This is a genomic window from Stenotrophomonas maltophilia group sp. LNF247, from assembly GCF_054083135.1.
The window spans coordinates 113,397-169,166 of the sequence record NZ_JBSRQL010000001.1 but is presented as its reverse complement, the minus strand read 5'-3'; the positions used below and the strand labels follow the sequence as shown (position 1 = coordinate 169,166).

Sequence of the window (55,770 nt, the reverse complement as noted above, 5' to 3'; positions counted from 1 at the left end):
AGGGGCGCTACGACATCATCTGCCCGCCGCGCAGCGCCTGGGATCTGGCCAAGGCGTGGCCGGAAGCCCGGCTGGAGATGGTGACCTCCGGCCACAGCGCGAACGAGCCGGCCACGGTGGATGCGCTGGTGCGGGCGACGGACGCCTTTGCCGACCGTTTCTGAGCAGATGGTAGTGCCGGCCGCTGGCCGGCATGCCACCGTTCGAGGGTTGCGTCGACTCCGCGCAATCGCTGCTGCGCGGCCCGGTGAATGGCGGCCCACCGGCAACGGCCCACGGCCCCATTCTTCGCAGCCCGCTTACAGCCCCGCGCAGAAGATCCGGCGGTGACCACCGCACCGGTGGTTCGCCCTTTCCTCAGGAGCACACCATGACCGGTTATCGCTGCCTTCCCATCGCTCTCTCGCTATGTGGGGGCCTGCTGCTGGGCGCCTGTTCCAATCCCCAGGAGGCCAGCAAGGCCACCGCCGCCGAGGACGTGACAGAAGTAAGGCTCATCCCTGCCTACGAATCGCTGGACAAGGACAAGGACGGCATCGTCACGCTGGCCGAGGTGGATGCCGTGGCACCGGACTGGGCCGAACGACTGCACGCCTGCGACACCGACCGCAACAAGACGCTGAGCCGCGGCGAGTACGACGTGTGCAAGCAGACCAGCGCTTCGCATTGATCCATCATTGAGCCCTCGACTGGCGCTGCGCATGCCGGCTATACCAAGGTATAGCCGGGCTAACCCACGAGCCTCTAGGCCTGCCCCATTCAGGGGCGGACAATAGCGCCACTGGCCAGGGCAACCCTGGCTGGCACCCTCCCCTCATGGAGACGCAGATGGACCCCGACCCTGCCGGGTGCGCCGCGCCCCGGATGACCGCTTGTTGCCTGTTCCTGGCGCCTGCCCGCCGGTCCCTGCCTGCCTGAGTGACGGGGGACCGCCAGGCGCCGCCTGTCTGGAGATCGCCCCATGTCCTACAAGATCCTCTACATCACCCTGCGCCGCCTGATCGGCGAGCGCGATGTCGCCGCCCTGCGCAGCCAGCTGCTGCAGCACGGCCCCGTGATGTTCGCCCGTTCGCTGTCACTCGGTTCGCCGCGCGTGGTGGCCGACGCGCTGTCGCTGCTGCCGATCAGCGAGCGCATCACCGTGCTGCGCCACCTGCCCTATCCCCTGCGCGATGCAATGAAGCCGCTGTGCATCGGCGGCAGCCAGCGCCTGCACATGCAGCCGTGGTCGCCGGCAGTGCTGGCGATGCGCCACGCCTGATCTGCCTCACTCATTCCGTTCGTGTCCCGGCTGCGGCCGGCTCTGACATTCGAGGAGCGTCCCATGAGCCTGCTCAATGCCTGGTTCAACGCCTTCCTGCGCAGCCGTCGCGCAGGCAACCTGTTCCGCCGCCGCGCGATGCCCGAAGCCGGGTTTGGCCCGGGCAGCGCCGAAGCGGCGCCGTTCGCGCTCACCACCGGCCTGGTCACCCTTGCCCAGCAGGATGAAACCCAGCTGCTGACCACCTTGGAATCGCATGCCGATGGCCTCAGCCCGCATGAGGCCGAGGAGCGACTGGCCACGCTCGGCCCCAACGAGGTGGATCACGAAAAGCCGCTGCCGTGGTGGCGCCATCTGTGGCAGTGCTACCGCAATCCGTTCAACCTGCTGCTGACCGTGCTGGCGGCGGTGTCCTGGCTGACCGAGGACATCAAGGCGACGATCGTGATTGGCGCGATGGTGCTGTTGTCGACGCTGATCCGCTTCGTGCAGGAAGGTCGCTCGAACCGCGCCGCCGAGCGACTGAAGGCATTGGTCGGCAATACCGCACGCGTGCTGCGCCGCAATCCGGGCACCGAGGCTGCGGATGTGGCCGACCAGTACTTCGGCGCGCACCTGCACAGCCGGCGCCCGGCGCGCCTGCTGGACCTGCCGATCCGCGAACTGGTGCCCGGTGACCACATCGTGCTGTCGGCCGGCGACATGATTCCGGCCGATTGCCGCGTGCTGACCGCCAAGGACCTGTTCGTGGCGCAGGCGGCGATGACCGGCGAATCGCTGCCGGTGGAAAAGTTCGCATACCCCGGCGATGGCCTGGCTGGCCTGCTGGAACAGCACAACCTGCTGTTCATGGGCACCAACGTGGTGTCCGGCACCGCCGCTGCCGTGGTGCTGGCCACCGGCAACCGCACCTATTTCGGCACGCTGGCCCTGCGCAGCACGGCCACCGACCGTGCACCGACCGCGTTCCAGGCCGGCGTCAACAGTGTCAGCTGGCTGCTGATCCGCTTCGCGCTGGTGATGGTGCCGTTCGTGCTGCTGATCAACGGCTGGACCAAGGGCGACTGGACCGACGCATTCCTGTTCGCGCTGTCGGTGGCGGTGGGCCTGACGCCGGAAATGCTGCCGATGATCGTTACCTCCACCCTGGCCAAGGGTGCGGTGCTGCTGTCGCGGCGCAAGGTGATCGTCAAGCGCCTGGATGCCATCCAGAACTTCGGCGCGATGGAAGTGCTGTGCACCGACAAGACCGGCACCCTCACCCAGGACAGGATCGCGCTGGAGCGTCATACCGATGTGTTCGGCCAGGATTCGGAAGACGTGCTGAAGTTCGCCTATCTCAACAGCCACTTCCAGACCGGGCTGATCAACCTGCTGGACCGTGCAGTGCTGGAGCACGTGGAGCTGCAAAGCTCGCTGCGGCTGTCGCAGGACTACCACAAGGTGGATGAGATCCCGTTCGACTTCGAGCGCCGCCGCATGTCGGTGGTGGTGTCCGAGCGCGAGGACCATCATGAGCTGATCTGCAAGGGCGCGGTGGAGGAGATGCTGGCGGTGTGCAGCACCGTGCGCGAGAACGGCCAGGACATGCCGCTGGATGAACATCGCCTGGCCCGCGTGCGGCAGACCACCGAAGAGCTGAACGAACAGGGCCTGCGCGTGGTGGCGGTGGCGATGAAGGAGACCGCCGCGAGCCAGACCACCTATTCGCAGGCCGACGAATGTAGCCTGACCCTGGTCGGCTACGTCGCCTTCCTGGACCCGCCGAAGGAATCGGCAGCGCAGGCGCTGCAGGCGCTGGCTGCGCATGGCGTGGAGGTCAAGGTGTTCACCGGCGACAACGAACTGGTGACCGCCCGCGTCTGCGCGCAGGTGGGGCTGGACGCCGATACCATCCTGACCGGTCCGCAGATCGAGCGCATGGATGACGGCGCGTTGTCGCGGGCACTGCACCACCACCGCGTGTTCGCGCGGCTGACGCCGCTGCACAAGGAACGGCTGGTACGCGAGCTGCGCGCCAAGGGCAAGGTGGTCGGCTTCCTCGGTGACGGCATCAACGATGCCCCGGCACTGCGTGCGGCCGATATCGGCATCAGCGTGGACAGTGCAGTGGACATCGCCAAGGAGGCGGCTGACATCATCCTGCTGGAAAAGAACCTGATGGTGCTGGAGGAAGGTGTCATCCAGGGCCGGCGCACGTTCAACAACATGCTGAAGTACATCCGCATGACCGCCAGCTCCAACTTCGGCAACGTGTTCTCGGTGCTGGTGGCCTCGGCCTTCCTGCCGTTCCTGCCGATGCTGCCGCTGCAGCTGCTGGTGCAGAATCTGCTGTACGACATCTCGCAGATCGCCATTCCTTTCGACAACGTGGATGAGGAACTGGTACGCAAGCCGCTGAAGTGGAACCCGGCGGACATCGGCCGCTTCATGGTGTTCTTCGGGCCGATCAGCTCGCTCTTCGACCTGACCTGTTTCGCGCTGATGTGGTACGTGTTCGATGCGCGCACCGCCGGCGACCAGAGCCTGTTCCAGTCCGGCTGGTTCGTGGTCGGCCTGCTGACCCAGACCCTGATCGTGCACATGATCCGTACGCCGAAGGTACCGTTCCTGCAGAGCATCGCCGCGCCGCCACTGCTGCTGATGACCGGCCTGATCATGGCCATCGGCGTGGCTCTGCCAATGAGCCCGCTGGCCGGTTACTTCAAGCTGCAGGCGCTGCCGGCTGGCTACTGGCCGTTCCTGGTGGCGATCCTGTTCGGCTATGCGGTGCTGACCACCGCGCTGAAGAAGTTCTACATCCGCCGGTACGGCTGGCAGTAAACGCCCGCCGCTTGTCCAGGGAGAAACACAATGGACATCAATCCCAACCTGCCGGCCTTCAACGCCGGCGCGACCTTGAGCTCGCTGATCAGCCTGTCGGTGGCGTTCGTGCTGGGCACGGTCATCGGCCTGGAGCGGCAGCTGCGCCAGCGCACCGCAGGCCTGCGCACCAACACGCTGGTGGCGGTGGGCGCGGCAGTCTTCGTCGATCTGGCGGTGCGCTTCCATGACCTGTACGGTGGTCCACCCTCGCCGCTGCATGTGGTGGCCTATGTGATCTCCGGCGTCGGCTTCCTCGGCGCCGGTGCGATCATGAAGGACGGCGCCCAGGTGTCCGGCCTGAACACCGCCGCCACCCTGTGGGGCTCGGCGGCGGTGGGTGCGTGTGCCGGCATCAAGCTGCTGCCCGAAGCGGTGCTGGCGGCAGTGTTCGTGCTGGCCGCCAACACCCTGCTGCGGCCGGTGGTGAACCGCATCCAGCGGCAGCCGCTGCCGGAAGCGTTCAGCGAGGCGACCTATGCGATCAACGTGGTCTGCCAGCGCGAGCAGCAGGCCGAGGTACTGGACCGGCTGTTGCTGCTACTTGAGCAGGCGCAGTACCCGGTGCGCGCGGTGGACCAGCGGCCATTCGGCGAGCGTGACGTGGAGATCGAAGCGGTGCTGTATGCCACCACGGTGGATGCCGGTGAGCTCGATGCCGTGCTGGCCACGCTGGCGACCACGCCCGGTGTGCTGCAGGGCTTCTGGAACGCCAGCCTTGAGGAGTAGTGCCGGCCGCCGGCCGGCAACCCCATGATCCCCGGACGCACCGCGCATCGCTTTGGTGGGTGCCGACCGTTGGTCGGCACAAACCCTCATCGCCCCCGCCATTCACTTGCTGTGCCGACCAACGGTCGGCACCTACCAGGAGTCGGCACCCACCGCACGAGAGCACGCCGACCAAGGTCGGCATCCAACGGTGATGGCTTTGCTATCCTTTTCCCCCACGCAAGGGAGCTCCCCGATGCCATCGCTGTCGCCCCGCCGCCCGCTGGTGCTGCTGGCCCTGATCGTCGTGATGGCGGCGATCTTCCTGATCGACACCGTCACCGATTATGCGGTTGCCGCGGCCTGCTTCTATGCAGCGGTCATCCTTGCGGCGTCGCGCGTGCTGGGCGCGCGCGGGCTGATCACCCTGGCCATCGCCTGCATCGCGCTGACCGGGTTGAGCTTCTTCCTGACCCGCTTCGGCACCTACCGCATCGGCCTGGTCAACTCGGTGATCGGCATGCTGGTGATCGGCATCACCACCTATCTCGCTCTGAACATGGAAGCGGCCAAGGCCGCAGTGCAGGAAGCGCAGGGCCGCCTGCTGCGGGTGGCACGCGCGTCCACCGTGGGCGAGCTCACCACCTCCATCGCCCATGAAGTCAACCAGCCACTGGCCGCAATCGCCAGCAGCGCCGAAGCCTGCCAGCGCTGGCTGGCGCAGGACCCGCCGAACGTGGACAAGGCCCGGCAGACCGTGGCCCGCATCCTCGCCGACGCGCACCGCGCCGGTGACGTGATCGCCCGCATCCGCGGCCTGACCCAGGGCGCGGCACCGGAACGACGCGCCTTCGACCTGAACCAGGCGGTGGAGGAAATGCTGGCGCTGTCGCGCAGCGAACTGAACCGGCATGGCGTGGCCGTAGCCCTGCTGCTGGACCCCGACCTGCCACAGGTACACGCCGACCGCGTGCAGGTGCAGCAGGTGATCGGCAACCTGATCCTCAATGCAGTGGATGCAATGGAAGCCATACCCGCAGGCGACCGGCGTCTGTCGCTGCTGACCCGGCGCGACGGCCAGCGTGTCAGCCTCAGCGTACGCGACCGTGGCGTCGGCCTGCCCGCCGACCATCCCGAACGCGTCTTCGATGCGTTCTGGACCACCAAGTCACACGGGCTGGGCCTGGGCCTCAGCCTGAGCCGTTCGATGATCGAAGCCAACGACGGCCAGATCCGCGCCGAACGGCCGGCAGGCGGCGGTGCCTGCTTCGTGTTCGACCTGCCCATCGTCACGGATGCCCAACATGCGTAGGCCCGCTACCCCTGCCGTCGATCCGGCACCCATCGTGTATGTGGTCGACGACGATCCGTCGGTGCGCGCGGCGCTGGAAGACCTGCTGGCATCGATGGGCTTGCGGGTGCACGCCTTTGCATCGACCCAGGCGTTCCTTGAACACGACCTGGTAGACGCACCGGCCTGCCTGGTGCTGGACGTGCGCATGCCCGGCCAGAGCGGCCTGGAATTCCACCGCACGATGGGCAACCATGGGTTGCGGCTGCCGGTGGTGTTCATCACCGGCCACGGCGACATCGCCATGGGTGTCAACGCAATCAAGGACGGCGCCATCGAATTCCTGACCAAGCCCTTCCGTGACCAGGAGCTGCTCGATGCCATCCACAGGGGCATCGAGATCGACCGCCAGCGCCGCCGCGACGGCGACGTGCTGGGCGCCCTGCAGCAGCGCTGGGATTCATTGAGCGCGGGCGAGCGCGAGGTGGTCGATGGCGTGGTGCGCGGCCGCCTCAACAAGCAGATCGCCGCTGACCTCGGGGTCAGCGAGATCACGGTCAAGGTGCGTCGTGCGCAGGTGATGCGCAAGATGGGCGCGCGCACCCTGGTTGACCTGGTACGCATGTACGACCGCCTGCAGGCGGGGACGCCATGAACGCCTACGTCGCCTTGCTGCGCGCGGTCAACGTCGGCGGCACCGGCAAGCTGCCGATGCGCGAACTGGTGGAGATGTGCGAGGACGCAGGCTTCGCCGATGTCCGCACCTACATCGCCAGCGGCAACGTGGTGTTCCGCACCTCGCTCGACGAGGCGGGCGTGCGCCAGGCCCTCGGCGAGCGGCTCAAGGTCTATGCTGGCAAGCCGGTGGGCGTGCTGGTGCGCTCGGCCAACGAGATCGCCGGCGTGGTGGCGCGCAATCCGTTTCCGCAGGCCGCCGGTAACCGTGTGGTGGCATTGTTCCTCGATGCCAGCCTCCCCGCCGATCCCTTGGACGGCGTGACCGGCCGGCGTGACGAACAGCTCGCACTCGGCACGCGCGAGATCTTCGTTCATTACGGTGCTGGCATGGCCGACTCGCGCCTGCGGATGCCCTATGCCCAGCAAGGCACTGCCCGCAACATGAACACGGTGGGCAAGCTTGCCGCGATGGTCGCCGCGTTGGCCTAGCCTGCCAGCATTTCTTGTGCAGCGGTGCTGAAGTCGAGTGTCAGTTGACTGCTCGGCGCTTGCGCTCGATGGCGGCTGGAGCGCTTTGCTGACGCAACGGATCACGCCCGCTGCAGGCGACGCTTCAACCGCGTATCCATCAACCCCACGGCCAGCAGCACCGCACTGGTCAGCCAACCGGCGGCCAGCAGATGGCTGTGCGGCAAGACCACGCCCAACACGACCAGCGCCATGGCACCGAACAGATGCGAATACGGGGCGCGCCCGTACACAACGCGCTTGTAGAGGGCGCTGCCAAGCAGGTAGATCAACGGCCCGGCGGCCAGCACCGCTGCATACACCGGCGTCACCGCCGCTTCCGGGTGATCCATCACCAGGTCGTTGCCCACCGCGGTGGCGATGATGCCGGCGATCAGCAATGCATGCACATAATGGAAGTTGGCCCCCATCCGTCCGGGGTCTTCCGCGTGGGTGATGGCCTCTGTGGCATCGTGGCTGGAGATGCCGAAGTACAGCCACCACATGGCAATCGTGCCGGCGAAGGTGGCCAGCACCGCCGATACCACTTCAAGGTCCCAGTGCTCGACGTCGCTGAGCACACCCCCGGTGGCCAGCAACGTCTCACCCAGTGCGACGATGACGAACAGCTGGCAGCGTTCGGCCAGGTGCCCCCCCTCAATGGTCCAGTCGCGAGTGTGCGAACGACCCATGCCCGGGAACGCGAAGCCAAACATCGGCGAGATGTATTCGCAGGCCACCGCCATCGCCCACAGTGCCAGCCGCAGGTGGCCCTCGGCCGCCGCGCCGGCCAGCCAGAAGCAGGCCGACACGCTGACCCAGGCCAGCATGCGGCGGAAGTTCGGAGCCAACGGATGGTTGCGGCCGACCTCCAGCAACACGAACGCGGTGCGTCCGACCTGCATCGTGGCGTACGCCCCGGCGAAGATCCACGCACGATCGGCGAATGCCTCGGGAATGGACGAGGACATCAACAACGCCAGCAGCATGGTGGCGAACATCAGGCCCCGGATGCGCGGCGCCTCCGGGTCGAACCAGTTGCTGACCCAGCACGCGTATTGCCAGCCGAGCCAGACCGCGAACCACAGCACCAGGGTCTGCAGCACGCCGGCCAGGTCCAGGTGATGCAGCAGATGGTGGCTGAGCTGGGTGACCGCGAACACGTAGACCAGGTCGAAGAACAGTTCTTCGTAGGTCACGCGGGCATGATGGCCATCGCGGTGGCGCAGCGCGGGCAGGCGCAGTCGGGTACTCATGCAACTCCTTCAGCGCGCCAGGCGCCAGTACAGGAAACCGGCCAGCAGCGACGGCACGGCGAACACCAGCAGCAGGATCGGCAGCTCTTCGCGTACTGCGTAACCGGCCCTGCTGACCCCCACCCACATGTTGGCCACGGCCACCAGAAGCCAGGTGGCGATGAAGGCGATCAGCGCCGTGGGCAGCTGCGAGGTGCCCACGCTCCAGAGGCGGCCAAACAGCAGGAACACCCCTAGCAGGAGCACGCCACCCAGCATCACCATGAGCACATGCATGGTCCACCTCCTTGAGACTGAAAGCAGGCTAGCCCCGGCCGATTCTGCGCTCCAGCCTGTGGAGATGGATTCACAATCCACAGCAAGCGAACAATCCCTGCATCGACTGCGGCGGAGCTTATCGCAGCCATGAATTATTCGCGAAACGGCCCGCCCAGGGTACGTGCTAGCTTCATCGGCCCCAGTCCAGACACCTTTCTGCCATGCGCCTCTGCCTGACTACCCTCGCCCTGGCTGCCACGCTTGCCTTTGATGTCACTGCCGCCGACGAACCGCTGCCCCAGCTCCGGGCCTACACGGTGGACAGTTCATGGCTGCAGCCGATGGCACCGCTGCAGATTGCCGACCACACCTGGCAGATCGGCACCGAGGACCTGACCGCGCTACTGGTGCAGACCGCCGACGGTGCGGTGCTGCTTGACGGCGGCATGCCGCAGATGGCCGGTCACCTGCTGGACAACATGAAGCTGCGCGGCGTGGCCCCGCAGGACCTGCGATTGGTCCTGCTCAGCCATGCGCACGCCGACCACGCCGGCCCGGTCGCCGAGCTCAAGCGTCGCACCGGCGCGCATGTGGCGGCCAATGCAGAAACGGCGGTGCTGCTGGCGCGCGGTGGCAGCAACGACCTGCACTTTGGCGACAGCATCACCTTTCCGCCGGTCAGCACCGACCGCATCATCATGGATGGCGAGGTGGTCAACGTGGGCGGCATCGCGTTCACCGCGCACTTCATGCCGGGACACACCCCGGGCAGCACTGCCTGGACCTGGACCGATACCCGCGATGGCAAGCCGGTGCGCATCGCCTATGCCGACAGCCTGAGCGCGCCGGGCTACCAGCTCCAGGGCAACGCCCGCTATCCCCGCCTGGTCCAGGACTACCGACGTAGCTTCGCCATGGTGCGCGGCCTGCCCTGCGACCTGTTGCTGACTCCGCATCCGGGCGCCGGCAACTGGAACTATGCTGCTGGCAGCAACGCCAGCGAGAAGGTACTGAGCTGCAAAGCCTACGCGGATGCGGCCGAGAAGAAGTTCGACGCCCAGTTGGCCAAGGAAACGGCCACGGCACGCTGATCCTGTAGAGCCGAGCCCATGCTCGGCTTGCCGGCCAAACACAGCCGAGCATAGGCTCGGCTCTACACAAGACGCGTCGGAGAGTGCCGGTCAGGACGACCGGCACCCTCCGTCCATCAGCCGCCCTGACCGTGCTGGGCAAACGGCTCGGTGCTGCCGTCGGTGCGCACCAGCTCGACGGTGTACGGCTGCACGTAGCCGTCCGGCATTTCCATGCCCGGCGAACCGGCTGGCATGCCGGGCAGCACCAGCCCGCGCGCGGCCGGGCGTTCGGCCAGCAGGCGCTTGATGTCCTCGGCCGGGATGTGACCCTCGACCACGTAACCGCCGATCTCGGCGGTATGGCAGGAGGCCTTGCCGACCGGCACGCCCAGGCGGACCTTGATTGGATTCATGTCATCGGTGTCGCGCACATCGACCTGGAAGCCGGCGGCCTTCAGGTGGTCGACCCAGATGCCGCAGCAACCGCAGCTGGCGGTCTTGTGCACGATGGCGACCGGCAAGGCTGGATCGATCTTGGCCGGGCTGGCCTGGGCCGGTGCCGGTGCTTCGCTGGCGACCGGTGCCGCGGAGGATTCTTCGGCGGCACGAGCGCAGGCGGTCGTGGCCAGCACGGTGCCCAGCAGCAGGCCGAGGGAAAGAGTACGGTTCATTGAGTGATTCCTTTGCAGAGGCGGGCAAAGCGGCCCGCCACCCACGCATTGAAGGCGCAGGTAGCGTTGAGAGAAAGTCGAACAGTCATGGCAGGCGCTTGAGGCCTGCAGGAATTCACGCGATGGGGGGACGCAACGGATCCGGCATCAACGGGGGCGCGCGTTGCTGGCTACTGGCTGGAGCGGGCGCCTCGCGCCAAAGGGAGGCTGGTGTCCCGTTCAGCGTTGCCAACATGCCCAAGCACGCCGGCGGGCATTCGCACTGGCCACTCTGGCAAGCCGCCGGACCTGCATCATCGCAACACCCCGCCGAAGCTATCCCGGCCGAGTGCGGTGCCACGCAATGGTCCTGGCTGGCCGGACCGCTGTAGGAAGACGCGGCGAGCGCCAGCGCCGGTGCATTCAGCACCAGGGCAACAAGCAGCATCCATCGCAGCAGCAGGCCAGGCAGGTTCACCCGCCGATGATAGCCGATGCACAACTGCACAGCATGGGGTGGCAGCGCCCACGCCCGCCTGGCAGCCACGCTGCCGACTTGCGCGACGGCCCCTGCTATGGCGAGATGGCGATCGTGGCCCACTGCCTTGCCATGCCCCTGTCCCTGACACGGAGTTTCTCCCATGAATGGATTCATGCGAACACTGCTTGTGATGCTGTTGTTGTCGTGCGCGACCATCGCCCACGCCGGTGCATCCGGTGAAGATGAAGCAAGCGAACGCGCCGAAGTCTCCCGGCAGGCAAAGCAACTGCTGGAGAAGCAGGATTTCGCCAGACTGGAGCAACTCGCCAGTCGTTACCGGGATACGGATCGCTACTTCAGCAGCGGTGTCTGGAAGCTCTCGGCGTACTACGTTGGCATCGGCTATGCCTTCAGCATGAGCAACCGTGACCCGGCCTACTGGCAGGGTCGCGAGAAACTCGTGCAGGCATGGATCTCGCGCTACCCCAGGTCGCCGTCGGCGCGCCTGGCCATGGCTGAGATGCTCAGCCGCCAAGGCTGGAGCATCCGCGGCCCCGGCTATGCAAATACGGTGAAGGAAGAGGACTGGGCACCGTTCAAGGCGCTGCAGCAGCAGGCCGTTGACTACCTGCTGAAGTACAAGGACATCGCCAGCACGGACCCGTACTGGTACGAGTCGATGGAACACCGGGCGATCGAACAGAGTTGGGATGCAGACCGCTTCTTCGCATTGCATGACGAAGGCATCGCGCGCTATCCGGGCTACTTCCCGCTCTACTTTGCTGCCGTGCGCTATTTCGCTCCGAAGTGGGGCGGCGATCCGGCTGGCCTGGAAGCCTATGCACGCAGGGTCATGGCTGCGGCCCCACCGCAGGACCAATACATGCTGTACGCCCGTATCTACTGGGTCGCCTCGCAGCGGGAGTACGAGGACCGTTTGTTCACCGAGTCGAAAGTGAACTGGCCGACCATGAAACGCGGCTTCGAAGACGTGCTGTCACGTTATCCCTCGCCATGGAACCTGCAATCATTCGCCTACTTCGCCTGCCAGGCCAATGATCCCGTCAAGGCCCGTGAACTGCTGGCACAGATCCAGGAACCGATCGTGGGCGCCTGGCGGGATAGCGCCAACTATTTCCGTTGCTCCTTTGCGCTGGATGAACCCAATCCACATGCCGGAAGCCCATAGGACTGGATTGATCCACTGCTAGGTGACCGCCGGCATCGCCCGCATCCGCACCGGGATCGACTTGGCTGCGGGGGTGCCGCTGATCCGGTCGTGGTAATCCAGCGGCAGCAACGGGTTCAGTTCGGGGTAGTAGCCGGCCAGCGCGCCGCGCGGCATCGGGTAATCGAGCACGGTCAAGCCTTCGATGCGTCGCTGCACGCCATCACTGCTGATCGTCTCCAGGCTGACCAGCGCCTCCTTCCGCAGCCCGCGCGCCAGCCGGTCCTCGATGTTCATGAACAGCACCATGCGATCGTTGTACACGCCGCGATAGCGATCGTTGTAGCTGTAGATGGTGGTGTTGTACTGATCGTGCGAGCGTACGGTGGCCAGCCGCAGCATGTCGGGGTCGTGAACCGGATCATCCACGTCCAGGCCAGGCATCACCAGGATGTTGGCCTTGCCATTGGGCGTGGGCCAGACGCGGCGACGCGGCGGGATATCCAGATGGAAGCCGTGCGGCTGCTGGATGCGCTGGTTGAAGCCGGTGTAGATCTCCGGGTACACGGCCGCGATCAACTCACGGATGTGTGCGTAGTCGTGCATGCAGCCTGCCCAGTCGACCCTGCTGCGTGGCAGCGTGGCCATCGCCATGCGACAGACGATCTCGACCTCGGGCAACACATCGGGGCTGACCGGCTCGAGTACGCCCCGCGAGGCGGTCACATTGGACATCGCGTCTTCAATGGTGATGAACTGCTCGCCGGCCGGCGTGACGATGCGCTCCGAGCGCGCCACCACCGGCAGGATCAGCGCATCGCGGCCATGAACAAGATGCCCACGGTTGAGCTTGGTAGCGATGCCCACGGTCAGGTCCAGGCCGCGCATTGCCTCGTACGCGCGCGGTGTATCAGGCACCGCATGAATGAAGTTGCCACCCAGGCCGATGAACACCTTGGCACTGCCATCCAGCATCGCCTCGATCGACTCGACCACGTGATGGCCATGCTCGCGCGGCGGGTCGAAGCCGAATACCTGCTGCACGCGGTCCAGGTAGGCCGGCTTCGGCTTTTCATCGATGCCGACAGTGCGGTCGCCCTGCACATTGGAATGGCCCCGGATCGGCCCGATGCCAGCACCGGGCTTGCCGAAGTTGCCACGCAGCAACAGCAGGTTGGCGACTGCTTCAGCAGGCGCGAGCCGTACTGGTGCTGGGTCAGCCCCATGCCGTAGCAGATCACGGTGGCATTGGAGCGGATGTAGATCTCCGCACAGCGACGGATCTGCGCCTGCGAAATGCCGGACACCTGCACGATCTGATCCCAGTCCTGCGCCATCACGTCGTCGCGCAGCGGCTCCAGGCCCACCGTGTGCTCTGACAGGAAATCGTGGTCGAGCACGCGCTCGCCCTGCGCCTCGCGCTCGAACATCACCTTCATCATGCCCTTGATCAGGGCCAGGTCGCCGCCGATGCGGATGTGCACGAACTCGCTGCTGATCTCTGTCGAACCGAACGTGGCCATCTGCACCACGTCCTGCGGTTCTGCGAAGCGGATCAGCGCGCGCTCGGGCATCGGGTTGACCGCCACGATCGGAATGCCGCGTTTGCGTGCCTCCACCAGGTTGCTCATCATCCGCGGCGAATTGGTGCCGGTGTTCTGGCCAATCACGAAGATGGCCTCGGCGTGATCGAAATCCTGCAGCACGATGGTGCCCTTGCCCACCCCGATGGCCGGCGGCAGCCCGCGGCTGGTCGGCTCGTGGCACATGTTCGAGCAGTCCGGGAAATTATTGGTGCCGAACTCGCGCACGAAGATCGAATACAGGAACGCCGCTTCGTTGGGCGTGCGCCCGGAGGTGTAGAACTCGGCCTGGTGAGGACTGTCCAGTGCCCGCAGGTGACGGCCGATCAGTGCGAAGGCATCGTCCCAGCTGCACGGCACATAGTGATCGGTCGCAGCGTCGTAGCGCATCGGCTCTGTCAGCCGCCCCTGCATCTCCAGCCAGTAGTCGGTCTGCGCCATCAGCTCGGTCACGGTGTGCCGGGCGAACAGCTCACGACCGGCACGGAACTGCGTGGCTTCCCAGGCCAGTGCCTTCGCGCCGTTCTCGCAGAACTCCAGCTTCCTGCGTTCGTCGGCATCGGGGAACGCACAGCTGGGGCACTTGAAGCCACCGGGCTGGTTCATCGCCAGCAGCGCCTTCGACCCCTTGCCGATGACACTCTGCTGCAGCAGCACCTTGGCCGTGGCACCAGCGGCACCCCAGCCTCCGGCCGGCTGGTTGTAGGGCTTGTAGCGCGGCGGTTTCTGCTCGGACATGTTCGGGAACCTGGCGGAAGGAACGCAACAACGAACGGCACAACGCGGTCCGGCGGTGCATTCAGTGGCACGACCAGCCGCACAGTCAAGCACGGCCCGCGGCGCTTCGCCAGAGGGCACAGGCTGTTTTCAGCACAACCTGCCATGGCAACGGTTACAGCCGAGTCTGCGCGCGACCACTGCGCTATCCTCGAAACCGCAGGCGGTGGCCCGCCCGCGTTTCTCCCCTGTCCGGACGCGCTGCATGCCTGATTCGATCCCGCTGCACACCCCGCCTGCCGGCACCGCCCAACGCCCGTTGCAGCGCTGGCGCGGCGGCACGCAACAGCAGCAGGTCGACGTGGTGGCCGAGGAAGTGCCGGTGGCGCTGCGCTACAACGATGCCGCCTTTGCCGTGATGATGGCCACACCCTGTGATCTGGAGGACTTCGCACTCGGATTTTCGCTCAGCGAAGGCCTGATCAGTGCGCCCTCGCAGCTGCTGTCGATCGATATCCACCCACAGCTGGAAGGCATCGAGCTGCAGATGACCGTGGACGAGGCTGCGCCCGGCGCAAACCTCGACCCCGACAAGGGGCGCCTGCTGCCCGGCCGTGGTGGCTGTGGCCTGTGCGGCACGCGCCAGCTGGAAGAAGTGCTGCGCCCACTGCCGCAGATCCGCGAGCGCCGCAGCTATTCCGCCACCGCCCTGCAGCGGGCGTTGGCCAGCCTGGCGCAGCGCCAGCCGATGAATGCGGCAAGCGGCTCGATCCACGCCGCGGCCTGGGCCGACGCCAGTGGGCGCATCGGCTGGGTACGCGAGGACGTGGGCCGCCACAATGCACTGGACAAGCTGATCGGTGCCCTGCACCACAATGAACACGCCATCGAAGGCGGCCTGCTGGTGATTTCCAGCCGGGCCAGCTACGAGATGGTCAGCAAGGCAGTGCGCGCCGGCGCCAGCGTGCTGGCGGCGGTGTCCGCGCCGACCGCGCTGGCGATCGATCTGGCCCGCAGCGCCGGCCTGTGCCTGGTCGGGTTCGCGCGGGAAAGCGGGTTCAATGTGTATACCCATCCGGAGCGGCTGCAGGCGCACGACGGCCACGCCCGCTGAGGATGGCCGGGAGCACTGCGTCCCCCGGCCCGGTACACCTCAGCGCAGCGCGACCTTCGGGAAGTCCACCGGCACGTCGAACGCCACGTTGACGTAGTTGGTGAACAGGTTGAGCGCCACATGCGCGAGGATCTCGACGACCTGCTCATCATCGAAGCCAGCCGCGCGCAGCGCCTGCACGTCGCCGTCGGCGATCTGCGCACGCTGCTCGACCACCTTCAACGCGAAGTCGAGCGCCGCCGCAGTGGCCGGGTCGCTGGACTGGCCGATCTGCGCGGCAGCCATCTGCTCGCTGCTGGCGCCGGCCTTGCGGCCCAATGCCGTGTGCGCGGCCAGGCAGTACTCGCAGGCGTTGCGGTTGGCGATGGCCACGGCGATCTGCTCGCCCAGCAGCGGCGACAGGCGACCGCCGCCCAGCGCGCCGAACGAACCCCACATGCTCTGCAGGGCAGCCGGCGAGTTGGCCACGGCGCGGAACATGGCCGGGGTGGCGCCGAAGGCAGCGTGGACCTGGCCCAGCAGGGCCTGGCGGTCGGCGGTGGTGTTGGCGGCATCGATCAGGGGGACACGGGACATGGTGGATCTCCTTGGGAAAGCGCCCGGGATTGGACGACCCGCCCATCCTAGGTAGACTCCCTGGACGTAACATCCTCAATGCGCCACATATGTTGTCCATACGTCCATGAGCATGCGCGCCGCCACCCCTGCGCCAGATCGACTCTCCTCCCTGCTGGAACGCTTCCGGGTGCAGGCGGCCCTGTTCCACAGTGGCCCGCTGTGCGGGCAGCATGTCTTCGAGCCGCAGCCCGGTCGTGCGTTCCTGCACATCCTGCGCCAGGGTGAGATGGAAGTCCGTCATCCTGGGGGCGATAGCACGCTGCCCCGGTTGAAGATCGATACACCCAGCCTCCTGCTGTATCCGCAGCCGCTGCACCATGTGTTCTTCAACGCTCCGCTGGACGGCCCGGATTTCACCTGTGCCACGCTGGATTTCGATGGTGGCGCGCGCAATCCGATCGTGCAGTCACTGCCACCGGTGATGGTGGTGCCGCTGGCCGCGATCACCGAACTGGATGACACCCTGCAGCTGCTGTTCGCCGAAGCCGATCGCCAGCGCTGCGGGTCACGGCTGCTGACCAACCGCCTGTTCGAGGTGGCGCTGATCCAGATCCTGCGCTGGGTGATCGACCACCCGGATGCAGCCGGCGTCAGCCACGGGTTGATGCGGGGGCTGTCCGATGCGCGGCTGGCACGCGCGCTGGTGGCGATGCACCAGGCACCGCAGGACGAATGGACGCTGCCGCGCATGGCCGCGACCGCCAGCATGTCGCGCAGCGCGTTCGCGGCCGTGTTCAAGGACGTGATGGAGGCAACGCCAGCCAGCTACCTGCTGGACTGGCGGCTGAGCCTGGCCTGCGCGCAGCTGCGGGCAGGCGTGGCGGTCAAGCAGGTGGCGATCGAGGTGGGGTTTGCCGATACCGCCTCGCTGTCGAAGGCGTTCCGCAAGCGATTGGGGGTATCGCCGAGGGCGTGGCTGGCCGCGAGCGCCGCGCAGGCTGGGCAGACGCGCGAGCGGTAGAGTCGACTGTCAGTCGACTAGCGCGCGAAGCGCGGGGTTTTCGTTGTCTGACCGAAGGGCAGTCGACTGACAGTCGACTCTGCCGAAGCGCATTTTGGTGGCCTGACCGAAGGGCAGCCGACCAGCGGTCGGCTCTACCACGAGCGATGTCTGCGCGCCGGCGGGCCGCTCAACTGGACGTTCCGTCATTCTCGCTGTCGAAGGCGTTCCGCAAGCGGCTCGGGGCCAGGCTGGGCAGACGCGCGAGCAGTAGAGTCGACTGTCAGTCGACTAGCGCGCGAAGCGCGGGGTTTTCGTTGTCTGACCGAAGGGCAGTCGACTGACAGTCGACTCTACAAGTGCGGTGATCCGTCAGACTTCGCCAACAGCCCGGCGATGCGCTCGGCAACACGGGCGCGCACGCCTGCATCCAGCTGGCCTTGGTACATCGCCTCGTAGATCCACAGGCCATCGGCGGCCAGCCGCGCCACGAAATTGTCGAGCGCTGCGCTGTCTTCCGCTGTACCCGCCTCCGGCGGCAGCGGTGCCCAGCGACGCACCGCCGGTCCCCACGGGCGCTCTTCGGCGTCCGGGTCGGCCGATTCGAGCATGAACATCAGCTCGGCACGGGTGGCGCTCTGGGCAGACACGCGCACGAAGGTCTGGTAACGCTCCAACGCAGTGGCCTGCTCGGCGGTCTTGCCCAGCAATGCTTCCATCGACGTCTCCCAGGCCTGTACCAGGTGTTCGTCGATCCCCCGCAGCAGCGCCTCGCGCGACGGGAAGTGGTACAGCAGGCCACCACGTGTCAGCTGGGCCTCGGCCGCCACCGACTCGAAGGTCACCGCGCGCACGCCGTCACGATTGATCACGTTGACGGCGGCGTCGAGGATGCGATCGCGCTTGCTGGTTCTCATCGCTTCATTTTACGCGATCGGCCGCGCCCTCGCGGCTGCCGACGCGGCCGCGCAGCAGGCGCGCGATGATCGCCGCACCCAGCGCCAGCATCGCCATGATCACCAGCAGCACGATCTGGTAGCCACGGTCATACGCGGCCGCAGCCAGTGCGAACCACTCGCCCTGCCCGCTCTCGCACGCGGCATGCAGCGCCTGGGTGAAACCCTCGCGGGCAAGCGCCGGCATATCGGCCGAGACCGGCAGGAACGCGCTGTACATTGCGGCACTCAGGCTGCCCAGCATCGCCACCGCCAGCAGGCCACCGAACTCATAGGACACTTCTTCCACCGACGAGGCCATGCCCGCACGGTGCGCCGGCACGTTGTTGAGGATGGCGGTGGACGCCACCGAGATGGCCGAACCCATACCGAAGCCGGTGATGGCCATGCCAGCCACCACCCAACCAAGGCCGTGCGGGAAGCCGAAGGCCACCACGCCGACGCCCAGCGCACCCGCAGCCAGGCCGCCACAGATCAGCGGGCGCAGGCCCACCCGGTGCAGGATGCTGCCGCCCAGCAGCGCACTGGGCAGGCTGCCCAGCGCCGCCACCGACACCAGCAGGCCCGCCTGCAGCGGCGTAAAGCCTGCCACCAGCTGGAAGCGCTGGGTGGTGACCAGCTGCAGGCCGGCCATCGCGAACAGGGTGAACACCGCCGACAGCGTGCCAGCCAGGAACGCCGGATTGCGAAAGATCGCGAAGTCCAGCAGCGGGTACGGCAACTGCTGCTGGCGGCGTGCGAACGCCGTACCGCTGATGACGGCCAACAGCAGCGCGCCTGCACCCAGCGCATACGACGGCGGCGTAGCGATCAGCGACTTGATCGCCAGCACCAGGCCCGACAGTGCAGCCAGAGCCAGCAGCGACGAAACCAGGTCCCATGGCCGCGAGGTGTCGCGCTGGCCTTCCGGTGCCAGCAGCAGCGTGGCCACGAAGGCGACCACCACCACCGGCACGTTGATCAGGAACACCGAGCCCCACCAGAAGTGCCGCAGCAGCCAGCCGCCAATGATCGGGCCGAGCGCCGCACCGACGATGGCCACCGAACCCCAGATCGCGATGGCGATGTTGCGTTCGCGCTCTTCGTGGAAGCTCAGGCCGATCAGCGCCAGCGTGGCCGGCATCATCGCGGCCGCGCCGACCGCCAGGAACGCGCGTGCGGCAATCAGCTGCGCTGCGGTGTCGGCGAACGCCGCCGCCAGCGAGGCCACGCCGAACACCACCAGGCCGATCAGGAACATGCGGCGGTGGCCGATGCGGTCGCCCAGCGTACCCGCACCCAGCAGCAGGCCGGCCATCACCAGCGGATAGGCGTTGATGATCCACAGCGCCTGGCCGGCACTGGCCGAGAGTTCTTCGGTCAGCGTGGGCAGTGCGGTGTAGAGCACGGAGTTGTCGAGCGTGACCAGCAGCAGGCCGGCGGCGACGGTGAACAGCAGTGCCCAGCGACGGGCACGCGACAGGGCCGGAGCACCGGCCAGGGGCTGGGACAAAGCCATGGGAGAACCTGGTGGGGTGGAATACGGCCATAACTATACCGGATGTCCTGTATAGTTATGACCTTCAAAGCCCACCGATTCAGCTTTTGTAGAGGCGGGCTTGCTCGACTGCGCCGCCAGCCAGGCATGGCCTGGCTCTACTGAAGCGGGCCAGGGGTGGCCTGGCACTGTGGGTGGACGCTCACCGGCAGTCTTCGGGCAGCACGGCAACCGCCGACACCACCGCGCTCTGCATGCCCTGCCCCACGGCGGCGTCCAGCTCGCCGCCGATGCCACCGTGCTGGCGCCGCAGTTCGTCCTCGCACAGGCCGCGCACCCGCGCACGGGCATTCGCGCGCAGGCTGCTGCACCGCCAATCGGTACCGCCCAATGGCAACACCGAATACACCACGCTGTTGCAGGCATTGCCGGCACGCTGCTGCAACGGCAGTCCACCAAAATCCCGCGGTTCGCTGCTGCGCTGCGGGTCGAAGTAGCTGTCCGGAAACGTGCGCGCATACTGTTCGATGTCCACGGCCATGCTGCGCCCACCGGCCAACGGCATCTGCAGCGGCTGGCCGCATGGCGTCGCATCGGCGCGATGCTGGATGTACTGGTAGATCGGTCGGTCCAGCGCTGGATCCTGCTGGGTCACCGCACTCACCGCCGCCAGCACCGGCAGTGACGCACGATTGGCCATGCGCGCCAGCAGCCCGGCCTGCGCCGGCTGGCAGCGGTCGCGCAGGGTCGCCGCGAGCAGGAACAGCACGTCGTTGCGGAACGCGGGGTCATCACCCAGGCGCTGTTCGATGCGCTGGCTGGCATCGGACGCCGGTGCCGGAAACGCGACCGCCGGCGGCGCGGTGGGTGCGCGCTGCCGCTGCCACCACACCAGCAGCACAACTGCGCCCAGCAGCACCCCGGCAGCCATGATCCGGCGCCGGCGCATCAGTTGTGGATCGCCGTCAGCGTGGCTGCCGCGGCATCGTAGGACGCGCTGGCGATGTCCGCGTCGAAACGCTTCACCTGCAGGCGGCCGGCAAGCCGGTACGGATCCCACAGATCGCCCAGCGCGATCGGCGTCGCCAGGGTCACGTGGATGATCTGGTTGGGTGGCGGCGGCGGCACGTGGATGCAGGCCCCGTAGAACGGCACGAACAGCAGTTCATCGACCAGGCCGGCATCGTTGGTGCCGAGCGGTACCACGTAACCATCCAGATCCACCACGCGACCATCGACAGCGTCGACCACGCGCGAAGAGCCGAACTGCTTGGCCCGGTCCGGGCTGGAATGGTCGATCTCCTGCCCCGGCGGCGTGCCTGAGCCGGTGTCGTCGATCAGCCCGCCCACGCCGTCCATGCCACCGCGTGACAGGCCGATCTGCGGCGGCGGGCGCTGGTAGGTCACTTCGTCGGGCCGCAACGCGTCCCAGCGGTCGATGGGGGCTTCGGCCGTGGCGGAGGGCGCCGGTTTGTCCTGCGGCGTGACCACCACGGCGTCGCCGCCCGGCGCCGTACAGCCTGCCAACCCGACGCACCCCAGTACCAGCAGCAGGCAACTACGGTTCATAGGGCCTCAACTGTGCGTCACGCATGGTGTAGGCCGAACCGGCCAGATCGTCGTCCAACCGTTCGGCGCGCAGGGTGCCGGCCAGGAAGAACGGCGAGTACATGTCGGGCATCTCGATCGGGCGCGGCAGCACCACGTGCACGATCTGGTTCGGTGGTGGTGGTGGCACGTGGATGCAGGCGCCGTAGTACGGCACGAACAGGAATTCGGTCAGCCGCCCGTCCTGCGCGTTGGCCAGCGGTACCACGTAGCCCGGCAGGCGCACCGGTCGCTGCAGCACCGTCTCCACCGTACGGAACGTACCGAACTGCGGCATGCGCCGGTTGCCGCTGTGCTCGACCTCCGGGCCCTCGCCCCGCTCCAGCGCGGCCAGTTCGTCCTTGGGCATCATCTGCAACCAGTCCAGCTCCTGCTCCACAGCGCCTGCAGGCTCATCGCGGTCGACGACCGGCGAGGGTGGCAAGGCCTGTACGCCGGTATCCACCGGCCGCTCACAGGCGGCCAGCGCCAGCACCATTGCCGCTACCCGCATCCATCGCATGCTCAGCCTCCCGGTGAAAGGCCATCGGCCAAGGTGCGCCGGTAAGCGAGCAACGCCGGGACCAGCCCGGCTACGGCGCTGATCAGCAGCACGCCCGCAGCCCATGCCAGTTCACGGCCATCCGGCCAGACATGGGTGATCGACAGACCGAAGGTGGCCAGTACCCAGCCGCGCCCGGCAATGCTGGCGACCACCAGCAGCGACAGGGCCAGCACGCTGGCCACCGCACTGGTCGCCACCGCTTCCACCACGAGCAGGCCAGCGATGTAGCCCGGTCGCGCGCCGGTGGCACGCAGGATGGCCATCTCGCGCCGCCGCTCCTGCAGGGTGGAGACCAGCAGCGCCACCAGCGAGACCATGCCCAGCAGCACCACCATTGCACTGATCAGCTGCAGGGCTCGCTCGGCGGTGCCCAGCGACTGCCACAGCTGCTGCAGGGTCACGCCGGGCAGGATCGCCAGCATCGCCTCGTCCGGATACTCGTTGATCCTGCGCTGTACCGAGAACGTGGCGATGCGCGAGTTCAGGCCGAGCATGAAGGCGGTGATGCTGGTCGGGGTCAGGTCCAGGTGGCGCGCCTGCTCGGCGCTGACGCTCTGGCTGCGCAGCTGCACGCCCGATCGCCAGTCAACATGGATCGCCTCGATGGCCGGCAGCGAGACCAGCAGCGACGAATCCACCGGCGTGCCGGTGCGCTGCAGGATGCCGGCAACGCGGAACGGCTTGTCGGCATGCGTGGCCAGCGTGACCGCGCCGGTGCCGTGCGCCAGCACGATCTCGTCGCCGAGGCCGACCTTCTGCGCGCGAGCCACCTCCGCGCCGATCACCGCGTCATACAGATCATCGAAGGGCCGCCCCTGTGCAAAGGCCAGCGCGTGGCCGGAACCATAACGATAATGTTCAAAGTAGCCGCCAGTGGTACCCACTACCCGGTAGCCGCGCCAGGAATCGCCCAGCGACAACGGCACCGACCACTTCACCTGCGGCAATGCGGACAGCTCCTGGTAGGACTGCCAGGACACGTTGTTGGTCGGGTCGCCGATATGGAACACCGAATACAGCAGCAGGTTCACCGGTCCCGAACGCGCACCGACGATCAGATCGGTGCCCGATACGGTGCTGGCAAACCCCTCGTGCGCCTGCGTGCGTACACGCTCGACGCCCAGCAGCAGCACCACGCTGAGGGTGATGACCAGCACGGTCAGGCCCACGCTCAACGCGCGGCTGCGCAGGCTGGCCCAGGCAAGCTCAAGCATGGCCGGCACCTGCCTGGTTGATCTCGGACAGTGAAATGGTGCGGTCGAACAACGGCTGCAGGCTGTCGTCATGGCTGACCACCAGCACCGTGGTGCCGGCCGCCTGGCACTGCGCGGACATCAGCTGCAGGAAGGCGGTCGCCGCTTCGCGGTCGAGCGCCGAGGTAGGCTCATCGGCCAGCAGCAACATCGGACGGCCGATCAGGGCGCGCGCTGCCGCCACGCGTTGTTGCTGGCCAACACTGAGCGTACCCGCCCGCCGCTGCATCAGCTCAGGATTGAGCTGCAGGGCCTGCAGCAGGCGGGCGATCTCGGCATCCAGCGGCCCGCTGATGCGTGCGCTGCGCAGGCGCGAGAAGCGCAGGCCCAGCGCGATGTTGTCGCGCACGGTGAGGAACGGCAGCAGATTGAACTGCTGGAAGATCACGCCCAACTGGTCGGCACGGAAACGATCCCGCGCCGCACCCCCCATGTCCTGCAGTGCGTGGCCGGCCACCTCGACACGGCCCTTGCCGGGCAGCAGCACGCCCGCCAGCAGGCCCAGCAGGGTGCTTTTGCCGCCACCGCTGATTCCGCGCAGCAACACGCTGCTGCCCTGCTCGACCCACAACCGCGGGATGTCCAGCACCAGCCGCGTGCCGTAGCCGAACTGCACGTCTTCCAGCGAGATCACCGGTGCCGCGCTCACGGTGCCAGCACCACGCGCAGGTTGTCGGGCGTCAGCACACTGCGGTTCTGGCCATTGGCGGTTGCACTGTTGACGATGACTTCGTGCAGGCCCGGGAACAGCACGGGCAAGCGCACGACGATCGCCCGCAGCTCGGCAGGTTTGGCACAGTGGTACTGCAGCGTCGCGCTGAAACCTGCGTGCCGGTGCTGTCCCGGCGGCGGCGCGGCGGCCGTCGCGTCGAAGCCCTCCGCATCGGCTTTACTGGTGGCCAGACGGCAGCCCGCAGCGGTGGGCAGGGTGACCCAGCTGCCTCCCTTCAGCACTGTCGTAGCCCGTGCCAGCGCGGCCTGCTCGGCTGCATTGGCCGGCGGCCGCTCGTAATCGAGGATGCCGATGCCGGGGGCCTGAAGGGCGAATTCCAGGGTTTGCTGGTCAAGCGCAACCTCGACGGTCGCCTGGCCATGCACGTGCGGTGCGTGCTGGCGGATGTCATGGGCCTGTGCGGCGCTGGCAGCCAGCAGCAGGAATAGAACAGCAGGAAGCTTCATGGGGGAGTCTCCAATTGTTACTATGTAACATTATGGACCATATCCCCACGACGCCCGCAAGGGCCTTGGCCCAGCCGCCAACTTCGGCACGCTGGCACCCCCGCTTCGATCTTGCCGGTGCCTGGCTGTCCCTGGCCTGCGCCGCCCACTGCATCGCCCTGCCCCTGCTGCTGGCCTTCGTGCCGGCAGCGATGATGGCGCTGCGCTCGTTCCAGCATCCCGGCCATGGCGCGATGACATTGCTGCTGATGATGTCGCGCTGGGAGTGGCTGTTCGCGCTGCTGGCCTCCTCGCTGGCCTTGGCGAGCACCTCGGCCGGGGTGCACCGGCACGGGCGCTGGCAGCCCCTGCGGCTGGCCTGCGCCGGCGCCATCCTGCTGCTGTCGGCCTCTCTGTATCTGCCGCTGAAGGAATCGCTGCTCTGGCATGGCGTAGCGACAGCCAGTGGTGGCGCGCTGCTGGCGTTCGCTCACATCGGCAACCGGCGGGCGCTGCGCAACCGCTAACACCGGCCGCAGGTCGGTTGGAACACGCCATCCACGCATGGCGTGGATCTACCGATGCGCTCGACGCAGCCAACGGTAGTGCCGGCCGCTGGCCGGCAGCTGCGGTGATCCGGCAGGTGGGGAAAGCCGGCCAGCGGCCGGCTCTACCCTTCTCTACTCGTCGAACGGTCGCTGTCCCAGCGTCTGCGTCACGTGGTCGACGAAACACGTGATGCGCGCGGCCAGCGCGGTGTTGCGGTAGTACACCGCATTGATCGGCTGCCGCACCTCCTGCGTCTGCTTGGCCAACAGCTGCACCAGGCGGCCCTCACGCCGATCCTGGCGGGTCAGGAAATCAGACAGGCAGGCGATGCCCAGCCCGCTTACCGCCATCTGCCGCAGTGTCTCGCCACTGGATGAAGCGATCGCCGGCGCGATCACGAAAAGCCCACCATCGGCATCGTGCAGCGGCCATTCGTTCAACGAACTGGGCTGGGTGAAGCCCAGCAGGTCGTGCTCGCGCAACTGCTCCACGCGCGTTGGCGTGCCGCGGCGGCGCAGGTACTCGGGGCTGGCCACCACGCGGATGCGGCTGTGGCCGATCGGCCGCGCATGCAGGGTCGAGTCGCGCAACACACCGATGCGGAACGCCACGTCGGTGCGCTTCTCGATCAGGTCGGTGATGCCCTCGTTGGAATTCAGCTCCAGCTCGACCTGCGGGTAGCGCTCGCGGAAGCCCTCCAGCAACGGCACGATCACGTGCAGCATGAACGGCGTGGCGGCGTCCACGCGCAGGCGCCCGACCGGCTGCAGCCGCCGCGCGGCCATCTGTTCCTCGGCCTCGTCCACCGTGGCCAGGATCGTGCGCGCGTACTCCAGGAGCGCCGCGCCTTCCTCGGTCAGCTCCAGCCGCCGCGTGGTCCGCCGCAGCAGCGTGGTCTGCAGCTTGTCCTCCAGCCGCGCCAGGGTGCGGCTGGTGGCGGAGATGGTCAGCTCCAGCGCCTCGGCCGCCGCCGTGATCGAACCACTGTCGACCACGGCCACGAAGGCCTTCAGCTCATCCAGGGTGGTTTTCATTTTTTACCTCGGCGCAAAAGCGTTTCCTGTATACACAGCTTAATCAACAAATGTAAAGCGCCCACACTTCGCCCTGTCCCGAGCCCACCGGCTCTCAACGAAGTCCCTGGAGTCCATCATGAGCCTTCCTTCCTTTGGCGTCGGCACCTTCCGCCTGACCGGCCAGACCGTCATCGACTCGGTGCGCAACGCCCTTGAGGTCGGCTACCGTGCGATCGATACCGCGCAGATCTATGGCAACGAAGCCGAAGTCGGCCAGGCCATCGCCGAATCCGGCGTCCCACGCGACCAGCTGTTCCTGACCACCAAGATCTGGGTGGACAACTACGCCGCCGACAAGCTGATCCCAAGCCTGCGCGACAGCCTGGCCAAGCTGCGCACCGACCATGTCGACCTGCTGCTGATCCACTGGCCGGCGCCGGGCAATGGCGTTGAACTGCGCGAATACATGACCGCGCTGGCCGACGCCAAGACGCTGGGCCTGACCCGCCAGATCGGTGTGTCCAACTTCAACATCGAGCTGACCCGGCAGGCCATCGAGGTGGTCGGTGCCGGCGAGATCGCCACCAACCAGATCGAACTGAGCCCCTACCTGCAGAACCCGGCACTGACCACCTTCCTGCAGGAACAAGGCATCACCGTCACCTCCTACATGACCCTGGCCTACGGCAAGGTGCTGAAGGACCCGGTGCTGGCCGCCATCGCCGGCAAGCACCAGGCCACCGTGGCCCAGGTCGCGCTGGCGTGGGCCCTGCAGCGGGGTTACTCGGTCATCCCGTCCTCGACCAAGCGCGAGAACCTGGCCAGCAACCTGCTCGCCCAGGACCTGCGCCTGGATGCCGATGACATGGCCGCGATCGCCGCGCTTGACCGCAACGGCCGCGAAGTCGATCCGCCGGGCCTGGCCCCGGCCTGGGACTGAGGCGCCTCGCCATGGGTAGTGCGTTGGCGCGGCTGCAGGCCGGTGGCTTCAGCATCGGCGTCGAAGCACCGCTGGACAATGACTGGACGCCGCTGGGCGAACAGGCACGACGCGCCGCGCGACGCCTGCCCGGCGAACCGGACCTGCAGCGCCATGCGGAACTGGCACGGCTAGCCGACCGCCTCGGCTTCCGTGCGCTGTGGGTACGCGACGTGCCCGTGTACGACCCGGCCTTCGGCGATGCGGCGCAGGTATTCGAGGTGTTCAGTTACCTCGGCTACCTGGCCGGCATCACCGAGCACATCCTGCTGGGTACCGGTGCGGTGGTGCTGCCGATCCGCGAGCCGTTGCTGACCTTGAAGTCGGCGCGCAGCGTGCAGCGGCTGAGCGGAGACCGCCTGCTGCTGGGCGTAGCCAGTGGCGACCGCCCGGTGGAGTACCCGCTGTTCGGCCGCGACTTCGACAGCCGTGGCAACCGCTTCCGCGAGCACATCGCAATGCTGCGCGAAGGCGCCGCCGCGCACCTGCCGCAGGGCCTGGACGTTCTGCCCGCGGATGGCCCGGCCCTGCCGCTGTTCGTGGCCGGCCTGGCCCAGCAGCAACCGGCGTGGATCGGCCAGCACATGGATGGCTGCCTGGCCTACCCGGGCACGCCACAGGACCATGCGCAGCGCGTGGCGGCCTGGCGCGCCGTGGCCGGCAACAAGCCGTATGCCAGCTTCATCCACCTGGACCTGGTGGCCGATGCTGATGCCCCCTTGCAGCGCTGGCGCTTCGGCCTGCGTGGCGGCCGCAACGCCCTTTTGGCCGAGCTGCACGCCATGCAGGCAGCCGGTGTCGACCACATCGGCCTGCAGTTCCGCCGCAATGAACGGCCGTTGGCCGAAACCTTCCACGAAATCGCCGAGTACGTGCTGCCGCACTTCCCGGCCCATGCCCTCGCCGCCGCGACGGTCTGACAGTTACCGGAGCTTTGCCATGAAGATGAAGACTCTGGCCGCGCTTGCGCTGGCCACCCTGCCGCTGTCCTTCCAGGCCACCGCCGAGGACTGGTATCCCTCCGCCTACGGCGCCGACGACGAGATCGGCGCGGCCAACCTGCTGACCGCCGACGTGGTCAAGCACGCGGTCTCGCTGGTCAGGACCGGCAAGACCTATCCGCTGGCGGTGCCGGTGGACAAGAACCTGCCCGCGTTCCGCCACCGCAGCTTCCGCCTGTACAACGTTCAGGTCGGCCAGCAGGCCGGCAAATCGCTGGGCCCCAACAGGTTCACCTTCAACGATGAACTGGTGAACGCCTGGACCGGCGTTGGCACCCAGCTCAACGGTATCGGCCATATCGGCATCGACAACGTCTACTACAACGGCAACAAGGCCGCCGACTTCGTCACCGTGGACGGTGTGCGCAAGCTCGGCGTCGAGAAGGTGCCGCCAATGGTCACCCGCGGCGTCGTGCTGGACATGACCGCGTACTACGGCAAGGCGATCGTGCCCGGTGGCACCGAGTTCACCGTGGCCGACATCCAGGCCGTGCTGAAGAAGCAGGGCCTGAGCCTGCGCAAGGGCGACGTGATGCTGTTCAACACCGGCTGGCTGGAACTGATCGGCAAGGACGACAAACAGTTCCTGGAAGTGGAACCGGGCATCGGCATGCAGGCGGCGAAGTGGCTGGCCGACCAGGGCGTCGTCGCCTTCGGTGGCGACACCTGGGCCTCGGAGGTCTACCCGAACCCGGACGGTGCCGAGGAATTTCCGGTCAACCAGTACATGCTGGCCAAGCGCGGCATCTACAACCTGGAGCTGATCGACAGCCGTGCGCTGGTGCGCGACAAGGCCTGGGAATTCCTGTTCGTGCTCGGCCAGCCGCTGTACGTCGGCTCGACCCAGGTCAACATAAACCCGGTGGCGATCCGATGAACGCGGCGTCCACCCTGCCACTGTTCGCCGGCCGCCGCTTCCGCGTCCGCTATGACGGCCTGGCTGCCGACAATGTCTACAGCGCCGATGGCCGCCACGTGCAGTACGCCATCGTCTCCGGCACCTATGCCGGTGCGCAGGGCGAAGCCGCCTGCGAGTGGCAGCAGATCAGCGACGGGGTCTATGCCATTTCGTGGCAGGAAGCCGATGGCGCTACGGTCGTGCATGTCGATGACTTCGCGTGCGGGCATTCGCTGGCCTGGTTCACCGCCACCGATGGCAGTTTCCATCGCATGCAGGGGCCGCTGCACGCGCTGTGATGCCGGCCAGCGGCCGGCACTACCCCCTGCGGTCGGACAGCTTCGCGTGCCGCTCCGGTAGTGCCGGCCGCTGGCCGGCAACCCCGGCCTGCTCGAACACCCCGGCCACCCAGTCGATGAACACCCGCAAGCGCGGCGACGGCGTGCGGTTGCGCGGGTAGACCAGGCTCAACGGGCTTGGGGTCGGCGGCGCGTCCGGCAACAGCTCCACCAGCTGCCCGCGCGCGATATACGGGTCCATCCGGTAGCGCGGAGCCTGGATGATGCCCAGGCCCGCCAGCGCGGCGCCGAGGAACGCATCCGCACCGGACACACGCACCCGCGCCGGCAGCGGCACGTAGCGTACCTGCCCGCCCTGCTGGAACTCCAGCGGAATCAGCTGGCCGGTGGCGCTGGAGCGATAGCCGACCATCTGGTGGCCGTCCTGCAGGGCATCGATGCTGCCCGGCGCGCCCCTGACCTGCAAATAGCTTGGCGAGGCCACCGTCACCTCGCGCAGCATCGTCAACCGGCGCGCCGCCAGATCGCTATCGGCCAGCGTCCCCACCCGCAACGCTGCATCCACGCCTTCGCGCAGCAGGTCGACATAGCGGTCGCCTTCGCTGACGTCCAGTTCGATCTCCGGGTAGCGCTGCAGGAAGTCCGGCAGCTGCGGAAACAGCAGGTGCCGGCCCAGCGTGCCGTGCACTTCAATGCGCAAGGGGCCGCGCGGCGGCGCGTCACGGAAGGCGGCCTCGGCATCGTCCATGTCGGCGATCAGGCGCAGGCAACGGCCATAGAAGGCCTCGCCTTCCAACGTCGGCACCACCAGCCGCGTGGTCCTGTGCAGCAGGCGCACGCCCAGCCGCTGTTCCAGCGCCTTGATCGCGTCGGTCACCGTGGCCCGCGGCAGGCCGAGGTCCTCGGAGGCCCGGGTGAAGCTACGGCGCTCGACGATACGGACGAAGGCGCGCATGGCCGTAAAGCGGTCCATTGTTCGGCTATCCGGATGATGTTGGCGGATTATGCAGGATTATCCGAACGTGCGATGGCGCGAACATGGCCCTGCGCCGCTCCGGCGTGTCCCAGTGGAAGCCACCATGACCCTCTCCCCCGCCCGCTCTGTCGCCCTGGTCACCGGCGGCTCCCGTGGCATCGGCGCCGCCATCTCCCGCCGGCTCGCCGCCGATGGCCACGCGGTCGCGATCAACTATGCAGGGCGCCGCGACGACGCCGAAGCCTTGGCGGCCGAACTCGACGCAGCCGGCGCGCAGGCCATCGCGCTGCAGGCCGATGTGGCCGATCCGCAGGCGGTCTACCAGCTGTTCAACGCCATCGAGGCCCGTTTCGGCGGCATCGACGTGGTGGTCAACAGCGCCGGCGTATTGCAGCTGGCGCCGCTCGCCGACACCGACGACGCCCTGTTCGAGCGGGTGATCGGCATCAACCTCAAGGGCGCCTTCAACGTGCTGCGCGAAAGCGCGCGACGGGTGCGCGACGGCGGGCGCATCGTCACGCTGTCCACCAGCGTGGTCGGGACCCGGCTGGAGAACTACAGCGTGTATGCGGCCAGCAAGTCGGCGGTGGAGACCATGGGCGCGATCCTCAGCAAGGAGCTGCGCGGGCGCAACATCACCGTGAACGCCGTGGCGCCGGGCCCGACCGCCACCGATCTGTTCCTGGATGGGAAATCGCCCGAGCTGATCGAGCGGTTGGCGAAGATGAACCCCCTGGAGCGGCTGGGTACGCCGGAGGACATCGCCGGTGCGGTGGCGTTCCTGGTTGGTGCCGATGGCGGGTGGATCAACGGCCAGGTGCTGCGCGCCAATGGCGGGATGGTGTAGTCCGCACAGGTGGCATCCACGCATGGCGCGACGCCCTTGTAGAGCCGAGCCCATGCTCGGCGGCTCTTTGCGCAAAGGCCAGAAGCAGCCGAGCATGCGCTCGGCTCTACAGGTAGGTCAGGCGATGCGCGCCTCGCGGCGGCGATGCACCCAGTAGTACAACGTGGGCAGTACCAGCAGGGTCAGCAGCATCGCCGACAGCAGGCCGCCGATCACCACCACCGCGAGCGGCTTCTGGGTCTCGGCACCGATCGCATGCGAGGTGGCCATCGGCAGCAGGCCGAACATCGCCAGCAGTGCGGTCATCAGCACCGTGCGCAGGCGCTGCAGCGAACCCTGCACCACGGATTGCAGCAGGTCCATGCCCTGCTCGCGCAGCTGGGCGAAGCGGCTGAGCATCACCACGCCGTTCAGCACCGCCTGCCCGAACAATGCAATAAAGCCGATTGCCGCCGACACCGACAGCGGAATGCCGGTCAGCCACAGGGCCAGGATGCCGCCGATCATCGCCAGTGGCACGTTGGCCAGGATCAGCGCGGCGCTGCTGATGTCCTTGAAGGCATCGAACAGCAGCACGAAGATGATCAACACCGACAGCGGAATCACCCAGGCCAGGCGCTTCATCGCACGCTGCTGGTTCTCGAACTCGCCGGACCACTCCAGCCGGTAGCCTTCCGGCAGCCGTACGCTGGCATCCACGCGCTTGCGCATGTCAGCCACCACGCTGCCCATGTCGCGGCCGGCGATGAAGATGCTCACGGCCTTGACGCGCTGTGCGTTCTCGCGCGAGATGTTGATCGCGCCGCTGGCCATGCGGAAATCGGCGACGTCGGACAGCGTCACCGTGTGGCCATCGCCGATGCCGACCGGGACCGTGCGCAACTGTTGCAGGTCACGGTCGGCGTCGTCCAGGCGCAGCGTGATCGGGAACCTGCGGTCACCTTCCCACAATTCACCGACCTGGCGCCCGCCCAGTGCGGTCTCGATCACCTCGTCGATGTCGCGCACGTTCAAGCCATAGCGCGCGGCGCGGTCGCGATCGATCTCGATCTGCAGCTGCGGCAATGAACCGTCACGGTCGATGAAGGCACTCTCTACGCCCTCCACGCTACGCACCTGTCCCAGGATCGCCTGCGCCTGCTGGTTGAGCACGTTCAGATCCGAGCCGCTGACCTTGATCACCACCTGGCCCTTGATCTGCGAGATGCTCTCCAGGATGTTGTCGCGCACCGGCTGCGAGATCGAGAACTCCGGCCCCGGAATGCGCTGCTCCAAGGTGCGCTGCAGATCGCTCACCAGCTGCCGCTTGTCCACGCCCTTCGGCCATTCCTTCTCCGGCTTCAACGCCACCAGCGCCTCGATCTGGTTGGCGCCCTTGGCATCGGAGCCGTCTTCCGGGCGTCCCAGCTTGGCCACCACCGTCGATACCTGCGGGAACGTGCCGACCAGTCCGCGGATGCGCCGCGACTGCTGCTGCGCTTCGGCCAGGCTGGTGCTGGGGTCTAGCGTGGCGGTCAGCCAGATCGAGCCTTCGTCCAGCTCGGGCAGGAACTCCGATCCCAGGCGGGTGCCCAGCGCCAGCGTGCCCACCAGCAGCGCGACTGCGGTCAGTACCACCGCACGCGGGCGGGCCAGTGCGCGCTCCAGGACCGGCCGGTACCAGCCGGTCAGGCGGTCCATCAGCGGATTGCCGTCGCGCATGCGGTCGCTCCGCAGCCACCAGTAGCAGAACAACGGCACCACGGCCAGCGCCAGGATCAGCGCGCCGATCAATGCCGAGGTCACCGAGTACGCCATCGGCGCGAACATGCGGCCTTCCTGGCGCTGCAGGGTGAAGATCGGGATATGCGCGGCGATGATGATCAGCATCGAGAAGAACGTCGGCCGGCCCACTTCCGATGCAGCTGAAAGAACGGTCGAGAACCGTGTCTTACGATCGGCCGCAGGGGGCAGCTTCGACAATCGCGAGACGATGTGCTCGGTCACGATCACCGCGCCATCGATGATGATGCCGAAGTCCATCGCACCCAACGACAGCAGGTTGGCCGGTACGCCCCACAGATGCAGGCCGAGGAAGGTCGACAGCAGCGCCAGCGGCATCATCGCCGCCACGATCAGCGCGGCACGGGCGTTGTACAGGAACAGCCACAGCACCAGGAACACCAGCACCGCGCCTTCCAGCAGGTTGCGGAAGACCGTCTTCAGCGTGGTCGAGACCAGCCATGAGCGGTCGTAGAACGGCTCGATGCTGACCCCGGCCGGCAGCTGGTTGGCCTCGATCTCGGCGATGCGCGCATGCAGCGCGTCGAGCACGTCGGACGGGTTCTCGCCCTTGCGCATCAGCACCATGCCGAACACCGCATCGTCATTGTCGTCCTGGCCGACCAGGCCCTGCCGGGGCAGCCCGGTATCGGCGATGCCGGCCAGGTCACGTACCAGGATCGGCGTTCCCCCGCGTTGCGCCACCACCACGTTGCCGATGTCGGCCGGCGAGCGCATCAGGCCCACGCCACGGATCAGGAACTGCTGCTGGCCGCGTTCCACGTAGCCGCCACCGGCATTCGAGCTGCCCCTCTCCAGCGCCTCGGCGAACTCACCCAGGCTGATGCCGCGGTCACGCAGCTTGTCCAGGTCCGGCTTGACCTGGAAGGTACGCGCGAAGCCGCCGAAACTGATCACATCGGCCACGCCCGGCACGGTGCGCAGGCTGCGCTCCATCGTCCATTCCTGCACGGTGCGCAGCTGGGTTGGCGTCATGTGCGGGCCTTTCAGCACATAGCGGTAGATCTCACCTACCGCCGAGCTCATCGCCTCCAGTTCCGGGGTCACCCCTTCCGGCAGCTCCACGCCCTGCAGGCGCTCCAGGACCTGCTGGCGTGCGAAGTAGTCATCGGCCTTGTCGTCGAAGGTCAGGATGATCATCGACAGGCCGAACTGCGTATGCGAGAACACCCGCACCGAATGCGGGATGCCGGACAACGCCACCTCCAGTGGCATCGTCACCTCGCGCTCGACCTCTTCGGCGGCACGGCCCGGGTGCAGCGACACCACGGTCACCTGGGTGTCGGATACATCCGGGAAGGCTTCCACCGGCAGTACGCGGAACGCGGCAATGCCGGCACCCATGAACAGCAGCAGTGCCAGCATCACCATCAATGGCTGGCGCAGGCAGTAGGCAATCAGGCGATCGATCATGGGGCGGCGTGCCCCGTGCCGGTGCTGGCGGCGGCCGGTGCGCTGTCCGCCAGCTGCTGCAGCAGCAGGCCGCCTTCTACCACCACCCTGGCGCCTGCGGCCAGGCCCTCACGCACCCACAGCCGGCCATCGCCCAGCTCCTCGGCATGCACCGCGCGGCGCACGAAGCGGCCCTTGCCCTCCTCCACGAACACCACCTGCTTGCCGTCGATCAACAACACGGCCGCATCGGGCAGCGAGACACCACCCTCGGCCGGCAACGCCACCTGGGCGCGCACGTACTGCCCCGCCTTGAAACCGCGTGCGCGGTTGTCCAGCTCGGCGCGCGCCTGCACCACGCGGCGTTCGCTGTCGACGAAGTCATCCACGTGCTGCAGGGTCGCCTGCAGCGGCTGTCCATCGGCCCCGGGCACGCTCACCTGCATGCCCGCCTTCAAACGTCCGGCCAGGCCCTCCGGTACATCCAGCTGCAACCACAGGCGGTCCGGATCGCCAATCACCGCCAATGGCCGTTCGCTGTCGGGGCTGACCGCCATGCCCGGGCTCATCCGCCGCTCCACCAGCACGCCATCGATCGGCGCGCGCAACGGCAGGCGCTGATCGACGTGCTGGCCATTGCCATAGGCCTTGGCGAAGGCGGTCGCACGCGCTTGATCGGCCTGGCTGCCGGCGAAATTGGCCTCTGCCTCGTCCAGTTCGCGGCCCGACGCCACACCTGCCGCATGCAACTCGCGGGTGCGCTCCAGCTCCTTGCGGGCCTGCTGCAGCTGGGCACGGCCGCGCACGCCCTCCGCCTGGGCTTGGCCGAATTCGGGCGAAGTGATCCAGGCGATCACCTGGCCCGCCTTCACTTTCTGCCCCGGCTGTGCCTCGATGCGCGCCACCTGCCCCGCCAACGGCGTGCGCAGCGCGCTGGAGCGCGTCTCGTCCCAGACCACCCGGCCCGGCAGCTGCAGGCTGGCGCTGGCGCCGGCGGTGACCGCCTCGCTGCGTAGCACGTCCAGCTGGCGGCTACCGGCAGGAAACTGGATCTGGCCAGCACTGACCGTCGGCCCGTCCTCGGTATACGGCGCCGGTTCGCGGCCGCAGCCGCCCAGCAGGGCCAGCGCCAGCAAGGCCGGCAGCACGGCCTGTCGCGCCTGCGGTCGATAAGCGACGGTGGACTTCATCGGGACTCTCCTTCAGCAACGGATGTGGCCGCTTCCCAGCGCGCCAGGGCAATGGCATGGTCGGCACGCGCATCGATCAGCGCCGTCTCGAAGTCGCGCCAGCTGCGGCGCGCATCCAGCAGATCGGTCAGGCTGGCGGCGCCGCGCCGGTACGCCAGTTCGATGCCCTGCACCGCCTTGCGTGCGGCGTCGGACTGCAGTCCCTCATAGTCGCTGCGGCGCTGTGCGGCGGACTGCGCGCTGGCCTGCAGCTGGTCCAGCTCGGCGCGTGCTTCGCGCTGCAGTACCTGCAGCTCCAGCGCGGCGCTGTCACGGTCGGCCTCGGCACGCTGGATCGCGCCGCGTGCACGTGACGGGCCGCCGAGCGGAATGGTCAATGACACTCCCCAGGTGACACCGCTGATGTCGGTCGGCTCGCGCTCAGCCTCCACACCCAGCTGGATGTCGCGATGGCGCTCACTGCGCGCCAGTGCCACACCGGCGTCGGCCGCGGCCAGGCGCGAACGTGCCGCGCGCAGATCGGCACGCTGCTGTGGGTCGAACGCACGCGTATCGACCCTGCCCGCGGGGTCTGGCCACGGATCATCGGCGCTGAGATCATGGCTGTCGTCGCGGCCGAGCAGCAGCCCCAGCGCATGCCGTGCATCGCGCAGATCCAGGGCCGCCTCGCGCGCCGCATCGGCCACCGCCAGGTCGTCCACTGCCAGCCGCGCGCGATCCACCGGCGCCATCGCCCCGGTGGCCACCTGCTTGTCCGCCGCCGCCATCTGTTCGGCCGAACTCTGGCGGTTGGCCTCGGCAATCTGCGCCCGCTCCTGCGCGCCCTTCAGGCCGAAATAGGCTTCATGCAGTGCCACCTGCTGCCGGCGCCGGATATCGAGCATGTCCAGCCCGGCCACTTCCAGCAGCGCATCGGCCTGGCGGATGCGCAATGCGCGCTTGCCGCCGCGCTCCCAGGTCCAGCCCAGGCCCACGGTGCTGTCCACCCGCTTGTCCTGCCAGCGTCCGGAGCCGATGCCATGCTTGGGGCTGATCTTGCTGGTGCCGATCAACAACTCGGTGGCCGGGCGCAACGCCGCCGTCTGCACATCGCCCTGCACGCCGCGCAGCTCCAGTGCCGCCGCACGCAGGTCCGGGTTGTGTGCTTCCATGGCGCGCTGCGCTTCCTGCAGGGACAGCGCCGAAGCGGTGGGCGCGCACAGAAGAGTGGCCAGCACGGCCGCAAAACGAGGGGAGAAATTCATGCACGTCACGGTAAGGTGATGCACTTGCGCCAAACTTGCCCCAACCTTGCACGAAGCTTGCAATGCGAATCCTGCTGATCGAAGACGACGCCGCGCTGGCCGATGGACTGATCCGCGCCCTGCAGGGCGCCGGCCATCTGTGCGACCACCTTTCGCGCGGCCTGCACGCGCCGGCGGCACTGGCCAGCGCGCCGTATGACGTGATGGTGCTCGACCTTTCATTGCCCGATGTCGACGGCCTCGACCTGCTCTCTCGCCTGCGCAACGACGGCGTCACCCTGCCGGTGCTGATCCTGACCGCGCGCGACGGTGTGGAGGACCGCATCCTCGGCCTCGACCGGGGTGGCGACGATTACCTGGCCAAGCCATTTGCACTCGGTGAGCTGGAGGCGCGCCTGCGTGCGCTGTCACGCCGCCGAAGCGACGCACCGGCAAAGAAGCGGCTGGGCCGGTTGTGCTTCGACAGCATCCGCAATGAAGTGCAGGTGGAAGGCCAGCGCATCGAACTGACCGCGCGCGAGCTGTCGCTGGTCGAGGCACTGATGCAGCATCCCGGCCGCACGGTTACCAAGCAGCGCCTGTTCGACGCGCTGTACAGCTGGGATCACGAGGCCAACCTGTCGGTGATCGAAGTGCATGTCAGCCGCCTGCGCCGCAAGCTGGAGCAGGCACGCGCCTGCGTCGGCATCCGCATGTTGCGTGGCCTGGGGTATCGGCTGGAGGCCGGGGGTGACTGAGCGCGTGCACAGCCTGCGGGGGCTGCTGCTGCGCCGCCTGTGGCTGCCCCTGCTGGTGCTGCTGCTGTGCAGCGCAGTCGGTTCGTTCGCGCTGGCCCGCTTCTACGCCGGCCAGGTCTATGACCGCTGGCTGCTGGACTCGGCGATGTCGTTGTCCGAGCTGGTGAAGGTGCAGGACGGGCGTGCCTCGATCGAGATCACGCCTGCGGTGTCGCGCATGTTCACCTGGGATACCGCTGACGAAGTGCATGGCGAAGTGGTCGACGCCGCGGGCGGGCGCCTGTATGGCGACCTGCCCGAAGCGCTGCCCCGCCCCGCGATCGCTGCCGGCAGCGACGATGCCGTCTACTACGACGCGCGCCTGCGTGGGCAGCCGGTGCGCATGGTCGAAGTCGTGGTCAGCGCCGGGCCGGGCCACGATATCCGCCTGCGCGTGGCCGAGACGCTGCGCAAGCGCCACCGCCTGGAGCGCAAGCTGCTGCTGGCCAGCATCCCGTTCCAGGCCGCGATCCTGGCGCTGGCTGCGTGGCTGGCCTGGTCCGGTACCGGCGCGGCTGCACGCCACGCCAACCAGGTGGCACGGCGGTTGGCCAGCCCACGCCCCGACCCGCTGGCGCCGCTGGAGCCGGCGCAGGAGGCGCCGCGCGAACTGTGGCCGGCGGTGGAGGCCTACAACGCCCTGCTGCAGCGACTGGACGCCATGCAGGCCGCGCAACGGCGCTTCGTCAGCAACGCCGCGCACCAGCTGCGCACGCCGCTGGCGGCAATGCAGGTGGAGCTGGAGAGTTCATTGCGCCAGCACGATCCGCACGCCCAGCAACTGGCGCTGTCCGGCACGCTGGCCGGGCTGGCGCGGCTGCAGCACCTGGTCAACCAACTGCTGATGCTCAGCCGATCGGAAGATCCACAGGGCAGCGCACTGCCGCTGCAGCCGCTGGATCTGGCCGCGCTGGCGCGGGGCGTGGTCGAGCGCTACGCCGACCGTGCGTTGGCTGCGGGCGTGGACCTGGGTTACGACGGACCCGACGACGGCGTGCAGGTGCAGGGCGATCCACAGCTGCTGCGCGAGGCACTGGGCAACCTGCTGGACAACGCGCTGCGCTACGGCGCCGTGCCCGGCGTGATCACCCTGGGACTACAGCGGGATGCCGAGGGCGTGCAGGTGTGGGTGGACGATGACGGTACAGGCATCGCCGAAGCCGAACGCGCGCGCGTCACGGAACGCTTCTACCGGGCGAGCAGCGAGGGCGACGGCTGCGGGCTGGGGCTGGCGATCGTGGCCGAGATCGCGCAGCGGCATGGCGCGACCTTGATGATTGATACCGCCCCGATCGGCGGTGCGCGGGTGGGGTTGCGGTTTCGCTGACCTTTGTCGAATTGCCCTTGTAGAGCCGAGCCCATGCTCGGCTGCCGTTGACGCGATACCTGAGCCGAGCATGGGCTCGGCTCTACAGGTTCAAGGTCAGCCGTGAAGCGTGCCGACCAAGGTCGGCACCTACCAATCATCACCGGCTCATCGAATAGGGCGCCTGCGCGCCCTGCCCCGGCCAATCCTTGTTCGGCTCGGCCTGCATGGTGAAACGCAGCTCGCCACCTGCCAGGATCTCGTCATGGCGCAGGAAGGTGCGCTGCAGCGGCTTGCCGTTGAGGCTCACGTTGCCGACGTAGGTGTGCCTGTCATCCAGCCCATCGGCCACGATGGTGAACGCCTTGCCGTTCGGCAGGCGCATCGCGGTCTTCGGCAGGAACGGGCGGCCGAGGATGTACTCGCCCGAGCCCGGGGCCACCGGATAGAAGCCCAAGGCGGTGAACACGTACCACGCCGACATCTGGCCGACATCATCGTTGCCGGCCAGCCCATCGGGGCGGTCGGCATACTGGGTGTCCATGATCTGCTTCAACCGCGCCTGGGTGCGCCACGGCTGGCCAGCGTACGAATACAGGTAGGCCACGTGGTGGCTGGGCTCGTTGCCGTGCGCATACCAGCCGATCAGGCCGGTGATGTCTTCCATGTGCTCGAAGATCGATGGATCCACCTTGGCGTTGAACACCTCGTCCAGGCGCGCGAGCAGCTTGTCGCTGCCCCCGTGCGCCGCCGCCAGGCCGGCGACGTCCTGCGGCACGTACCACGAGTACTGCCAGGCGTTGCCCTCGGTGTAGTCGGTGCCATAGCCGCTGGCGCTGGGGTCGAACGGCGTACGGAAGCTCCCATCGCGCTTGCGCGCGCGCATGAAGCCGGTGTCCTTGTCGAACGCATTGCGCCAGTTGGCCGCGCGCTTGTCGAAGGTCGCCGCGACATCGGCCTTGCCCATCGCCTGCGCCATGCGTGCGATGGTCCAGTCATCAAAGGCGTACTCCAGCGTCTTGCTGGCCGCTTCGCCTTCCTCGTCGATCGGCACATAGCCCAGCTCACGGTACTGCGCGATGCCATCGTACGGGCCGTAGTTGGCAGTCTCGACCATCGCCTTCAATGCCTTGTCGGCGTCGAAGCCACGAATGCCCTTCACGTAGGCGTCGGCGATCACCGGCACGGCGTGGTACCCGATCATGCACCAGTCTTCCAGGCCATGGAACGACCACACCGGCAGCATGCCGTAGGGGCTGTGCTCGTGGTGGGCCAGCATCGAATTGACGAAGTCGCTGTTGCGTTTCTCCGGCTGCACCAGCGTCAGCAACGGATGCAGCGCGCGGTAGGTGTCCCACAGCGAGAACGTCGAGTAGTTCGTGAAGCCATCCGCCTTGTGCACCGCATTGTCCGGCCCGCGGTACTGGCCATCGGCATCCATGAACAGCGTCGGCCCCAGCAGGGTGTGGTACAGCGCGGTATAGGCACTGCGGCGGGCGTGCTCGGGCGCATCGATATCGAGCACCGACAGCGCCTGCGTCCATTCCTGTTTCGCCTGCGCACGCACGCGGTCGAAATCAAAGTCGGCCACTTCCGCGTCGAGGTTGGCAATGGCGCCGGCTTCGCTGACCGGCGAGATCGCGACCTTGACCACCAGCGGTGCATCCAGCTTGCCGAATGCGAAGGTACCGACCAGCTGGCGGCCCTCGACCTGTGCGCGCTGCGCTGGATCCTTCTCGCCCGGCGGCGGGAAGCCCTTGTAGACGATGTCCTGCTCGGTGTTGTGCAGCTCATGCCCGGAAAGCGGCCGCGAGAAACGCATCGCGAAGTACAGCTGGCGACCTGGCGCCCAGCCGCGCGTCTCCCGGAAGCCGGTCACCGTACCATCGGCGCGCACCCGCACCCGCGACCACAGCACCTTGCCCGGGTAGTCGTACATGCTGGTGCGCATGTCCAGCAGCACCTTGGCGTCGGCGCCCTTGGGGAAGGCGTAGCGATGCACGCCCACGCGCGCACTGGTGGTCAGCTCGGCGCGCACCTTGTAGTCGTCCAGGGTGACGGCGTAGTAGCCCGGCTCGGCCTTCTCATCGTCATGGCGGAAGCGAGAGGCATAGCCGCTGCCCGGCTTCTCAGGATCGCCACGCTCCAGGCCGGGACTGCCGGTGAACGGCATCAGCAGGATGTCGCCCAGATCGGAATGGCCAGTGCCGGAAAAATGCGTGTGCGAGAAGCCGACGATGCTGCTGTCGTCGTAGCGGTAGCCGGCTGCCCAGCCATAGGCCTTTTCGCGTGGCTGGATGCGTGTGTCCGGGCTGAGCTGGACCATGCCGAACGGCACCGTGGCACCCGGGTAAGTGTGGCCTTCACCACCCGTACCAATGAACGGGTCGACCGAGGCATAGGCCTTGTCGGCGGCGGTTCTGGCAGGCGCGGCCGACGCCAGGCCGGAAGCGAGCATCGCCGTGGCGGCGACAGCGATCAGGAGACGACGGTCCAGCGTGGGCATCGGCATTTGGATCGATTCAGGCGATAGCCGGATCCTAGCACCGGGCCTGTCACGCCGCATGCTGCAGTGCGACTGCCCGGTGTCCCGCACCGGGTTTGCTCTTCAACCGGGAAGTGCGCTCTGCAACGACATGAGATCCGCGCTGTCCAAAGGCCTTACCACCCGCGCGATCTCCTCTCCATCGCGCAGCAGCACCACCGTCGGCCACAGCTTCACCTTGAACGCTCGCCCCAATGGCCTTCCCTTGCCATCCTCGATCTTCCAATGCGGCAGATCGTTCGCTTCGACAAAGGCCTGCAACGCGGGCTGCGCGGCCTGGCAATGACCACACCAGGGCGCACCGAACTCCAGCACCTGCCAGCCAGGCTGCGCCGCAACCTCCGCAGAGGTGGGCCCGTTCGCAAGGTGATCACGCATGAACGGCATGAGCGCTACGCCGCCAGTGCCTTCTGGATGTCCTCCAGCGGCGCGTTGGTCAGATCCTTGGCAATATCCCCGAGCAATCGCGCCTGGACCTCTTTATGCAGCAGCGGACGAATGCGGCCCAGCGTGGTCGGGTCGGCGATCAATACCAGGTGCGCATAGCGGTTCTTCAAGGCATCTTCGTTGAGCTGTTCGGCCACCTGCTTGGCGAACGTGGCCTCATTGAGCTGCGAGACCGACATGTCCTTCGGCACGGCACCCGCAGGCCCCTGCCCGGACACACCCTGCTCGCTGATGTCCTGCAGGCGCAGTTCGCCTTCCTGCTTCAGGGTCAACTGGTGGTTGCTGCCCACGTTGGTGAACACCCGCGCCGAACCACCGTCGGCTACCACGATCAGGGTTCCTTCGGGAATCGTCCGCGCCATTGCATCCTCCATCAATCCGAAAAGTGGGTGTGCGCTCCACCTTATGCACGCCGATGTCACCAGAGCGGGTACAGGATGTGATCCCGTCATCGCAATCTGCAATCAGCGCTAAATTTGTCCGCCTGCCTGCCGCTATGGACTCCATCATCGCGAGGAACCTCTGTGTACGCTGGCTCACTGTTCCACGTCTGCTTTGCCACCAGCCTGGCCATTGCCGGCTGTGCCGGTTGCATCCACCAGTTCCTGCAGGGCCAACCGTTCTTCGCCCTGGCCATCATGCTCTCGGTGCTCACCATGATCGGCGCCGCACTGGTCACGCGGAAACTGGCACTGCCGGGCGCCTTGGCGATGGCCTGCACGGTGTTCGGTTTGGTGGCGAAGTCGGCCTGAGCCTTCTGAACAGGCGAGGTGGAACACAGCGTGCAGATCGGCCTGCTTCGCTGCATGCTCACGCCGATGCCGTTATGATGAACGGATGATCGACACGACCCACTACGTGACGGGCGCACCTGTTACGTGGGAAGCACTGCCGACCGGCGCTTCGCTTGCCACGAATGCTCCCGCCCTGCATTTCCATCGCCTCGCGCTGGATCCCGGCGGATGACGCCAGCAGGCGCTCTGCCTGCACCCCTACGCTGATGTGATACCTGGCCGCTGACTGCTCGGCCGCTGTGATCCCGTTTTCGCGTCTCCGCCCCTGCGGCGGTGCTTTGCCGTGCGCGTGGCGTTGCGCCTGCACACATTCCCCGGCCCCCACGCCGCCTTCCGATGCCCCTGCGCCACTTGCGCCTGCATCGCCGTTTCCGATTTCCGGGACACACCACAGCACCCATTCCCCTATTCCATACCTACAAGGGAGCCCCTATGCAGGACACGCCCGATTCCCATGCCCACTTCGGCTGGTTCAAACGCCGCCGCCACCTGAAGGTCGATGAGATCACCGTCGTCGACAAGCCCATGCTCAAGCGCGCCGTGGGCGCCGCCGCACTTGGCAATGCCATGGAGTGGTTCGACTTCGGTGTCTACGGCTATCTGGCCGTCACCATCGGCCAGGTGTTCTTCCCGTCCAGCAACCCCACGGCACAGGTGATCGCCGCCTTCGCCACCTTCACCGTGGCATTCCTGGTGCGTCCACTCGGCGGCCTGGTGTTCGGCCCGCTCGGCGACCGTTATGGGCGCCAGAAAGTGCTGGCGTTCACCATGATCCTGATGGCGCTGGGCACGTTCTCGATCGGCTTGATTCCCTCCTACGAGCGCATCGGCATCTGGGCACCGGTGCTGTTGCTGCTGGCACGTGTGGTGCAGGGATTCTCCACCGGCGGCGAGTACGGCGGTGCGGCCACCTTCATCGCCGAGTATTCCACCGACCGCAACCGCGGCCTGATGGGCAGCTGGCTGGAGTTCGGCACGCTGGGCGGCTACATCGCCGGCGCCGGAACCGTGACCGCGCTCCACATGCTGTTGAGCAGCGGACAGATGCTGGACTGGGGCTGGCGCATTCCATTCCTGGTGGCCGGCCCGCTGGGCCTGCTCGGCCTGTACATGCGCATGAAACTGGAGGAAACGCCGGCCTTCCGCGCCTTCGCCGAGGAAGCCGAGAAGCGCGAGCACGACCGGCCCGGGCTCGCCGCGCTGATCCAGGTACATGGCCGCCAGTTGCTGGTCTGCATGGGCCTGGTGCTGGTGTTCAACGTGACCGACTACATGCTGCTGACCTACATGCCCAGCTACCTCAGCGTCACCATGGGCTATGCCGAGAGCAAGGGCCTGCTGCTGATCATCATCGTGATGCTGGTGATGATGCCGCTGAACATCGTCGGCGGATTGTTCAGTGACAAGCTTGGCCGTCGCCCGATGATCATCGGTGCCTGCATCGCGCTGCTGGTGCTGGCCGTACCCTGCCTGCTGCTGCTCGGCAGCGGCAACGACTGGCTGATCTTCCTCGGCCTGATGCTGCTGGGCCTGGCACTGGTGTGCTTCACCAGCTCGATGCCGTCCACGCTGCCGGCGCTGTTCTATACCCCGGTGCGCTACAGCGCACTGTCGATCGCCTTCAATGTGTCGGTGTCGCTGTTCGGTGGCACCACGCCACTGGTGACCGCATGGCTGGTGGAACGTACCGGCGATCCGCTGGTGCCGGCCTACTACCTGATGGGCGCGGCAGTGATCGGCCTGGTCACCATGCTGTTCGTGAAGGAGACCGCTGGCCTGCCGCTGCGCGGTTCACCGCCGGCGGTCGGCAGCGACAAGGAAGCCGCCGCACTGCTGAAGAGCGATGTGCCGGTGACGGTGGACCCGAGCCTGCCGCCACTGCCGGAGACTGCGGAGCCTGAGCAGGTAAAGCCGGCCTGAGGCTCGGCGAAGCCGGCGTTGTTGTACGGCCAAGCCCGCGCGCGGCTGCCTTTCGAGGGATCAGCCGAGCGTGGGCTCGGCTCTACAACGTACGCGCCCTCAATCGCGCGCAGCGTTCAACTCCATCGCACGCATCACGATGGGTTTGGCCCAGTCCGGCGTGTGCAGCAGCTCGGCCACCGAGACCGGGTACTGCAGCTGGCCGTGCGCCATCGCCAGCACCGGCAGCGGCTCGACGCAGCCGTCGGCGCCGGCGGGAGCGCTGTTGTCGTAGACATGCAGCTCGGCCAGGTGTGGCAGCAGTTCCAGCAGGTTCTCGCGTGCCGAATCGAAGCGGGCGTGGATCTTCTCCAGCGGAATGTCGTGGCCGCCGGCGGCCACCCGCGCTGCAACACGGGCAATGTGCAGGTCCACCGTGGCCAGGCCACAGAACCAGATCGCGACGTGATGGTGCTCGCAGGCCTCGCGCAGCAGGCGCGGAACGGTGTTGCCGCCCAGCGTGGTCTCGAAGGCGAAGTCCGTGCCATCGGCCATGGCCTGGCGCAGGCGGCGGGTGCCTTCCTGCCAGGCCTCGGCATTGGCGTCGGGCAGCGGCCAGCCCGCCTCTACCAGGCGGCGGGTGAACGAATCGGGGTTGAACCAGCCCAGCCCTTCGGCTTCCAGCCAGGTTCCCAGCAGCGAACTCTTGCCGGCGCCGTTGACGCCGGCCAGCACCAGGATCCGCCCCATCGGTCAGAGCGGACGGCCGAGGGTGACCTTGCGGCCGCGGCGGATCGGCTGGCCCAGCACCTTGCCCAGCCCCTCACCGCGCTGCAGGCCAGCCAGGGTCTGGTCGAATTCGCCGCGCAGGCGCAGCAGTTCTTCACTGCGCTCACCGGCATCGCTGCCGGCAGCCTTGGCCAACAGCTCCTGGTAGGTGCGGATATCCACGATCACCGCTTCGGGGTGGTTGTGGTTGGTGATGACCAGCGCCTGCTTCTCACGCACGGTACGCATCAGGCTCGGCCAGCCCCTGGTCTTCACAGACGAGGCCGGGGCCTTCTCAAGTCCAGGCAGATCCAGTGGCAGGGTCATGGCACGGCTCCAGGCAGAAGTGGATAATGTCCACTATACCCAATTTGGCCAAATTGGATATAAATGCCGTTTCACGCGCCGGAGCCGGTCTGTGGCGCATCGGTCTGCAGCAGGCTGTCACGCTCGCGCAGTGGGAAGCGGATCCAGGCATCCAGCCCCTGCGGATCGAAGTGCAGTTCACCACTGCCGGCCAGCTCATAGGGCACGCGCTGCTCGATCAGCGCACGGCCCAGGCCGCGCTGGCGCGGCAGCTCCCAGTCTTCCACGGCGGCATGGCGTTCACACCAGTGCAGGCCCAGCCATGGCTGTCCGTCCTGCACCTGCAGGTGCCAGGACACGTCGATCCGGCCATCCTCATGGGTCAGCGCACCATGCCGCAGGGCGTTGGTCGCCAATTCGTGGATCGCCAGGGACAGCACTTCGGCCGCCTTCGGTGGCAGCAGCACATCCTCGCCCTGCAGGCGATAGGCGGCAGTGACCGGCGTCTGCGCTGCGATCTCCTCATCGAGCATGCCACGCAGGCAGACCCCGGCATTGGCGCCACGGGTAAGCAGGCTCTGCGTGCGCGCCAGCGACATCAATCGTCCGCACAACCGTTCCGCGTAATCATCCACACTGCTGACCGACTCACGGGTCCGCCAGGCAATGGCATGGATGGTCGACATGATGTTGCGCACCCGGTGCTGCAGTTCGGCCAGCAGTACCGATTGGCGCTCGGTGGCACGCTTGAGATCGTCGATGTCCACAGCGATGGCGAATACGCCCGTCACCTCGCCGTCTGCATCGCGCAGCGGCGCGGCGGCCACACGGGTCCAGCGCGCGCGCCCGTCGTCATGCTTGAACTGGAACTCCAGCCCGGGCACTACCGTCTCACCGCGCAAGGCCCTGGCTATGGCGAAATCCCTGGGTTCGATGCGCGAGCCGTCGGGGTGCCATCCCTGCCAGCGGTGGTGGTTGGGCAGATCCGTGGAGGGCACCTTGCCGGTGGGAAGGTAGGTGCGCATCTGGTCGTTGGAGAGCTGCAGGCACCCCTCGGCATCGACGATGCAGACGCCCACCGGCAGTACCTTGAAGGCCAATGCCAGGCGGCGGTCCGCCTCCCGCCGCTTCTGCTCTTCGCGTTCGCGGGCCGACTGGGCCACATGCGCCGCCGTCGTCTCGAACATGGTGACCAGCACGCCGCTGACGCGCCCCTCTTCGCCACGGATGGGGCTGTAGGTAATGGTGAACCACACATCCTCCAACCGCCCGCGGCGCGCGAGGGGATAGAGTTTGTCCTCGTAAGTGATGGTTTCGCCCTGCCAGACGCGCTGGTAGATCGGCCCGTTGATATGCCACACCTCGGGCCAGCATTCACGGGTCGGCTGGCCGAGTCCGCCGGGATGCTTGTCGGCCAGGATCTCGGCATAGCCATCGTTGTAGAGCTGCACCAGCTGCTCGCCCCACAGCACGATCATCGGGAAACCATGCGCCAGCATCAGGTCGACGGTGGCGCGCAGGTGTGGCGGCCACCGCTCATACGCTCCCAGCGGCGTGGATGACCAGTCATGGCGGGCGATGCGCGCAGCCATGCCATCGTGGCGCCCGTGCGGGTGCGCTGCAGGTGGCATGCCGCCACGCAGCTCGGTGGCGCGGATGCCTTCAGGACGGCGCGACATGCCGCGCGATCAGGCGATGCCCGCAGAGACCTGCGGCGTCGCCACCAGCCCGGCCAGCTGCTGCACCAGGGCTTCAATGTGATACGGCTTGGTACAGCGCGGCGCGCTGGCGAAGCGGCTTGGCAGGTTGTCGTCGTAGCCGGAGGTCAGCAGGAACGGGGTGCCGGCCTCGGCCAGCCGGTCGGCCAACGGATAGACCTGTTCGCCGCCCAGATTGATGTCCAGCAGCGCCACATCGATGGGATGGGTATCGACCAGCTGCCCCAACGCCTGCAGGTCACCGGCAGGCCCCACCACCTGTGCGCCTTTCAGCTCCAGATAGTCGACCAGGAACATCGCGATGGCGAATTCATCCTCCGCCACCAGTACACGCAGCCCTTTCAGGCCCTCTGGTTTGTTGCCCGCTTCCAGCACGACCGGCGCTCCTCGATACACGCGGCCCACCTCTGCCGCAACACCCGCAGGATGCGCGAACCGGGCTACAAGAGCGCGTGATGATGGATGAAGGTCGCGGCCACGGCGCGTTCACCGCGGCATTGCAACGCCGCGTTCAGAAGGCCCGTTCCCACTTCAGGCTGAGCAGGCTGCGGTCGTGGCTGTACAGCCAGCCGACGTTGCTGTCGATGCGCGCGTGGCGCAGGCTCAGGCTGGGTACCAGCCCGGCCACGGCCAGGCGCTCGCTGCGGACGATGGCGATCAGGTTCTGTTCGTCGTCCTGCCTGCGCGCCTCCAGCAACGGACTCCAGGCGTCGTAGTCGCGGTGGCGCAGCGACACGAATACGGTGGCGGTGGTGCCCGTCCACTGGCGCGCCGCCCCCAGGCGCAGGCCATGCTGGCGGTAACCGTTGGCCGGGTCGGCGGCGCTGCTGCCAGTGACATCCAGCCCGGCGAAGACCGTCCAGCGCGGGTTGAGCGCGCGGAACCAGGTGGCATACGCCGATGCCAGCTCGCCGTCGTAGTTGCTGGCCAGGCCCTGCTGGCGATAGCGCTGGCGCTTCCAGTCGGCCTCCAGCTTGAGCAGGCTGCGCGCGTCCAGGGCGTACTGCCATTCCGCGTGCACGCCACTGCCGCCCTGCAGCGCCTGGTTACCCAGGCCCTGGTAGTCATGGCTGGGGGCGAGCAGCACGGTCTGCCGCGCGCTGCGCCAGCTGTAACCCACCTGTACGTTGGCATTGAGCTCGTTGTACGCACTGTGCCCGCGCCATGTCTGACCAAAGGCGAGACCGCGCACGTACAGCCCATGATGCCCGCTGAGCACCCAGCGCCGTTCCAGGCTGGCGTCGTAGTCAAGACCCGGCGCGCGCTGGGCGTCGGGCAGCTTCCGTTCGATGATGCAGGCGTCGCCCACGCCGAACAGGCAGGTGCGGCTGGCCGAGCTGCGGTTGATGTTGTCACTCCATGCCGGGCCGGCGGACAGCGCGCCTTTCCAGCGCTGGCGCGCGTGCAGGGCACCCAGGTAGCCGTCCACGCGCGCGCGGACGCCGGCCGTGGCCGGATCATCGGCATTGATGCCTGCAGCGATGGCCGTGAACAGCGCGACCGCATCGCGATCGCGCTGATCTTCCGCATAGACACGCGCCAGCTCGAGGCGGGCTGGCAGAAAATCCGGCTGCGCAGCCAGCAGGGCTTCGTACTCCTTCGCCGCGCGACGATGGTTGCCGGCCACCCGTGCCAGCGCTCCCTGCGCATGGTGGCGCAGCAGGGGGTCATGCCCAGGCAGTTCGATGTACTCGTCGAGAAACGCAGCGGCGGCCTGCCATTGCTGATGCTGCAGAGACAGGTAGAGAGCCTGGCCCAGATCATCGACGGTGCGCTCCACGCGCAGCGTCTGGCCGTCGATGGTGATGGTTGGCCGCTCCGACTCGGCCTGCTGCAGGCGCTGCTGGTCCTGCTGCTGGTGGCGCAGCTCAGTGCCCTGTTCAAGCACGCGTCGAAGATCGTCCTGCTGGGCGCACACCTCGGTGGCGGCCAACAGCAGTACGACAAGGAAGATGGAATGGCGCATGGTCGATCCGTGGTGATGCATGCAGCGGGCCGAAGCAGGGACTGGCGGATCGCGGCTTGTCCCTGCCCTGCCCCGTCAGGGGCGTGGCGATCAGTTCTTGCTGCCGCCGAAGGCGGTGTCGTACTGGCTGTTGCCGCTGAAGGTGGCGATACCGGCCAGGGTGGCCGCGTTGGCGCCGAAGAACTGGCCCTGGGTGGTGCCGGCAACGCTGCCGTTGGCGGTGGCGGTGCCGGCGAACGAGGCGTTGGCGCTGTTGATGTTGGCGTTGACGTTGATCGACAGGCCGCCACCGCTCAGGCCACCGAGCAGGGTGCCATTGCCGAAGTTGGCGCGGAACGTACCCGACAGCAGGTTGCTGCCATTGAACTTGTTCAGGCCTGCCACGCTGTAGGTGGCCACGCCGGCCGGCAGCGTGGTGCCGGCACGGTCACCGACGAAATAGACCTGGCGGTTGTTGAAGCCACCAGCGGCGCCATCCTTGGACCACTCGCCGAACCACACATCGCCGCTGCCGACCTTCACGAAGTTGAAGTGGCCCATGCCGGAATGGCTGCCAGGGGTACCGGTGATCGGCATGGCCAGCGTGCGTACGGTGACACCATTGACGGTGGTCGGGGCCGAGTAGGCCGCCAGGCCCTGGAAATCGACCGGCTTGGCATTGGACACGGTGCCAACGCCGATACCGGCCTTGCCGGCCGAGTGCGGGCCGCCGTTGACTTCCGACGCACCCACCTTGACGTACAGCTGCGCATCGGTCGCCGGGCTGGCAGCGCCGACGATGTCGGCCGCCTGCGCAGTGCCGGCCAGGGCCAGTGCAGCGGCGACGGCCAACAGGGAACGGTTGATCATTTTCATGGTATTGCTCCTTGGGTTGAGGGAACTACGGGTACAACACAGAAAGGAACGGCGGCTGATCAGTTGCGCTGACCGCCGAAGGACGTATCGAACTGGCTGTTGCCGGCAAAGGTTGCGATGCCGGTCACCGCACTGGCACCGGCGCCGAAGAACTGGCCGCTGCTGGTACCGATGATCGAACCATTGGCGATGGCCGAACCGCTGAACGCACCGGTGGCGCGATCCAGCGTGCCGCTCGCGGCGAGCCTGTATCCGGTCCCGACCAGGCCGGCGGTGACGGTGCCGGTATCGAAATTCGCCCGCAGTGCACCTTCCAGCACGCCGCTGCCATCAAAGCGGTTGATGCCAGCCAAGGTGTAGGTCACGATGCCTGCTGGCAGCGAAGTACCGGCACGGTCACCGACGAAGAACACCTGGCGGTGATTGAAGCCCGCCTGCGCGCCGCTGGATGACCATTCACCGAACCAGACATCTGCATTGCCCACCTGCACGAAGCTGAAGTGGCCCACGCCAGCGGTGGCGAACGGCAGGCCTGCGTCCGGGCCCAGCGTGCGGACCGTGGTTGCGCCACGCACCACCGTGGTGGCGTAGGGCACAAGGCTGGCCACGTCCACTCGCGCCGCGTTGGCATACGGCCCCAACGAAATGCCTGCGCGACCGGAACGGTGCGGACCGGCATTGAGTGTCGATTCGCCTGCGTTGATGTAATGGACGCCGTCCTGGGCCGGGCTCTGCCCGCCAGCGATGTCGGCAGCCAAGACCGGCATGGAAGCCAGCAGGCCGATCGAAAGTACAAGGGTGCGGGGCTGTTTCACGGTTGATTCTCCCTGTCGAATGCGGACTCAGAAGCGTGCGGTGATGCCAAGCTTGATCGTGCGGCCCGGTGCCGGAAGCGTTGAGCGTGTTGCCGGGTCGACGTAATAGCGGTTGCCGAGATTGCTGCCGACCAGCTCGACGCTGGCGTGCTGGTTGAAACGCCAGCGGGCGTAGGCATCCACCGTGGTGATGTTTCCCCAGGTGAAGGGCACGTTCTGCCAGAGCAGGCTGCTGCCCCCGGCGATCAGGCGGTCGCGGTAGGCCTGCAGGTCCGGATTGTCGTGCCGCTGGTAGTGCACGATGCGGCTGCCCAGCTCCAGGCGCTCATCGAACAGGCGGGTGCCGAGTGACCAGTTCACCGACAGCTTCGGCGTGGCCTGGGTCAGCAGATAGCCGCTGACGAAGCCGTCCTGGACGCAGTTGGGCACCCGCCCCTGGTCCGCATCCAGCCGTACCGCCGAGCTTTCGTCGCAGACTTCGTTTTCAAGGATGCGGCTGATGCCCAGATCGGTGAAGAAGCGCCGGTTGTCGAAGCGCGCCTGCAGCTCGATGCCGCGGATGGTCTGCTTGTCGATGTTGTCGAACATGAAGTACGCATCACGCTCGATGACATTGCGGGTCTTGTGCACGTAGTAGGCCAGCTTGACGTCGGCATCGGCGGTGTTGCCGAACAGCCCGGAAAGGTTGTGCACGTACCCCAGCTCGTAGTTGTAGGCATGCTCCGGCTTGAGTGGATACAGCGGATTGAGGCTGCTGGAGAACGCAATGGTGCTTTCGAACATGCTGGGGAAGCGCACCGCCTCGCTGTAGCGCAGATAGGCACGAGCGGCCGGCGAGAAACGCACCGTCGCCGAGAACGTCGGCAACCAGGCGTGATCGCGGTGCCGTTCGTTGCGCCCGGCCACCGACTGCATCGCCCCGCCCCCGATCCTGCAGCGGATGTCGGTGCCGAGGACCATCGGCAGCAGCCCGGGGATGGCGGCGACCTGGCCGTTGAGGCAGGGATTGGTGGCTCGGCTGTAGTTACCGTTTGCATCGGGCAACCAGGGAATGCCGTGCTGGACCTCCCTGGGTGTCTCGTACTTGCGCAGCAGGTCGGCCAGCGACTGATCGACGATCCAGCCCATGCCGATGCTGTCCCAGAATTCCCGCTCACTCTCGAGTGCGTCGATCTCGCCCTGCAGGCTGTCCGGCCGCGGCGGCAGTTCATTCACCCGGTACTGCGCTTCGCGCGGCACGATCGAGGTCGTCTGCAGTTCCGGGTGGGCCTGCAGGAAGTCGTCGAACGCCCAGTAACGGCTGTAACGCACGCCGGCATTGAGGGTCAGGAAGTCGACCGGACGCCATTCCAGAGTGAGGTAGCCCTCGCCCTCCTGGCGACGGCCGGCACGCGGGTACATGCGCCAGCCGTCGGACGGGCCGAAATACGGGTCGCGCGAACCGAGCTTCTCGTATTGCCAGTTGCCGCCCACGGTCAGGTCCAGGGTCGAATGCAGGGCGAAGCGGTTGCTCAGGGTCAGGCCGGTCCGGTCGTTGCTCGCATTTGCCAGCGCGGTGTTGCGCAGAATCGGGCTGGCGCCGGCATTCCAGTCCGGATTGCCCGGGGCGAAGTTCGGAAAGCCGCCTGCGGTGTAGGTATCGCTGTCCGTCTCTGTGCGCCACAGGTTGGCGTAGAGGTCCAGCCAGCGGCTGCCGGCCGGCTGGAAGCGGTACTCCAGGTTCCAGGCATCGGACGCAACCCGGCTGAGTGGCCACTGGATGCGCCCATAGTCCGGCGCGGACAGGATGCGCGACGGCATGATCTCGCCATAGTGCGACAGCGTTCGCCGCCAGGTCGCCTTCAACCGCTGGTCATCGTTGATCTGCCAGCTGCCCTTGACCAGCCAGGACTCCTGTTCGCTGGAAGTATTGGGCACTTCGTCGCCGGGCTTGAAGTAGCGCGCCAGCGTGGTGATGTAGTCGATGCCATGGTACTCGAACTGCTCGCGCCGGTCCTGGTCGTAGTAGGCGTTGCCCCGGGTCCCGGAGAAGTAGTTGCCGCGCTTGCGCCAGGCGTAGGCGGCCATCAGGTCGACGTTGTCGCCACGCACGCCCAGCGCCAGGCGCCAGGCCTGGTCCTCGCCATCGAAGGGGTTGTTGCCACTGCGCGACTTCACCGGCACCACCAGGGTGCGGTCGTCGTAGGGCGAGTTCGGCGAGCCCTGCGGGAACCCCGGCACGGTGCGGTAATCCTCGCCGGTGTGCAGCCGCGGCAGGCGTGGCGCCACCGCATTGCTGCTGCCTTCGATCTTCAGCTCCCCGCCGAAGCGCTCACCCGTTTCCACGATGTCATCGACGTCGATGGTCTTGATCACCAGCGCGCCACCGATCCCGCTGTGCACATCGCGCACCAGCCCTGGCCCCTTGATGACCTGGATGCCACCCATCAGGTTGGGATCGATGTAATTGCGGTTGCTGACGCCGTTGTAGCCGCGCCAGACCGTGAGCGCCTGTTCGCCACCGTCGATGCTGACCGGCACCCGCCCCGGGCCCTGGATGCCGCGGATGTTGATGTCCAGTGCGCCGCTGTTGCGCGCATCGCCACTGAACACACCGACCAGATCCTTGACCACGTCGGCCGGGTTGGAGCCGCGGTAGCGCTCCACCCGGTCGCGCCCCGAATACGCCGTGGTCAGGTCCAGCGCGAACACATCATCGTAGCCGCGCCGATCACGCGCCTCGCCCCCTTCCGACTGCAGGCGACCGGCCACGTCCAGAGTCTCGGTTACCCGCACCCCTTCCCCTTCACCCGCCTCCACTGCGGCCCGCAGGCTCCAGGTGCCGTCCATGCCGCGCTGTGCGCGCACGCCACTCCCGCGCAACAGCTGCTGCAACGCCTGCATCTGGCTGTACTCGCCTTTCACCGCACTGGAGCGGCGGCCCTCCACCAGGTCACTGCGGAACACCACCTGCACATCGGCCTGGCGGCCAAAGGCACGCACAGCGTCGGCCAGGGGCTGTTCCGGAATCGTGTACTGGCGCAACGGCGCGACGACCGCCGGTTGCGCCTGCACGCCCGGCGCCCAGGCCAGCGGCAGCAATGCAGTGGAGATGGCCAGGGCCAGGGCGGTGACGCGACGATGACAGGCGGATGCCGTGGACGGCATGGACAGGAACTCCTCAAGCGTGGCGGAACCACGGGCACATCCGGTGCCGGTGGCATGTCTGGCTTGAGGAGAAACGGTGTTTCGCTCTGGCTATACCTCTATAGACAGGGCGATGTGGCGATTGCCCACGGTTTTTTCATGTTTTTTTTATGCGACCGGTTCATCCGGGCATTGCGCGAGCCTCACCACACCACCAGCGCGCCGCCGGGCAAGCGCTGCACACGCAGCCCTGCCTGCGCGGCCACCGCATCGATGGCGGCCTCCGGTTGCTGCAGATGGAACAGACCACTGACCCGTAAGTCCGCGCCCTGCCCGCCCAGTACCCAGACCGGTGCACGACGGTAGCGCGCGAGATCAGCGATGGCCTGCGCGGCCGGCTGATCGTCGATCACTACCTCGCCACGCCGCCACGGCGCCATCGTCTCGAGATCTTCCAGCTGCACCGGCCGCAGCCAGCGACCGTCACGGAACACCCGTGCCTGCCCGGCATGCAGGCGCTGCACGCTTCCATCGCCTGGGCGCACATCGACCACGCCCTCGCTGACCTGAGTCACGACCGTGGTGTCCCGCAGCGACACGCTGAAGGCGGTGCCGATGTCACGGATCTGGCCACCGCCGGCCTCGACCTGGAACGGTCGCTGTTCATGCACCACCTGGAACCAGGCCTGGCCGCGCAGCAGGCGCAGGTGCCGCCGCTGACCATCGAACTCAACCGCCAATGCGGTGCCCGCATCGAGTACGGCGGTGCTGCCGTCCTCCAGCTGCACCACGCGCGGTGCATCGCTGCTGCGCAGGTCACTGCGTGCCAGCAGCAACGCCTGCGGTGCGGCCGCGACCACCAGTACCACGGCGGCGGCACTGGCCAACAGCCACGGCAGGCGGCGGCGCGGTGCGATCGGGCGCCACCCTTCGCGATCAGCCGTCAGCCCTGGCAGCGCGGCCAGCACCTCTGGCCCGGCGGCATCCAAGCCCTGCCAGAAGGCCTGCTGCTGGCGCCAGGCCAGCGCATGGCAAGGGTCGGCCTGCAGCCAGCGCTGCAGGGTTCGTTGCTGACGTTCCGGCAGCGGGCCTGCACTGCACCGGATCACCCAGCGCAACGCCTGCCTGGCCTGACGCGGCGAGGGTTCGGACGTGTTCATGGTTGTGGCCTGCCGCACCACGAACGGGTGCGCCTTCCTGTTGTGACAACGGCGGGCGCGATCTGCCCACGGCAATCGCAGCTCATCAATGCACTCCCTGCTGATGCTGCTGGATCAACAGCGCCGCCCGCAGCACATTCTTGCCGACCAGGCTCTTGGAAATACCCAGCCTGGCGGCGATCTCGCGCTCGCTCAGGCCCAGGTAGCGGTTGAGCACGAAGCACTCACGCACCTGGGCCGGCAGCGCGAGGATGGTATGGGTGATCTCGCGCAGCTGCGCCTGGTCCAGCGCCTGCGCCTCGCCATCGCGGCTGGCCTCGGCCATGTCGAGGGCGTACTCGGCCATCGCACGCCGCTCGCGGGCGTCGGACTTGCTGCGGTTGAGCGCGTGGTGGTAGGCCATCCGGTACAGATAGCCGCGCGGCTCGAGGATGGGCGGATCGCCGGGCACGCTGCTGGCCTTCAGGTACAGGTTCTGCAGGGTGTCCTCGGTACTGGCCGGGTCGAGATAGCGCGCGATGAAGCGAGACAACGCACGGCGCTCGCGGATCAGCAGCTCGACCAGCGCCAGGGCATTGGGAGACATAGGTGCCAAGGCCGGACCGGGGAATGATGGGCGTGATGGCGACGGTCCGGACGTGGATTGTGGGCTGCGCAGCCGCAGGCGGCAAGCCGCACCCCAAACCATCATCCACGCATGGCAGGTTCAGTAGATCCACGCCATGCGTGGATGGAAGACCTAGGGCTCGTCCAACGCATCGAAACGCTCGGCGAGGTAGTCGATCAACGCACGCACCGCTGGCAGCAGCCCCCGCCGCGACGGGAACACCGCATGCACGATGCCGTGCCTCGGCACCCACTCCTGCAGCACCGGCACCAGCGCGCCACTGGCCAACTCATCGGTGATCATCATCCGCGGCAGCATCAACAGCCCGACCCCGGCCACCGCGGCTGC

The 55,770-nt window shown here is 67.2% G+C and carries 54 protein-coding genes (2 of these 54 running past the window's edge); 22 read left to right on the top strand and 32 right to left on the bottom strand.

From position 1 onward, the window contains the following. The 8 genes from pip to ACTXG9_RS00730 form a co-directional block, all read left to right on the top strand. Positions 1-164, top strand: the 3' portion of a protein-coding gene (pip, locus tag ACTXG9_RS00765) for a prolyl aminopeptidase (RefSeq protein WP_180832491.1). It extends 784 nt beyond the left edge of the window; only the last 164 of its 948 coding nucleotides appear in the window; its start codon lies beyond the left edge, outside the window; it ends in the stop codon at positions 162-164. Between the two features lie 206 nt (positions 165-370). After that, on the top strand, positions 371-670 hold the full coding sequence (locus ACTXG9_RS00760; RefSeq protein WP_021202331.1) for an EF-hand domain-containing protein: 300 nt from the start codon (positions 371-373) through the stop codon (positions 668-670). 291 nt (positions 671-961) lie between these two features. Next, positions 962-1,261, top strand: coding sequence for a hypothetical protein (locus ACTXG9_RS00755; RefSeq protein WP_005413574.1), 300 nt, complete (start codon positions 962-964; stop codon positions 1,259-1,261). A 63-nt stretch (positions 1,262-1,324) separates the two neighbouring features. Then, entirely contained in the window at positions 1,325-4,084 is a 2,760-nt protein-coding gene (gene mgtA / locus ACTXG9_RS00750; RefSeq protein WP_456115473.1) for a magnesium-translocating P-type ATPase, read from the top strand. Between the two features lie 30 nt (positions 4,085-4,114). Beyond that, complete coding sequence (locus tag ACTXG9_RS00745; RefSeq protein WP_021202328.1) at positions 4,115-4,852, top strand: MgtC/SapB family protein; 738 nt, start codon at positions 4,115-4,117, stop codon at positions 4,850-4,852. 235 nt (positions 4,853-5,087) lie between these two features. After that, on the top strand, positions 5,088-6,143 hold the full coding sequence (locus ACTXG9_RS00740) for a sensor histidine kinase (protein ID WP_019659806.1): 1,056 nt from the start codon (positions 5,088-5,090) through the stop codon (positions 6,141-6,143). Beyond that, positions 6,136-6,777 (top strand): response regulator transcription factor, encoded by a 642-nt coding sequence (locus ACTXG9_RS00735; protein ID WP_021202327.1) that lies wholly within the window; start codon positions 6,136-6,138, stop codon positions 6,775-6,777. The genes ACTXG9_RS00740 and ACTXG9_RS00735 overlap by 8 nt, the downstream gene beginning before the upstream one ends. Then, positions 6,774-7,289, top strand: coding sequence for a DUF1697 domain-containing protein (locus ACTXG9_RS00730; protein ID WP_206621581.1), 516 nt, complete (start codon positions 6,774-6,776; stop codon positions 7,287-7,289). The genes ACTXG9_RS00735 and ACTXG9_RS00730 overlap by 4 nt, the downstream gene beginning before the upstream one ends. A gap of 101 nt (positions 7,290-7,390) precedes the next feature. Here the strand turns inward: ACTXG9_RS00730 and ACTXG9_RS00725 are convergent, their stop codons facing one another. Continuing rightward, on the bottom strand, positions 7,391-8,563 hold the full coding sequence (locus ACTXG9_RS00725) for a low temperature requirement protein A (protein ID WP_171953039.1): 1,173 nt from the start codon (positions 8,561-8,563) through the stop codon (positions 7,391-7,393). A gap of 9 nt (positions 8,564-8,572) precedes the next feature. Continuing rightward, positions 8,573-8,839, bottom strand: a complete 267-nt coding sequence (locus tag ACTXG9_RS00720; RefSeq protein WP_021202324.1) for a hypothetical protein — start codon at positions 8,837-8,839, stop codon at positions 8,573-8,575. A 203-nt stretch (positions 8,840-9,042) separates the two neighbouring features. Between ACTXG9_RS00720 and blaL1 the strand changes: the two genes are divergently transcribed. After that, on the top strand, positions 9,043-9,912 hold the full coding sequence (blaL1, locus tag ACTXG9_RS00715; protein WP_111101896.1) for a L1 family subclass B3 metallo-beta-lactamase: 870 nt from the start codon (positions 9,043-9,045) through the stop codon (positions 9,910-9,912). 116 nt (positions 9,913-10,028) lie between these two features. Here the strand turns inward: blaL1 and ACTXG9_RS00710 are convergent, their stop codons facing one another. Further along, complete coding sequence (locus ACTXG9_RS00710; RefSeq protein WP_019659812.1) at positions 10,029-10,565, bottom strand: DUF411 domain-containing protein; 537 nt, start codon at positions 10,563-10,565, stop codon at positions 10,029-10,031. A gap of 632 nt (positions 10,566-11,197) precedes the next feature. Between ACTXG9_RS00710 and ACTXG9_RS00705 the strand changes: the two genes are divergently transcribed. Continuing rightward, positions 11,198-12,214: a DUF4034 domain-containing protein gene (locus ACTXG9_RS00705; RefSeq protein ID WP_021202322.1), complete on the top strand. Its 1,017-nt coding sequence runs from the start codon at positions 11,198-11,200 to the stop codon at positions 12,212-12,214. Positions 12,215-13,062: 848 nt separating this feature from the next. On the opposite strand, the gene ACTXG9_RS00700 is transcribed toward ACTXG9_RS00705, so the two are convergent. Further along, positions 13,063-14,514 (bottom strand): molybdopterin-dependent oxidoreductase, encoded by a 1,452-nt coding sequence (locus ACTXG9_RS00700; RefSeq protein ID WP_457654771.1) that lies wholly within the window; start codon positions 14,512-14,514, stop codon positions 13,063-13,065. A gap of 244 nt (positions 14,515-14,758) precedes the next feature. Here ACTXG9_RS00700 and fdhD point away from each other — a divergent pair, with 244 nt between their 5' ends. Further along, positions 14,759-15,607, top strand: coding sequence for a formate dehydrogenase accessory sulfurtransferase FdhD (gene fdhD / locus ACTXG9_RS00695; protein WP_206621578.1), 849 nt, complete (start codon positions 14,759-14,761; stop codon positions 15,605-15,607). 39 nt (positions 15,608-15,646) lie between these two features. On the opposite strand, the gene ACTXG9_RS00690 is transcribed toward fdhD, so the two are convergent. Then, complete coding sequence (locus ACTXG9_RS00690; RefSeq protein ID WP_019659816.1) at positions 15,647-16,183, bottom strand: carboxymuconolactone decarboxylase family protein; 537 nt, start codon at positions 16,181-16,183, stop codon at positions 15,647-15,649. 106 nt (positions 16,184-16,289) lie between these two features. Here ACTXG9_RS00690 and ACTXG9_RS00685 point away from each other — a divergent pair, with 106 nt between their 5' ends. Next, on the top strand, positions 16,290-17,186 hold the full coding sequence (locus tag ACTXG9_RS00685) for an AraC family transcriptional regulator (RefSeq protein ID WP_206621577.1): 897 nt from the start codon (positions 16,290-16,292) through the stop codon (positions 17,184-17,186). A 332-nt stretch (positions 17,187-17,518) separates the two neighbouring features. Here ACTXG9_RS00685 and ACTXG9_RS00680 read toward each other — a convergent pair whose 3' ends face one another. The 8 genes from ACTXG9_RS00680 to ACTXG9_RS00645 all read right to left on the bottom strand — a co-directional run bounded on the left by ACTXG9_RS00680 (position 17,519) and on the right by ACTXG9_RS00645 (position 24,182). Further along, entirely contained in the window at positions 17,519-18,082 is a 564-nt protein-coding gene (locus ACTXG9_RS00680) for a TetR/AcrR family transcriptional regulator (protein ID WP_019659818.1), read from the bottom strand. A 4-nt stretch (positions 18,083-18,086) separates the two neighbouring features. Next, entirely contained in the window at positions 18,087-19,619 is a 1,533-nt protein-coding gene (locus ACTXG9_RS00675) for an MFS transporter (protein ID WP_456115472.1), read from the bottom strand. A 181-nt stretch (positions 19,620-19,800) separates the two neighbouring features. Further along, on the bottom strand, positions 19,801-20,547 hold the full coding sequence (locus ACTXG9_RS00670; RefSeq protein WP_111098513.1) for a hypothetical protein: 747 nt from the start codon (positions 20,545-20,547) through the stop codon (positions 19,801-19,803). Then, a complete protein-coding gene (locus ACTXG9_RS00665; protein WP_206621575.1) occupies positions 20,547-21,167 on the bottom strand; it encodes a DUF3299 domain-containing protein in 621 nt (206 codons plus the stop codon). Before ACTXG9_RS00665 ends, ACTXG9_RS00670 begins: the two co-directional genes overlap by 1 nt. After that, positions 21,157-21,708 carry a DUF3299 domain-containing protein gene (locus ACTXG9_RS00660; RefSeq protein ID WP_021202315.1) on the bottom strand — a complete coding sequence of 184 codons (552 nt, stop codon included), beginning with the start codon at positions 21,706-21,708 and terminating at the stop codon, positions 21,157-21,159. The genes ACTXG9_RS00665 and ACTXG9_RS00660 overlap by 11 nt, the downstream gene beginning before the upstream one ends. 2 nt (positions 21,709-21,710) lie before the next feature. After that, positions 21,711-22,964, bottom strand: a complete 1,254-nt coding sequence (locus ACTXG9_RS00655; RefSeq protein ID WP_010485431.1) for an ABC transporter permease — start codon at positions 22,962-22,964, stop codon at positions 21,711-21,713. Further along, entirely contained in the window at positions 22,957-23,652 is a 696-nt protein-coding gene (locus ACTXG9_RS00650) for an ATP-binding cassette domain-containing protein (RefSeq protein ID WP_021202314.1), read from the bottom strand. The genes ACTXG9_RS00655 and ACTXG9_RS00650 overlap by 8 nt, the downstream gene beginning before the upstream one ends. Further along, positions 23,649-24,182 (bottom strand): ZrgA family zinc uptake protein, encoded by a 534-nt coding sequence (locus ACTXG9_RS00645; protein WP_111101886.1) that lies wholly within the window; start codon positions 24,180-24,182, stop codon positions 23,649-23,651. Before ACTXG9_RS00645 ends, ACTXG9_RS00650 begins: the two co-directional genes overlap by 4 nt. A gap of 32 nt (positions 24,183-24,214) precedes the next feature. On the opposite strand from ACTXG9_RS00645, the gene ACTXG9_RS00640 reads away from it, so the two are divergent. Beyond that, positions 24,215-24,688, top strand: coding sequence for a MerC domain-containing protein (locus ACTXG9_RS00640; protein ID WP_021202312.1), 474 nt, complete (start codon positions 24,215-24,217; stop codon positions 24,686-24,688). 153 nt (positions 24,689-24,841) lie between these two features. On the opposite strand, the gene ACTXG9_RS00635 is transcribed toward ACTXG9_RS00640, so the two are convergent. Beyond that, positions 24,842-25,744 (bottom strand): LysR substrate-binding domain-containing protein, encoded by a 903-nt coding sequence (locus ACTXG9_RS00635; RefSeq protein WP_456115471.1) that lies wholly within the window; start codon positions 25,742-25,744, stop codon positions 24,842-24,844. A gap of 118 nt (positions 25,745-25,862) precedes the next feature. Between ACTXG9_RS00635 and dkgB the strand changes: the two genes are divergently transcribed. The 4 genes from dkgB to ACTXG9_RS00615 are packed head-to-tail and all read left to right on the top strand — an operon-like array spanning position 25,863 to position 28,903. Continuing rightward, positions 25,863-26,666, top strand: coding sequence for a 2,5-didehydrogluconate reductase DkgB (dkgB, locus tag ACTXG9_RS00630; RefSeq protein WP_456115470.1), 804 nt, complete (start codon positions 25,863-25,865; stop codon positions 26,664-26,666). 11 nt (positions 26,667-26,677) lie between these two features. Beyond that, positions 26,678-27,625, top strand: coding sequence for a TIGR03571 family LLM class oxidoreductase (locus ACTXG9_RS00625; protein ID WP_456115469.1), 948 nt, complete (start codon positions 26,678-26,680; stop codon positions 27,623-27,625). Between the two features lie 19 nt (positions 27,626-27,644). Then, entirely contained in the window at positions 27,645-28,583 is a 939-nt protein-coding gene (locus tag ACTXG9_RS00620) for a cyclase family protein (protein ID WP_456115468.1), read from the top strand. Continuing rightward, on the top strand, positions 28,580-28,903 hold the full coding sequence (locus tag ACTXG9_RS00615; protein ID WP_456115467.1) for a MoaF-related domain-containing protein: 324 nt from the start codon (positions 28,580-28,582) through the stop codon (positions 28,901-28,903). Before ACTXG9_RS00620 ends, ACTXG9_RS00615 begins: the two co-directional genes overlap by 4 nt. A gap of 19 nt (positions 28,904-28,922) precedes the next feature. Here ACTXG9_RS00615 and ACTXG9_RS00610 read toward each other — a convergent pair whose 3' ends face one another. After that, positions 28,923-29,876 (bottom strand): LysR family transcriptional regulator, encoded by a 954-nt coding sequence (locus ACTXG9_RS00610; protein WP_180832511.1) that lies wholly within the window; start codon positions 29,874-29,876, stop codon positions 28,923-28,925. Positions 29,877-29,982: 106 nt separating this feature from the next. On the opposite strand from ACTXG9_RS00610, the gene ACTXG9_RS00605 reads away from it, so the two are divergent. Further along, positions 29,983-30,726, top strand: coding sequence for an SDR family oxidoreductase (locus ACTXG9_RS00605; protein WP_111098525.1), 744 nt, complete (start codon positions 29,983-29,985; stop codon positions 30,724-30,726). Positions 30,727-30,843: 117 nt separating this feature from the next. On the opposite strand, the gene ACTXG9_RS00600 is transcribed toward ACTXG9_RS00605, so the two are convergent. The 3 genes from ACTXG9_RS00600 to ACTXG9_RS00590 are packed head-to-tail and all read right to left on the bottom strand — an operon-like array spanning position 30,844 to position 36,334. After that, a complete protein-coding gene (locus ACTXG9_RS00600) occupies positions 30,844-33,921 on the bottom strand; it encodes an efflux RND transporter permease subunit (RefSeq protein ID WP_456115466.1) in 3,078 nt (1,025 codons plus the stop codon). Then, positions 33,918-35,090, bottom strand: a complete 1,173-nt coding sequence (locus ACTXG9_RS00595; protein WP_197574948.1) for an efflux RND transporter periplasmic adaptor subunit — start codon at positions 35,088-35,090, stop codon at positions 33,918-33,920. The genes ACTXG9_RS00600 and ACTXG9_RS00595 overlap by 4 nt, the downstream gene beginning before the upstream one ends. Then, positions 35,087-36,334, bottom strand: a complete 1,248-nt coding sequence (locus tag ACTXG9_RS00590; RefSeq protein ID WP_206621568.1) for a TolC family protein — start codon at positions 36,332-36,334, stop codon at positions 35,087-35,089. Before ACTXG9_RS00590 ends, ACTXG9_RS00595 begins: the two co-directional genes overlap by 4 nt. A 62-nt stretch (positions 36,335-36,396) precedes the next feature. Here ACTXG9_RS00590 and ACTXG9_RS00585 point away from each other — a divergent pair, with 62 nt between their 5' ends. Next, on the top strand, positions 36,397-37,071 hold the full coding sequence (locus ACTXG9_RS00585) for a response regulator (protein ID WP_456115465.1): 675 nt from the start codon (positions 36,397-36,399) through the stop codon (positions 37,069-37,071). Next, positions 37,064-38,437 carry a sensor histidine kinase gene (locus ACTXG9_RS00580; RefSeq protein ID WP_456115464.1) on the top strand — a complete coding sequence of 458 codons (1,374 nt, stop codon included), beginning with the start codon at positions 37,064-37,066 and terminating at the stop codon, positions 38,435-38,437. The genes ACTXG9_RS00585 and ACTXG9_RS00580 overlap by 8 nt, the downstream gene beginning before the upstream one ends. Before the next feature lie 139 nt (positions 38,438-38,576). Here ACTXG9_RS00580 and ACTXG9_RS00575 read toward each other — a convergent pair whose 3' ends face one another. From ACTXG9_RS00575 to ACTXG9_RS00565, 3 genes are all read right to left on the bottom strand, one after another. Next, positions 38,577-40,928 (bottom strand): GH92 family glycosyl hydrolase, encoded by a 2,352-nt coding sequence (locus ACTXG9_RS00575; protein ID WP_021202300.1) that lies wholly within the window; start codon positions 40,926-40,928, stop codon positions 38,577-38,579. A 96-nt stretch (positions 40,929-41,024) separates the two neighbouring features. Then, the gene (locus tag ACTXG9_RS00570; protein WP_019337745.1) at positions 41,025-41,348 is read right to left on the bottom strand and encodes a thioredoxin family protein; all 324 of its coding nucleotides are present in this window, start codon (positions 41,346-41,348) and stop codon (positions 41,025-41,027) included. A 5-nt stretch (positions 41,349-41,353) separates the two neighbouring features. Further along, a complete protein-coding gene (locus ACTXG9_RS00565; protein ID WP_019337746.1) occupies positions 41,354-41,770 on the bottom strand; it encodes a baeRF12 domain-containing protein in 417 nt (138 codons plus the stop codon). A 162-nt stretch (positions 41,771-41,932) separates the two neighbouring features. Here ACTXG9_RS00565 and ACTXG9_RS00560 point away from each other — a divergent pair, with 162 nt between their 5' ends. Both ACTXG9_RS00560 and proP read left to right on the top strand, forming a co-directional pair. Then, positions 41,933-42,160, top strand: a complete 228-nt coding sequence (locus ACTXG9_RS00560; protein WP_019337747.1) for a hypothetical protein — start codon at positions 41,933-41,935, stop codon at positions 42,158-42,160. A gap of 474 nt (positions 42,161-42,634) precedes the next feature. Then, on the top strand, positions 42,635-44,122 hold the full coding sequence (gene proP / locus ACTXG9_RS00555) for a glycine betaine/L-proline transporter ProP (protein ID WP_021202299.1): 1,488 nt from the start codon (positions 42,635-42,637) through the stop codon (positions 44,120-44,122). A gap of 99 nt (positions 44,123-44,221) precedes the next feature. Here the strand turns inward: proP and ACTXG9_RS00550 are convergent, their stop codons facing one another. The 11 genes from ACTXG9_RS00550 to ACTXG9_RS00500 all read right to left on the bottom strand — a co-directional run. Next, positions 44,222-44,851 (bottom strand): AAA family ATPase, encoded by a 630-nt coding sequence (locus ACTXG9_RS00550; RefSeq protein WP_197574928.1) that lies wholly within the window; start codon positions 44,849-44,851, stop codon positions 44,222-44,224. A gap of 3 nt (positions 44,852-44,854) precedes the next feature. Next, complete coding sequence (locus ACTXG9_RS00545; RefSeq protein WP_010485378.1) at positions 44,855-45,196, bottom strand: type II toxin-antitoxin system prevent-host-death family antitoxin; 342 nt, start codon at positions 45,194-45,196, stop codon at positions 44,855-44,857. 71 nt (positions 45,197-45,267) lie between these two features. After that, positions 45,268-46,854 (bottom strand): sensor histidine kinase, encoded by a 1,587-nt coding sequence (locus ACTXG9_RS00540; protein ID WP_021202297.1) that lies wholly within the window; start codon positions 46,852-46,854, stop codon positions 45,268-45,270. A 9-nt stretch (positions 46,855-46,863) separates the two neighbouring features. Continuing rightward, positions 46,864-47,268, bottom strand: coding sequence for a response regulator (locus ACTXG9_RS00535; protein ID WP_019659844.1), 405 nt, complete (start codon positions 47,266-47,268; stop codon positions 46,864-46,866). Positions 47,269-47,404: 136 nt separating this feature from the next. Further along, entirely contained in the window at positions 47,405-48,859 is a 1,455-nt protein-coding gene (locus tag ACTXG9_RS00530; protein ID WP_111103256.1) for a porin family protein, read from the bottom strand. Between the two features lie 90 nt (positions 48,860-48,949). Further along, on the bottom strand, positions 48,950-49,714 hold the full coding sequence (locus tag ACTXG9_RS00525) for a Slam-dependent surface lipoprotein (RefSeq protein WP_019659846.1): 765 nt from the start codon (positions 49,712-49,714) through the stop codon (positions 48,950-48,952). 59 nt (positions 49,715-49,773) lie between these two features. Next, a complete protein-coding gene (locus ACTXG9_RS00520) occupies positions 49,774-50,529 on the bottom strand; it encodes a Slam-dependent surface lipoprotein (protein WP_180832519.1) in 756 nt (251 codons plus the stop codon). A gap of 27 nt (positions 50,530-50,556) precedes the next feature. Further along, positions 50,557-53,676 carry a TonB-dependent receptor domain-containing protein gene (locus ACTXG9_RS00515; RefSeq protein ID WP_456115463.1) on the bottom strand — a complete coding sequence of 1,040 codons (3,120 nt, stop codon included), beginning with the start codon at positions 53,674-53,676 and terminating at the stop codon, positions 50,557-50,559. 182 nt (positions 53,677-53,858) lie between these two features. Then, the gene (locus ACTXG9_RS00510; protein ID WP_180832523.1) at positions 53,859-54,815 is read right to left on the bottom strand and encodes a FecR domain-containing protein; all 957 of its coding nucleotides are present in this window, start codon (positions 54,813-54,815) and stop codon (positions 53,859-53,861) included. 85 nt (positions 54,816-54,900) lie between these two features. Continuing rightward, entirely contained in the window at positions 54,901-55,401 is a 501-nt protein-coding gene (locus ACTXG9_RS00505) for an RNA polymerase sigma factor (RefSeq protein ID WP_021202290.1), read from the bottom strand. Positions 55,402-55,554: 153 nt separating this feature from the next. Continuing rightward, positions 55,555-55,770, bottom strand: partial view of a LysR family transcriptional regulator gene (locus ACTXG9_RS00500; protein WP_180832525.1) — the end only. It continues 711 nt past the right edge of the window; only the last 216 of its 927 coding nucleotides appear in the window; its start codon lies off the right edge, out of view — the gene reads right to left on this strand; the stop codon is at positions 55,555-55,557.

Bases quoted from the DNA above. Each gene is read 5' to 3' on its own strand.
- ACTXG9_RS00760 (WP_021202331.1), top strand. From the start codon at position 371: ATGACCGGTTATCGCTGCCTTCCCATCGCTCTCTCGCTATGTGGGGGC.
- ACTXG9_RS00755 (WP_005413574.1), top strand. From the start codon at position 962: ATGTCCTACAAGATCCTCTACATCACCCTGCGCCGCCTGATCGGCGAG.
- mgtA (WP_456115473.1), top strand. From the start codon at position 1,325: ATGAGCCTGCTCAATGCCTGGTTCAACGCCTTCCTGCGCAGCCGTCGC.
- ACTXG9_RS00745 (WP_021202328.1), top strand. From the start codon at position 4,115: ATGGACATCAATCCCAACCTGCCGGCCTTCAACGCCGGCGCGACCTTG.
- ACTXG9_RS00740 (WP_019659806.1), top strand. From the start codon at position 5,088: ATGCCATCGCTGTCGCCCCGCCGCCCGCTGGTGCTGCTGGCCCTGATC.
- ACTXG9_RS00735 (WP_021202327.1), top strand. From the start codon at position 6,136: ATGCGTAGGCCCGCTACCCCTGCCGTCGATCCGGCACCCATCGTGTAT.
- ACTXG9_RS00730 (WP_206621581.1), top strand. From the start codon at position 6,774: ATGAACGCCTACGTCGCCTTGCTGCGCGCGGTCAACGTCGGCGGCACC.
- ACTXG9_RS00725 (WP_171953039.1), bottom strand. From the start codon at position 8,563: ATGAGTACCCGACTGCGCCTGCCCGCGCTGCGCCACCGCGATGGCCAT.
- ACTXG9_RS00720 (WP_021202324.1), bottom strand. From the start codon at position 8,839: ATGCATGTGCTCATGGTGATGCTGGGTGGCGTGCTCCTGCTAGGGGTG.
- blaL1 (WP_111101896.1), top strand. From the start codon at position 9,043: ATGCGCCTCTGCCTGACTACCCTCGCCCTGGCTGCCACGCTTGCCTTT.
- ACTXG9_RS00710 (WP_019659812.1), bottom strand. From the start codon at position 10,565: ATGAACCGTACTCTTTCCCTCGGCCTGCTGCTGGGCACCGTGCTGGCC.
- ACTXG9_RS00705 (WP_021202322.1), top strand. From the start codon at position 11,198: ATGCGAACACTGCTTGTGATGCTGTTGTTGTCGTGCGCGACCATCGCC.
- ACTXG9_RS00700 (WP_457654771.1), bottom strand. From the start codon at position 14,514: ATGTCCGAGCAGAAACCGCCGCGCTACAAGCCCTACAACCAGCCGGCC.
- fdhD (WP_206621578.1), top strand. From the start codon at position 14,759: ATGCCTGATTCGATCCCGCTGCACACCCCGCCTGCCGGCACCGCCCAA.
- ACTXG9_RS00690 (WP_019659816.1), bottom strand. From the start codon at position 16,183: ATGTCCCGTGTCCCCCTGATCGATGCCGCCAACACCACCGCCGACCGC.
- ACTXG9_RS00685 (WP_206621577.1), top strand. From the start codon at position 16,290: ATGAGCATGCGCGCCGCCACCCCTGCGCCAGATCGACTCTCCTCCCTG.
- ACTXG9_RS00680 (WP_019659818.1), bottom strand. From the start codon at position 18,082: ATGAGAACCAGCAAGCGCGATCGCATCCTCGACGCCGCCGTCAACGTG.
- ACTXG9_RS00675 (WP_456115472.1), bottom strand. From the start codon at position 19,619: ATGGCTTTGTCCCAGCCCCTGGCCGGTGCTCCGGCCCTGTCGCGTGCC.
- ACTXG9_RS00670 (WP_111098513.1), bottom strand. From the start codon at position 20,547: ATGCGCCGGCGCCGGATCATGGCTGCCGGGGTGCTGCTGGGCGCAGTT.
- ACTXG9_RS00665 (WP_206621575.1), bottom strand. From the start codon at position 21,167: ATGAACCGTAGTTGCCTGCTGCTGGTACTGGGGTGCGTCGGGTTGGCA.
- ACTXG9_RS00660 (WP_021202315.1), bottom strand. From the start codon at position 21,708: ATGCGATGGATGCGGGTAGCGGCAATGGTGCTGGCGCTGGCCGCCTGT.
- ACTXG9_RS00655 (WP_010485431.1), bottom strand. From the start codon at position 22,964: ATGCTTGAGCTTGCCTGGGCCAGCCTGCGCAGCCGCGCGTTGAGCGTG.
- ACTXG9_RS00645 (WP_111101886.1), bottom strand. From the start codon at position 24,182: ATGAAGCTTCCTGCTGTTCTATTCCTGCTGCTGGCTGCCAGCGCCGCA.
- ACTXG9_RS00640 (WP_021202312.1), top strand. From the start codon at position 24,215: ATGGACCATATCCCCACGACGCCCGCAAGGGCCTTGGCCCAGCCGCCA.
- ACTXG9_RS00635 (WP_456115471.1), bottom strand. From the start codon at position 25,744: ATGAAAACCACCCTGGATGAGCTGAAGGCCTTCGTGGCCGTGGTCGAC.
- dkgB (WP_456115470.1), top strand. From the start codon at position 25,863: ATGAGCCTTCCTTCCTTTGGCGTCGGCACCTTCCGCCTGACCGGCCAG.
- ACTXG9_RS00625 (WP_456115469.1), top strand. From the start codon at position 26,678: ATGGGTAGTGCGTTGGCGCGGCTGCAGGCCGGTGGCTTCAGCATCGGC.
- ACTXG9_RS00620 (WP_456115468.1), top strand. From the start codon at position 27,645: ATGAAGATGAAGACTCTGGCCGCGCTTGCGCTGGCCACCCTGCCGCTG.
- ACTXG9_RS00615 (WP_456115467.1), top strand. From the start codon at position 28,580: ATGAACGCGGCGTCCACCCTGCCACTGTTCGCCGGCCGCCGCTTCCGC.
- ACTXG9_RS00610 (WP_180832511.1), bottom strand. From the start codon at position 29,876: ATGGACCGCTTTACGGCCATGCGCGCCTTCGTCCGTATCGTCGAGCGC.
- ACTXG9_RS00605 (WP_111098525.1), top strand. From the start codon at position 29,983: ATGACCCTCTCCCCCGCCCGCTCTGTCGCCCTGGTCACCGGCGGCTCC.
- ACTXG9_RS00600 (WP_456115466.1), bottom strand. From the start codon at position 33,921: ATGATCGATCGCCTGATTGCCTACTGCCTGCGCCAGCCATTGATGGTG.
- ACTXG9_RS00595 (WP_197574948.1), bottom strand. From the start codon at position 35,090: ATGAAGTCCACCGTCGCTTATCGACCGCAGGCGCGACAGGCCGTGCTG.
- ACTXG9_RS00590 (WP_206621568.1), bottom strand. From the start codon at position 36,334: ATGAATTTCTCCCCTCGTTTTGCGGCCGTGCTGGCCACTCTTCTGTGC.
- ACTXG9_RS00585 (WP_456115465.1), top strand. From the start codon at position 36,397: ATGCGAATCCTGCTGATCGAAGACGACGCCGCGCTGGCCGATGGACTG.
- ACTXG9_RS00575 (WP_021202300.1), bottom strand. From the start codon at position 40,928: ATGCCGATGCCCACGCTGGACCGTCGTCTCCTGATCGCTGTCGCCGCC.
- ACTXG9_RS00570 (WP_019337745.1), bottom strand. From the start codon at position 41,348: ATGCCGTTCATGCGTGATCACCTTGCGAACGGGCCCACCTCTGCGGAG.
- ACTXG9_RS00565 (WP_019337746.1), bottom strand. From the start codon at position 41,770: ATGGCGCGGACGATTCCCGAAGGAACCCTGATCGTGGTAGCCGACGGT.
- proP (WP_021202299.1), top strand. From the start codon at position 42,635: ATGCAGGACACGCCCGATTCCCATGCCCACTTCGGCTGGTTCAAACGC.
- ACTXG9_RS00550 (WP_197574928.1), bottom strand. From the start codon at position 44,851: ATGGGGCGGATCCTGGTGCTGGCCGGCGTCAACGGCGCCGGCAAGAGT.
- ACTXG9_RS00545 (WP_010485378.1), bottom strand. From the start codon at position 45,196: ATGACCCTGCCACTGGATCTGCCTGGACTTGAGAAGGCCCCGGCCTCG.
- ACTXG9_RS00540 (WP_021202297.1), bottom strand. From the start codon at position 46,854: ATGTCGCGCCGTCCTGAAGGCATCCGCGCCACCGAGCTGCGTGGCGGC.
- ACTXG9_RS00530 (WP_111103256.1), bottom strand. From the start codon at position 48,859: ATGCGCCATTCCATCTTCCTTGTCGTACTGCTGTTGGCCGCCACCGAG.
- ACTXG9_RS00525 (WP_019659846.1), bottom strand. From the start codon at position 49,714: ATGAAAATGATCAACCGTTCCCTGTTGGCCGTCGCCGCTGCACTGGCC.
- ACTXG9_RS00515 (WP_456115463.1), bottom strand. From the start codon at position 53,676: ATGCCGTCCACGGCATCCGCCTGTCATCGTCGCGTCACCGCCCTGGCC.
- ACTXG9_RS00510 (WP_180832523.1), bottom strand. From the start codon at position 54,815: ATGAACACGTCCGAACCCTCGCCGCGTCAGGCCAGGCAGGCGTTGCGC.
- ACTXG9_RS00505 (WP_021202290.1), bottom strand. From the start codon at position 55,401: ATGTCTCCCAATGCCCTGGCGCTGGTCGAGCTGCTGATCCGCGAGCGC.